This window comes from Klebsiella sp. 141240 (assembly GCF_050600805.1).
Taxonomy (GTDB): domain Bacteria; phylum Pseudomonadota; class Gammaproteobacteria; order Enterobacterales; family Enterobacteriaceae; genus Klebsiella; species Klebsiella aerogenes.
In genome coordinates this window covers 1-56,727 of sequence record NZ_JAQIRK010000016.1, presented here as the reverse complement: position 1 = coordinate 56,727, position 56,727 = coordinate 1, and the positions used below count along the sequence as shown (strand labels likewise).

At 54.8% G+C, this 56,727-nt stretch carries 54 protein-coding genes (1 of these 54 only partly in view); 29 read left to right on the top strand and 25 right to left on the bottom strand.

Features of this window, described 5'->3' with window-relative positions; genetic code table 11:
- Positions 1 to 115 carry the 5' portion of a 50S ribosomal protein L31 gene (gene rpmE, locus PGQ95_RS21525; RefSeq protein ID WP_087858736.1) on the bottom strand. It extends 98 nt beyond the left edge of the window, so 115 of the gene's 213 nt are visible here — the first part of the coding sequence; it begins with the start codon at positions 113 to 115; its stop codon lies beyond the left edge, outside the window.
- Positions 116 to 375: 260 nt separating this feature from the next.
- Here rpmE and priA point away from each other — a divergent pair, with 260 nt between their 5' ends.
- From priA to rraA, 7 genes are all read left to right on the top strand, one after another.
- Entirely contained in the window at positions 376 to 2,571 is a 2,196-nt protein-coding gene (gene priA / locus PGQ95_RS21520; protein ID WP_063414048.1) for a primosomal protein N', read from the top strand.
- A gap of 149 nt (positions 2,572 to 2,720) precedes the next feature.
- Entirely contained in the window at positions 2,721 to 3,749 is a 1,029-nt protein-coding gene (gene cytR, locus PGQ95_RS21515; RefSeq protein ID WP_015368928.1) for a DNA-binding transcriptional regulator CytR, read from the top strand.
- Positions 3,750 to 3,842: 93 nt separating this feature from the next.
- Positions 3,843 to 4,811, top strand: coding sequence for a cell division protein FtsN (gene ftsN / locus PGQ95_RS21510; protein ID WP_113374899.1), 969 nt, complete (start codon positions 3,843 to 3,845; stop codon positions 4,809 to 4,811).
- A gap of 91 nt (positions 4,812 to 4,902) precedes the next feature.
- Positions 4,903 to 5,433 (top strand): ATP-dependent protease subunit HslV, encoded by a 531-nt coding sequence (gene hslV, locus PGQ95_RS21505; protein WP_015368930.1) that lies wholly within the window; start codon positions 4,903 to 4,905, stop codon positions 5,431 to 5,433.
- Positions 5,434 to 5,442: 9 nt separating this feature from the next.
- The gene (gene hslU, locus PGQ95_RS21500) at positions 5,443 to 6,777 is read left to right on the top strand and encodes an HslU--HslV peptidase ATPase subunit (RefSeq protein WP_045395296.1); all 1,335 of its coding nucleotides are present in this window, start codon (positions 5,443 to 5,445) and stop codon (positions 6,775 to 6,777) included.
- Positions 6,778 to 6,844: 67 nt separating this feature from the next.
- A complete protein-coding gene (gene menA, locus PGQ95_RS21495) occupies positions 6,845 to 7,771 on the top strand; it encodes a 1,4-dihydroxy-2-naphthoate polyprenyltransferase (RefSeq protein WP_087858760.1) in 927 nt (308 codons plus the stop codon).
- A gap of 92 nt (positions 7,772 to 7,863) precedes the next feature.
- On the top strand, positions 7,864 to 8,349 hold the full coding sequence (rraA, locus tag PGQ95_RS21490) for a ribonuclease E activity regulator RraA (protein WP_015703948.1): 486 nt from the start codon (positions 7,864 to 7,866) through the stop codon (positions 8,347 to 8,349).
- A 67-nt stretch (positions 8,350 to 8,416) separates the two neighbouring features.
- Here the strand turns inward: rraA and pfkA are convergent, their stop codons facing one another.
- The 3 genes from pfkA to cpxP all read right to left on the bottom strand — a co-directional run bounded on the left by pfkA (position 8,417) and on the right by cpxP (position 11,141).
- Positions 8,417 to 9,379 (bottom strand): 6-phosphofructokinase, encoded by a 963-nt coding sequence (gene pfkA / locus PGQ95_RS21485; protein ID WP_015368934.1) that lies wholly within the window; start codon positions 9,377 to 9,379, stop codon positions 8,417 to 8,419.
- A 203-nt stretch (positions 9,380 to 9,582) separates the two neighbouring features.
- Positions 9,583 to 10,479 carry a CDF family cation-efflux transporter FieF gene (fieF, locus tag PGQ95_RS21480; RefSeq protein WP_430919265.1) on the bottom strand — a complete coding sequence of 299 codons (897 nt, stop codon included), beginning with the start codon at positions 10,477 to 10,479 and terminating at the stop codon, positions 9,583 to 9,585.
- A gap of 158 nt (positions 10,480 to 10,637) precedes the next feature.
- Positions 10,638 to 11,141 (bottom strand): cell-envelope stress modulator CpxP, encoded by a 504-nt coding sequence (cpxP, locus tag PGQ95_RS21475; RefSeq protein WP_015368936.1) that lies wholly within the window; start codon positions 11,139 to 11,141, stop codon positions 10,638 to 10,640.
- 149 nt (positions 11,142 to 11,290) lie between these two features.
- On the opposite strand from cpxP, the gene cpxR reads away from it, so the two are divergent.
- Both cpxR and cpxA read left to right on the top strand, forming a co-directional pair.
- Positions 11,291 to 11,989: an envelope stress response regulator transcription factor CpxR gene (gene cpxR / locus PGQ95_RS21470; protein ID WP_015368937.1), complete on the top strand. Its 699-nt coding sequence runs from the start codon at positions 11,291 to 11,293 to the stop codon at positions 11,987 to 11,989.
- Complete coding sequence (gene cpxA, locus PGQ95_RS21465) at positions 11,986 to 13,359, top strand: envelope stress sensor histidine kinase CpxA (RefSeq protein WP_015368938.1); 1,374 nt, start codon at positions 11,986 to 11,988, stop codon at positions 13,357 to 13,359. The genes cpxR and cpxA overlap by 4 nt, the downstream gene beginning before the upstream one ends.
- A gap of 62 nt (positions 13,360 to 13,421) precedes the next feature.
- On the opposite strand, the gene yiiM is transcribed toward cpxA, so the two are convergent.
- Both yiiM and sodA read right to left on the bottom strand, forming a co-directional pair.
- Positions 13,422 to 14,096, bottom strand: coding sequence for a 6-hydroxyaminopurine reductase (gene yiiM / locus PGQ95_RS21460; RefSeq protein ID WP_113374897.1), 675 nt, complete (start codon positions 14,094 to 14,096; stop codon positions 13,422 to 13,424).
- 72 nt (positions 14,097 to 14,168) lie between these two features.
- Positions 14,169 to 14,789: a superoxide dismutase [Mn] gene (gene sodA / locus PGQ95_RS21455; RefSeq protein ID WP_430919262.1), complete on the bottom strand. Its 621-nt coding sequence runs from the start codon at positions 14,787 to 14,789 to the stop codon at positions 14,169 to 14,171.
- Between the two features lie 290 nt (positions 14,790 to 15,079).
- Between sodA and rhaT the strand changes: the two genes are divergently transcribed.
- On the top strand, positions 15,080 to 16,114 hold the full coding sequence (gene rhaT, locus PGQ95_RS21450; RefSeq protein WP_032706783.1) for an L-rhamnose/proton symporter RhaT: 1,035 nt from the start codon (positions 15,080 to 15,082) through the stop codon (positions 16,112 to 16,114).
- Positions 16,115 to 16,122: 8 nt separating this feature from the next.
- On the opposite strand, the gene rhaR is transcribed toward rhaT, so the two are convergent.
- Positions 16,123 to 16,971 (bottom strand): HTH-type transcriptional activator RhaR, encoded by an 849-nt coding sequence (gene rhaR, locus PGQ95_RS21445; RefSeq protein ID WP_271032456.1) that lies wholly within the window; start codon positions 16,969 to 16,971, stop codon positions 16,123 to 16,125.
- A gap of 72 nt (positions 16,972 to 17,043) precedes the next feature.
- Positions 17,044 to 17,880, bottom strand: coding sequence for an HTH-type transcriptional activator RhaS (gene rhaS, locus PGQ95_RS21440; protein WP_113374895.1), 837 nt, complete (start codon positions 17,878 to 17,880; stop codon positions 17,044 to 17,046).
- Positions 17,881 to 18,191: 311 nt separating this feature from the next.
- Between rhaS and rhaB the strand changes: the two genes are divergently transcribed.
- From rhaB to rhaM, 5 genes are all read left to right on the top strand, one after another.
- The gene (gene rhaB / locus PGQ95_RS21435; protein ID WP_430919260.1) at positions 18,192 to 19,658 is read left to right on the top strand and encodes a rhamnulokinase; all 1,467 of its coding nucleotides are present in this window, start codon (positions 18,192 to 18,194) and stop codon (positions 19,656 to 19,658) included.
- Positions 19,655 to 20,914: an L-rhamnose isomerase gene (rhaA, locus tag PGQ95_RS21430; RefSeq protein WP_113374892.1), complete on the top strand. Its 1,260-nt coding sequence runs from the start codon at positions 19,655 to 19,657 to the stop codon at positions 20,912 to 20,914. The genes rhaB and rhaA overlap by 4 nt, the downstream gene beginning before the upstream one ends.
- 80 nt (positions 20,915 to 20,994) lie before the next feature.
- Entirely contained in the window at positions 20,995 to 21,819 is an 825-nt protein-coding gene (gene rhaD / locus PGQ95_RS21425; RefSeq protein ID WP_113374891.1) for a rhamnulose-1-phosphate aldolase, read from the top strand.
- Positions 21,820 to 21,850: 31 nt separating this feature from the next.
- The gene (gene fucO, locus PGQ95_RS21420; RefSeq protein WP_087858744.1) at positions 21,851 to 22,999 is read left to right on the top strand and encodes a lactaldehyde reductase; all 1,149 of its coding nucleotides are present in this window, start codon (positions 21,851 to 21,853) and stop codon (positions 22,997 to 22,999) included.
- Entirely contained in the window at positions 22,996 to 23,310 is a 315-nt protein-coding gene (gene rhaM / locus PGQ95_RS21415) for an L-rhamnose mutarotase (RefSeq protein WP_087858745.1), read from the top strand. Before fucO ends, rhaM begins: the two co-directional genes overlap by 4 nt.
- A gap of 40 nt (positions 23,311 to 23,350) precedes the next feature.
- On the opposite strand, the gene PGQ95_RS21410 is transcribed toward rhaM, so the two are convergent.
- Positions 23,351 to 23,899: a helix-turn-helix domain-containing protein gene (locus PGQ95_RS21410; protein ID WP_087858746.1), complete on the bottom strand. Its 549-nt coding sequence runs from the start codon at positions 23,897 to 23,899 to the stop codon at positions 23,351 to 23,353.
- A 100-nt stretch (positions 23,900 to 23,999) separates the two neighbouring features.
- Here PGQ95_RS21410 and PGQ95_RS21405 point away from each other — a divergent pair, with 100 nt between their 5' ends.
- Complete coding sequence (locus PGQ95_RS21405) at positions 24,000 to 24,659, top strand: AzlC family ABC transporter permease (protein ID WP_213317848.1); 660 nt, start codon at positions 24,000 to 24,002, stop codon at positions 24,657 to 24,659.
- Positions 24,659 to 24,982 (top strand): AzlD domain-containing protein, encoded by a 324-nt coding sequence (locus PGQ95_RS21400; RefSeq protein ID WP_045378791.1) that lies wholly within the window; start codon positions 24,659 to 24,661, stop codon positions 24,980 to 24,982. Before PGQ95_RS21405 ends, PGQ95_RS21400 begins: the two co-directional genes overlap by 1 nt.
- A gap of 44 nt (positions 24,983 to 25,026) precedes the next feature.
- Here the strand turns inward: PGQ95_RS21400 and PGQ95_RS21395 are convergent, their stop codons facing one another.
- Both PGQ95_RS21395 and fdhD read right to left on the bottom strand, forming a co-directional pair.
- Positions 25,027 to 25,239 carry a YdgH/BhsA/McbA-like domain containing protein gene (locus PGQ95_RS21395; RefSeq protein ID WP_430919256.1) on the bottom strand — a complete coding sequence of 71 codons (213 nt, stop codon included), beginning with the start codon at positions 25,237 to 25,239 and terminating at the stop codon, positions 25,027 to 25,029.
- A 128-nt stretch (positions 25,240 to 25,367) separates the two neighbouring features.
- On the bottom strand, positions 25,368 to 26,204 hold the full coding sequence (gene fdhD, locus PGQ95_RS21390; protein WP_049047184.1) for a formate dehydrogenase accessory sulfurtransferase FdhD: 837 nt from the start codon (positions 26,202 to 26,204) through the stop codon (positions 25,368 to 25,370).
- Between the two features lie 157 nt (positions 26,205 to 26,361).
- Here fdhD and fdnG point away from each other — a divergent pair, with 157 nt between their 5' ends.
- The 5 genes from fdnG (at position 26,362) to PGQ95_RS21365 (ending at position 33,052) form a co-directional block, all read left to right on the top strand.
- The gene (gene fdnG, locus PGQ95_RS21385) at positions 26,362 to 29,412 is read left to right on the top strand and encodes a formate dehydrogenase-N subunit alpha (RefSeq protein WP_113374888.1); all 3,051 of its coding nucleotides are present in this window, start codon (positions 26,362 to 26,364) and stop codon (positions 29,410 to 29,412) included.
- 12 nt (positions 29,413 to 29,424) lie between these two features.
- Entirely contained in the window at positions 29,425 to 30,327 is a 903-nt protein-coding gene (gene fdxH, locus PGQ95_RS21380) for a formate dehydrogenase subunit beta (protein WP_015368961.1), read from the top strand.
- Positions 30,324 to 30,950 (top strand): formate dehydrogenase cytochrome b556 subunit, encoded by a 627-nt coding sequence (fdoI, locus tag PGQ95_RS21375; protein WP_015368962.1) that lies wholly within the window; start codon positions 30,324 to 30,326, stop codon positions 30,948 to 30,950. Before fdxH ends, fdoI begins: the two co-directional genes overlap by 4 nt.
- A 5-nt stretch (positions 30,951 to 30,955) precedes the next feature.
- Positions 30,956 to 31,885, top strand: a complete 930-nt coding sequence (fdhE, locus tag PGQ95_RS21370) for a formate dehydrogenase accessory protein FdhE (protein WP_015368963.1) — start codon at positions 30,956 to 30,958, stop codon at positions 31,883 to 31,885.
- A 249-nt stretch (positions 31,886 to 32,134) separates the two neighbouring features.
- On the top strand, positions 32,135 to 33,052 hold the full coding sequence (locus PGQ95_RS21365) for an alpha/beta hydrolase (protein ID WP_430919253.1): 918 nt from the start codon (positions 32,135 to 32,137) through the stop codon (positions 33,050 to 33,052).
- Between the two features lie 16 nt (positions 33,053 to 33,068).
- Here the strand turns inward: PGQ95_RS21365 and fabY are convergent, their stop codons facing one another.
- The 8 genes from fabY to typA form a co-directional block, all read right to left on the bottom strand.
- Positions 33,069 to 34,010, bottom strand: coding sequence for a fatty acid biosynthesis protein FabY (gene fabY / locus PGQ95_RS21360; RefSeq protein ID WP_015368966.1), 942 nt, complete (start codon positions 34,008 to 34,010; stop codon positions 33,069 to 33,071).
- A gap of 44 nt (positions 34,011 to 34,054) precedes the next feature.
- On the bottom strand, positions 34,055 to 34,492 hold the full coding sequence (gene dtd, locus PGQ95_RS21355) for a D-aminoacyl-tRNA deacylase (RefSeq protein ID WP_015368967.1): 438 nt from the start codon (positions 34,490 to 34,492) through the stop codon (positions 34,055 to 34,057).
- Positions 34,489 to 35,349: a virulence factor BrkB family protein gene (locus PGQ95_RS21350; RefSeq protein WP_015368968.1), complete on the bottom strand. Its 861-nt coding sequence runs from the start codon at positions 35,347 to 35,349 to the stop codon at positions 34,489 to 34,491. Before PGQ95_RS21350 ends, dtd begins: the two co-directional genes overlap by 4 nt.
- The gene (yihX, locus tag PGQ95_RS21345; RefSeq protein ID WP_015368969.1) at positions 35,343 to 35,942 is read right to left on the bottom strand and encodes a glucose-1-phosphatase; all 600 of its coding nucleotides are present in this window, start codon (positions 35,940 to 35,942) and stop codon (positions 35,343 to 35,345) included. Before yihX ends, PGQ95_RS21350 begins: the two co-directional genes overlap by 7 nt.
- Before the next feature lie 151 nt (positions 35,943 to 36,093).
- Entirely contained in the window at positions 36,094 to 37,353 is a 1,260-nt protein-coding gene (locus PGQ95_RS21340) for an MFS transporter (protein WP_430919250.1), read from the bottom strand.
- Between the two features lie 97 nt (positions 37,354 to 37,450).
- Positions 37,451 to 38,431, bottom strand: coding sequence for a sugar phosphate isomerase/epimerase family protein (locus PGQ95_RS21335; RefSeq protein ID WP_430919248.1), 981 nt, complete (start codon positions 38,429 to 38,431; stop codon positions 37,451 to 37,453).
- A 7-nt stretch (positions 38,432 to 38,438) separates the two neighbouring features.
- Positions 38,439 to 39,149 (bottom strand): GntR family transcriptional regulator, encoded by a 711-nt coding sequence (locus PGQ95_RS21330; RefSeq protein WP_430919246.1) that lies wholly within the window; start codon positions 39,147 to 39,149, stop codon positions 38,439 to 38,441.
- Positions 39,150 to 39,354: 205 nt separating this feature from the next.
- Positions 39,355 to 41,178: a ribosome-dependent GTPase TypA gene (typA, locus tag PGQ95_RS21325; protein WP_015368970.1), complete on the bottom strand. Its 1,824-nt coding sequence runs from the start codon at positions 41,176 to 41,178 to the stop codon at positions 39,355 to 39,357.
- A 376-nt stretch (positions 41,179 to 41,554) separates the two neighbouring features.
- On the opposite strand from typA, the gene glnA reads away from it, so the two are divergent.
- From glnA to glnG, 3 genes are all read left to right on the top strand, one after another.
- Entirely contained in the window at positions 41,555 to 42,964 is a 1,410-nt protein-coding gene (gene glnA / locus PGQ95_RS21320) for a glutamate--ammonia ligase (protein WP_015368971.1), read from the top strand.
- Between the two features lie 188 nt (positions 42,965 to 43,152).
- Positions 43,153 to 44,202: a nitrogen regulation protein NR(II) gene (gene glnL, locus PGQ95_RS21315; protein ID WP_015368972.1), complete on the top strand. Its 1,050-nt coding sequence runs from the start codon at positions 43,153 to 43,155 to the stop codon at positions 44,200 to 44,202.
- Positions 44,203 to 44,210: 8 nt separating this feature from the next.
- Positions 44,211 to 45,620: a nitrogen regulation protein NR(I) gene (gene glnG, locus PGQ95_RS21310; protein ID WP_087858753.1), complete on the top strand. Its 1,410-nt coding sequence runs from the start codon at positions 44,211 to 44,213 to the stop codon at positions 45,618 to 45,620.
- Positions 45,621 to 45,674: 54 nt separating this feature from the next.
- Here the strand turns inward: glnG and hemN are convergent, their stop codons facing one another.
- Positions 45,675 to 47,048, bottom strand: a complete 1,374-nt coding sequence (gene hemN, locus PGQ95_RS21305) for an oxygen-independent coproporphyrinogen III oxidase (RefSeq protein WP_430919244.1) — start codon at positions 47,046 to 47,048, stop codon at positions 45,675 to 45,677.
- 188 nt (positions 47,049 to 47,236) lie between these two features.
- A complete protein-coding gene (yihI, locus tag PGQ95_RS21300; RefSeq protein WP_113374883.1) occupies positions 47,237 to 47,743 on the bottom strand; it encodes a Der GTPase-activating protein YihI in 507 nt (168 codons plus the stop codon).
- 581 nt (positions 47,744 to 48,324) lie between these two features.
- Between yihI and yihA the strand changes: the two genes are divergently transcribed.
- The gene (yihA, locus tag PGQ95_RS21295; RefSeq protein WP_087858755.1) at positions 48,325 to 48,957 is read left to right on the top strand and encodes a ribosome biogenesis GTP-binding protein YihA/YsxC; all 633 of its coding nucleotides are present in this window, start codon (positions 48,325 to 48,327) and stop codon (positions 48,955 to 48,957) included.
- Positions 48,958 to 49,304: 347 nt separating this feature from the next.
- Here the strand turns inward: yihA and polA are convergent, their stop codons facing one another.
- Positions 49,305 to 52,085, bottom strand: a complete 2,781-nt coding sequence (polA, locus tag PGQ95_RS21290) for a DNA polymerase I (RefSeq protein WP_087858756.1) — start codon at positions 52,083 to 52,085, stop codon at positions 49,305 to 49,307.
- 396 nt (positions 52,086 to 52,481) lie between these two features.
- Between polA and PGQ95_RS21285 the strand changes: the two genes are divergently transcribed.
- Positions 52,482 to 53,384, top strand: coding sequence for an acyltransferase (locus tag PGQ95_RS21285; protein ID WP_047054470.1), 903 nt, complete (start codon positions 52,482 to 52,484; stop codon positions 53,382 to 53,384).
- 43 nt (positions 53,385 to 53,427) lie between these two features.
- Here PGQ95_RS21285 and dsbA read toward each other — a convergent pair whose 3' ends face one another.
- The 3 genes from dsbA to PGQ95_RS21270 form a co-directional block, all read right to left on the bottom strand.
- Complete coding sequence (gene dsbA, locus PGQ95_RS21280; RefSeq protein ID WP_015368980.1) at positions 53,428 to 54,051, bottom strand: thiol:disulfide interchange protein DsbA; 624 nt, start codon at positions 54,049 to 54,051, stop codon at positions 53,428 to 53,430.
- Positions 54,052 to 54,077: 26 nt separating this feature from the next.
- Positions 54,078 to 55,064: a serine/threonine protein kinase gene (locus tag PGQ95_RS21275; RefSeq protein WP_411325991.1), complete on the bottom strand. Its 987-nt coding sequence runs from the start codon at positions 55,062 to 55,064 to the stop codon at positions 54,078 to 54,080.
- 75 nt (positions 55,065 to 55,139) lie between these two features.
- Entirely contained in the window at positions 55,140 to 55,409 is a 270-nt protein-coding gene (locus PGQ95_RS21270; protein WP_015368982.1) for a YihD family protein, read from the bottom strand.
- Between the two features lie 71 nt (positions 55,410 to 55,480).
- On the opposite strand from PGQ95_RS21270, the gene mobA reads away from it, so the two are divergent.
- On the top strand, positions 55,481 to 56,062 hold the full coding sequence (mobA, locus tag PGQ95_RS21265) for a molybdenum cofactor guanylyltransferase MobA (protein ID WP_430919241.1): 582 nt from the start codon (positions 55,481 to 55,483) through the stop codon (positions 56,060 to 56,062).
- Positions 56,059 to 56,565, top strand: a complete 507-nt coding sequence (gene mobB / locus PGQ95_RS21260; protein WP_213317852.1) for a molybdopterin-guanine dinucleotide biosynthesis protein MobB — start codon at positions 56,059 to 56,061, stop codon at positions 56,563 to 56,565. Before mobA ends, mobB begins: the two co-directional genes overlap by 4 nt.
- Positions 56,566 to 56,727 lie beyond the last annotated feature (162 nt).

The window sequence follows — 56,727 nt, the reverse complement described above, 5'->3', positions numbered from 1 at the left end:
TACCGCACACGTCGAGGTTCAGGTCGTGACCAACGGTGGAACGGATTTTCATGACATTACCGCAAGAACAGGTAGCAGTAATTTCTTCGTAATTTGGGTGAATACCTTTTTTCATGGGAGAACCTCAGTTAAGGCCGCGTCGCTCTTCCAGCCCTAACGCCAGACACCACGCGATATTAATAATTTCCCGACGACCTTCGCACAGCTGGCGCATACCAGCTTAACGAATTTCCCGGGTTTTGGGATGTTTGATGCGGCATAAAGCGCACCAAAGGCGGCGAATCATACAGAATTTGACCAGCAGATGCAAACTTATCCGCGCCACCTTCGGTAATGTGTATACTAACCCGCCAGATTTCAAGTCAGGAAGATTCCATGTCCGTCGCTCATGTCGCCCTGCCCGTTCCGCTGCCCCGCACCTTTGACTATTTGTTGCCTGAAGGCATCCCGGTCAAGGCGGGCTGTCGCGTACGCGTGCCGTTCGGCAAACAGGAGCGAATCGGTATCGTGGTGTCGGTCAGCGAACGTAGCGAACTCCCACTCGCCGAACTCAAACCGGTCGCCGAAGCGCTGGATAGCGAACCGGTTTTTTCCTCTACCGTCTGGCGCATGTTGCTATGGGCCGCGGATTACTATCATCATCCCATCGGCGATGTGCTGTTCCACGCGCTGCCGATTATGCTGCGCCAGGGCAAACCGGCCAGCGCCGCGCCAATGTGGTACTGGTTTGCGACGGAACAGGGACAAGCGCTGGATATCAACAGCCTTAAACGCTCGCCGAAACAGCAGCAGGCGCTGGCAGCGCTGCGCCAGGGCAAAATCTGGCGCTATCAGGTCGCAGAACTTGAATTCAATGACGCGGCGCTACAGGCGCTGCGCGGCAAAGGGCTGGCGGAATTGGCCAGCGAATCCCCAGCCATTAGCGATTGGCGGACCAGCTTCGCGGTGCCCGGCGAACGGCTGCGCCTGAATACCGAGCAGGCGACCGCCGTCGGGGCAATTCATAGCGCCTCGGACCGTTTCTCCGCCTGGCTGCTGGCGGGTATTACCGGCTCAGGGAAAACGGAAGTCTATCTGAGCGTGCTGGAGAACGTGCTGGCGCAGGGTCGGCAGGCGCTGGTAATGGTGCCGGAAATCGGCCTGACGCCGCAGACTATCGCCCGCTTCCGCCAGCGTTTTAACGCTCCGGTGGAGGTCCTGCATTCGGGTCTCAACGACAGCGAGCGCCTCGCATCATGGTTAAAGGCGAAAAATGGCGAAGCGGCGATCGTCATCGGCACCCGCTCCTCGCTGTTTACGCCGTTTAAAGACCTCGGCGTTATTGTCATCGACGAAGAACACGATAGCTCCTATAAACAGCAGGAAGGCTGGCGTTATCACGCTCGCGACCTGGCGGTATGGCGCGCCCATAGCGAACAGATCCCGATTATCCTCGGCTCGGCGACCCCGGCGCTGGAGACGCTCTATAACGTGCGCCAGCGCAAGTACCGTGAGTTAAAGCTGACCAAACGCGCGGGCAACGCCCGCCCGGCGCAGCAGCACGTGCTCGATTTAAAGGGCCAGCAGCTACAGGCGGGCCTATCGCCTGCGCTGATTAACCGCATGCGACAGCATCTGCAGGCCGACAATCAGGTGATCCTGTTTTTGAACCGCCGCGGTTTCGCCCCGGCGCTGCTATGCCACGACTGCGGCTGGATAGCGGAGTGCCCGCGCTGCGATAGTTACTACACCCTGCATCAGGCGCAGCATCATCTGCGTTGCCACCACTGCGACAGCCAGCGCCCCATTCCGCGCCAATGTCCTTCCTGCGGGTCGACGCACCTGGTGCCAGTGGGTCTCGGGACTGAACAGCTGGAGCAGGCGCTGGCGCCGATGTTCCCTGATGTACCAATCTCACGTATCGACCGCGATACCACCAGCCGTAAAGGGGCGCTGGAGCAATATCTTGCCGACGTCCATCGCGGCGGCGCACGCATTCTGATTGGCACCCAAATGCTGGCTAAGGGACATCATTTCCCGGACGTCACCCTGGTGTCGCTGCTGGATGTCGACGGCGCGCTGTTTTCCGCCGACTTTCGCTCGGCGGAGCGTTTTGCCCAGCTCTATACCCAGGTCTCCGGCCGCGCCGGGCGCGCGGGCAAACAGGGTGAAGTGATCCTGCAAACCCATCATCCGGAACACCCGCTGCTGCAGACCCTGCTGTATAAAGGCTACGATGCGTTTGCCGAGCAGGCGCTGGCGGAACGGCAAACCATGCAGCTACCGCCGTGGACCAGTCACGTGCTGATCCGCGCCGAAGACCATAATAACCAGCAGGCGCCGCTGTTTTTACAGCAGTTACGTAACCTGTTGCAGGCCAGCCCGCTGGCCGATGATAAACTGTGGGTACTCGGCCCGGTCCCCGCGCTGGCGCCGAAGCGCGGCGGGCGCTGGCGCTGGCAAATTCTACTCCAGCACCCTTCCCGCATACGTCTACAGCATATCGTCAGCGGTACGCTGGCGTTGATAAACACCCTGCCGGAAGCGCGTAAAGTGAAGTGGGTACTGGATGTCGATCCTATTGAAGGCTAACGCTTCTCTTGCGAGGCGGATCGAAAAATTCAACAACCGTCACGTTTTTCATGAAAATTCTGTAACTCTCAGGCTGTACTATCTGTTAAAAATGTTGCTGATGTCAGCACGCAAGGGATGTGTCTGCGCAGTCAGCGAGGAGAAACCAGGTGAAGCCCAAAAAACAAATGGTTGCCGCCACCATGAAAGACGTCGCCCTGAAGGCAAACGTTTCAACGGCAACCGTATCCCGTGCGCTAATGAATCCCGACAAAGTGTCGCAGGCAACCCGCAGTCGGGTGGAGCAGGCGGCGCAGGAAGTCGGCTATTTACCGCAATCGCTCGGGCGTAACATGAAACGCAATGAGTCGCGGACGATCCTTGTGATCGTGCCGGATATTTGCGATCCCTTCTTCAGTGAGGTGATTCGCGGCATTGAAGTGACCGCCGCCGACGAAGGCTATCTGGTGCTGATCGGCGATTGCGCCCATCAGAATCAGAAAGAAAAAACCTTTATTGATCTCATTATCACCAAACAAATTGACGGTATGGTGCTGCTGAGCTCGCGCCTGCCGTTCGACGCCAGCGTCGAAGAGCAGCGTAATTTGCCGCCGATGGTCATGTCGAACGAGTTTGCGCCGGAGCTGGAGCTCCCTACCGTGCATATCGATAACCTGACCGCCGCGTTTAATGCCGTTAATTATCTCCACGAACTGGGGCATCAACGTATCGGCTGTATCGCCGGGCCGGAGGATATGCCGCTGTGCCATTACCGGCTGCAGGGATACGTTCAGGCGCTGCGCCGCAGCGGTATCACCGTCGATCCGCACTACATCGCCCGCGGCAACTTTACCTTTGAAGCCGGGGCCAACGCGCTGGAGCAACTGCTGGCGCAGCCGGTGCCGCCGACGGCGGTCTTTTGCCATAGCGACGTTATGGCGCTGGGCGCGTTGTCGCTGGCCAAACGTCGCGGCCTGAGGGTGCCGGAAGATTTATCGATTGTTGGGTTTGATAACATCGCGTTGTCTGAATTTTGCGATCCGCCGTTAACCACCGTTTCACAGCCGCGTTTTGATATCGGCCGTGAAGGAATGCTGCTTTTACTCGAGCAAATGCAGGGCCGTAACGTCAACAGCGGCTCGCGTCTGCTCGATTGCGAACTGATCGTTCGCGGCAGTACGCAAAAAATCAGACGATAACCATCAGGCTTTCGGGCCTGCTCTTCTGGTCAAAGGCCCGCCGCTTAAGTAACATGGCGGGCTGACGAACGAATATAAGACAGCGAAACGATAGTGGCACAACGAGATTATGTACGCCGCAGCCAACCGGCTCCTTCGCGGCGCAAAAAGAGCAGCTCCCGAAGCTCAAGGAACAAGCAAAGCAGCCTTCCGGCGATTTCACCGACTATGGTTGCGATCGCAGCGGCCGTGCTGGTGGCCTTTATCGGTGGTCTGTATTTCATTACCCATCACAAGAAAGAAGAAGCGGAAGCGCTGCAGAACCGTCAGGCGGCAGGCAATGGTCTCCCGCCGAAGCCGGAAGAGCGTTGGCGCTATATTAAAGAGCTGGAAAGCCGCCAGCCGGGCGTTCGCGCGCCGACTGAGCCAACCGCCGGCGGCGAAGTGATGAAACCCGAGCAGCTTACCGACGAGCAGCGCCAGTTGCTGGCGCAAATGCAGGCGGATATGCGTCAGCAGCCCACGCAGCTGACCGAAGTGCCGTGGAACGAACAAACGCCGGCGCAGCGTCAGCAGACGCTGCAGCGTCAACGTCTGGCACAGCAACAGCAGCAGGCGCAGCAGCAACAGTGGGCGCAGACTCAGCAGCAAACTGTGCAGCAACAGCCGCGCGTCCAGCAGCCGAAGCCGGTGCAGCAACAGCAGCCGAAGCAAACCGCGTCCAACCAGCAGCCGTACCAGGATCTGCTGCAGACGCCGGCGCATAACACCACCGCGCAACCGAAAAGCCAGGCCGCCGCGCCGGTCGCCCGCGTGGAGGAAGCGCCGAAAGCCGCAGCCGCCGAAAAGAAAGACGATCGCAGCTGGATGGTTCAGTGTGGTTCCTTTAAAGGCGCTGAGCAGGCCGAAACCGTACGCGCTCAGTTGGCCTTTGAGGGCTTTGCTTCGCATATCACCACCAACAACGGCTGGAACCGGGTGGTGATTGGGCCGCTGAAAGGCAAAGAGAACGCCAACGATATGATCAACCGTCTCAAGATGGCCGGGCACGCAAACTGCATTCGTCTCGCCGCCAGGGGTTGAAACCCCAAAAATCCCCCCCATCTATAATTGCATTCTGCCCCGCGTAACGCGCGGGGCCCCTATTCCGCTTTTGCAACCAAGGGGTCTGCTCGTGACAACAATAGTTAGTGTTCGCCGTAACGGCCATGTCGTTATCGCCGGTGATGGCCAGGCCACGCTGGGCAACACCGTGATGAAAGGCAACGTGAAGAAAGTGCGTCGTCTGTACAACGACAAAGTGATCGCTGGTTTCGCTGGCGGCACCGCTGACGCCTTCACCCTGTTCGAACTTTTCGAACGTAAGCTCGAGATGCATCAGGGCCATCTGGTGAAAGCCGCCGTTGAGCTGGCGAAAGACTGGCGTACCGACCGCATGCTGCGCAAACTGGAAGCGTTGCTCGCCGTCGCTGACGAAAACGCGTCGCTTATCATCACCGGTAACGGCGACGTGGTTCAGCCAGAAAACGATTTGATTGCGATTGGCTCCGGCGGGCCATATGCCCAGGCCGCCGCTCGCGCGCTGCTGGAAAACACCGAAATGGGCGCTCGCGACATCGCCGAGAAAGCGTTGGATATTGCAGGGGATATCTGCATCTATACCAACCACTTCCACACCATCGAAGAATTACCTTCTAAAGCGTAAGGATCTCCCATGTCTGAAATGACCCCACGCGAAATTGTCAGCGAACTGGACAAACATATTATCGGCCAGGACGCAGCCAAGCGTTCTGTTGCTATCGCCCTGCGTAACCGCTGGCGCCGTATGCAGCTTAATGAAGAGCTGCGTCATGAAGTCACGCCGAAAAACATTCTGATGATAGGCCCGACCGGCGTCGGTAAAACCGAAATCGCCCGTCGCCTGGCGAAACTGGCCAACGCGCCGTTCATCAAAGTTGAAGCGACCAAGTTCACCGAAGTGGGCTATGTTGGTAAAGAAGTGGACTCTATCATCCGCGATCTGACCGACGCCGCGATCAAAATGGTCCGCATGCAGTCCATCGATAAAAACCGCTATCGCGCCGAAGAAATGGCCGAAGAGCGTATCCTCGACGTACTGATCCCGCCGGCGAAAAACAACTGGGGCCAGGCTGAACAGCCGCAGGAACCTTCCGCTGCGCGCCAGGCATTCCGCAAGAAACTGCGCGAAGGCCAGCTTGACGACAAAGAGATCGAAATCGACCTCGCCGCGGCGCCGATGGGCGTTGAAATCATGTCCCCTCCGGGCATGGAAGAGATGACCAGCCAGCTGCAGTCCATGTTCCAGAACCTGGGCGGCCAGAAACAAAAACCGCGTAAGCTGAAAATCAAAGACGCGATGAAGCTGCTTATCGAAGAAGAAGCGGCGAAGCTGGTTAACCCGGAAGAGCTGAAGCAAGAAGCTATCGACGCCGTTGAACAGCACGGGATCGTGTTTATCGACGAAATCGACAAAATCTGTAAGCGCGGCGGCAACTCCTCCGGCCCGGATGTGTCTCGTGAAGGCGTTCAGCGCGACCTGCTGCCGCTGGTGGAAGGCTGCACCGTCTCCACTAAACACGGGATGGTGAAAACCGATCACATTCTGTTTATCGCCTCCGGCGCATTCCAGGTCGCCAGCCCATCAGATTTGATCCCGGAACTGCAGGGCCGTCTGCCGATCCGCGTTGAGCTGAAAGCGCTGACCACCCATGATTTCGAACGTATTCTGACCGAGCCGAATGCTTCCATCACCGTGCAGTACAAAGCGCTGATGGCCACCGAAGGCGTGAATATCGAATTCACTGAAGATGGTATCAAGCGTATCGCTCAGGCGGCATGGCAGGTTAACGAAACCACCGAAAATATCGGCGCGCGTCGCCTGCACACGGTGCTGGAACGTCTGATCGAAGACATCTCTTATGATGCCAGCGAAATGAACGGCCAGACGGTGACCATCGACGGTGATTATGTCGGTAAACACCTGGATGTTCTGGTGGCAGATGAAGATCTGAGCCGTTTTATCCTATAATCCGGTTCAATGCATTTTCATCACACACGATGGGGCTATGATAGCCCCATTTTTTTGGCTGAAAGAAATGACTGAACAACCGATAACACGCACCAGGGCCTGGCTTGAAAGCCTGCGTCCCAAAACATTACCTCTGGCGTTCGCCGCTATCGTCGTCGGCACCGCGTTGGCGTGGCAGCAAGGCCACTTCGATCCGCTGGTCGCGCTGCTGGCGCTTATTACCGCCGGTTTGCTGCAAATTTTATCTAATCTCGCCAATGATTATGGCGACGCCGTTAAAGGCAGCGATAAACCTGACCGTATCGGGCCGCTGCGCGGAATGCAAAAAGGCGCCATCACCCAATCGCAGATGAAACGCGCGCTGATCGTAACGGTAGCGCTGATTTGCCTTTCCGGCCTGGCGTTGCTGTTCTCCGCCTGGCAGACAATGGCGGACTTCATCGGCTTTATGGTGCTCGGCGGGTTGTCGATTATCGCGGCTATCACTTATACCGTCGGCACGCGTCCTTACGGCTATATTGGCCTTGGCGATATCTCGGTGCTGGTTTTCTTCGGCTGGCTGAGCGTTGTCGGCAGTTGGTATCTACAGGCGCACAGCATCGACGCGGTTATTTTCCTGCCCGCTACCGCCTGTGGTCTGCTGGCCGCCGCGGTGCTGAATATCAATAACCTGCGCGATATCGATAGCGACCGTCAGAACGGTAAAAATACGCTGGCGGTCCGTCTGGGGCCGGTGAACGCCCGCCGTTATCACAGCGTCCTGCTGCTCGGCGCTCCGCTGTGCCTGGCGCTGTTTAACCTGCTGGCGCTGCGCAGCCTGTGGGGCTGGCTGTTTATTCTCGCCATTCCGCTACTGGTGAAACAGGCGCGTTTCGTCATGCGTGAGCGCGAACCGGTGGCGATGCGTCCGATGCTCGAACGCACGGTCAAAGCGGCATTATTAACCAACCTGCTGTTTGTCATCGGGATTATCGGCAGTAAGCTGGCGGCATAACTGACAAATATCAATTAACAATTGATGATTTTGCAAACAATGCAGTTCACGGGATATACTAAAAATTCTCGCAGCAACTGAACGTTAAGCCTATGAAATACGATACTTCCGAGCTTTGCGACATCTACCAGGAAGATGTCAATGTCGTGGAACCGCTGTTTTCCAACTTTGGAGGGCGGTCGTCGTTTGGTGGACAGATCATTACGGTAAAATGTTTCGAGGATAACGGGTTGCTCTACGATCTGCTCGAGCAGAATGGCCGTGGTCATATTCTCCTTATCGACGGCGGCGGTTCCGTACGACGCGCGTTAATTGACGCAGACCTGGCGCGTCTGGCGGTACAGAACGAATGGGAAGGGCTGGTGGTCTATGGCGCGGTGCGCCAGGTTGACGACCTGGAAGATTTAGATATCGGTATCCAGGCGTTAGCCGCCATTCCTGTGGCCGCTGCTGGGGAAGGTATCGGCGAAAGCGACGTGCGCGTCAACTTCGGCGGCGTTACCTTCTTCTCCGGCGATCATCTGTATGCTGACAATACCGGTATCATCCTTTCCGAGGATGCGCTGGATATCGAATAACGCTCCGGCTACGCCGTAATAAAAAAGGCCTTCTCAGTGAGAAGGCCTTTTTGTTATGCCGAGAAACTTAGTACAGTTTCTTCGCGCAATCCATCCAGTCAGACTTGAACGGACGCTTCATATTTTCGATAGCATCGATGATGTCGTGGTGAACCAGCTTCTCATTCTGGATACCAACACAGCGGCCGCCAAAGCCCTGCAGCAGCAGTTCGATGGCATATGCGCCCATACGGGAAGCCAGAATACGGTCGTAAGGAACCGGAGAGCCGCCGCGCTGAATGTGACCCAGCACGGTCGCACGAGTTTCACGGCCCGTTTCTTTCTCAATGAAGCTCGCCAGTTCGTCAACGTCGCACATGTGCTCGGTGATGGCCACGATCGCGTGTTTCTTACCTTTTGCGATGCCGGCTTTGATTTCAGCCACCAGATCGTCACGGGTATATTCTACTTCCGGCACCATGATGAACTCACAGCCGCCGGCAATCGCCGCCGCCAGAGTCAGATCGCCGCAATAGCGGCCCATCACTTCCACCACAGAGATACGCTGGTGCGAAGAGGAGGTGTCACGCAGGCGGTCAATAGCTTCAACAACGGTGCTCAGCGCGGTAAAGAAACCGATAGTGTAGTCAGTACCTTTGATGTCGTTATCGATGGTGCCCGGCAGGCCGATGCAAGGGAAACCCATCTCGGTCAGACGCATCGCACCCATATAGGAACCGTCGCCGCCGATAACAACCAGCGCGTCCAGGCCGCGCTTTTTCATATTTTCAATGGCGACAGCGCGAATATGCTCTTCACGGAATTCCGGGAAGCGAGCGGAGCCGAGGAAGGTACCGCCACGGTTGATCATGTCGGACACGCTGTAACGGTCAAGCTGAACCATACGATCTTCATACAGGCCGAGGTAACCGTCATAGATTCCAAAAACTTCCAGACCTTCCGTTAATGCCGCGCGCACAACGCCGCGAATTGCTGCGTTCATGCCCGGCGCATCACCGCCACTTGTCAACACACCGATTTTCTTAATCATGACTACCTCTGAACTTAGGAAGCAAAAAATAATCCTGTTGCCTGAAGCGCTCCCATACCAGGAGTGCACGACGATAATTGCAATAGTATATCAAACGCTTCTGGCTGAATTGATTCAGGTCAGACCAAATGGCGGTAATTTATACAAAAAATGCCTACCCGCCCCACATTTTTACATCGAGTTTACAGACTATAACCGAAAGCTCAAAAAACGCCCTGCCGCGCCGGCGGCACCACAGAACAGGGATCCTGATGGATGATGACATCCGATCCCGGGAAACGGCGCAAAATAGCCTGCTCCACCTGGTCGGCAATCACGTGCGCCTGTACCAGAGGGAGGTTATCTTCCATTTCCAAATGTATTTGAATAAAGCGAGTCGGCCCTGACTGCCGCGTTCGTAGATCGTGCGCGCCGCTGACGCCGGGCCAGCTATTCACGATACTGATGATTTCCTGACGTTCCTCATCCGGAAGCGCGCGGTCTAATAACGATTGCACCGCGTCGTAACCCATACGCAGGGCGCTATATAAAATATAGATGCCAATCCCTAATGCAAACAGCGCATCGGCGCGGTGCCAGCCGTACCAGGAGAGGCCGAGGGCGATAAGAATAGCGCCGTTCATCATAACATCAGACTGATAATGAAGCATATCCGCACGCACGGCCTGGCTCTGGGTTTTTCTGACCACCCAGCGCTGAAAGGTCACCAGCATCAGGGTGCTTATCAAGGCAATCAGCGTTACCACCATCCCGACGCCTGCCGCCTGCATCGGTTCAGGGCGAATCAGATGCTGGATCCCGGTCAGGAACAGAAACAACGCCGAACCGGAAATAAACATGCTCTGCGCCAGCGCCGCCAGCGATTCCGCTTTCCCATGGCCAAAAGTATGTTCTTCATCAGCGGGTTGTAGTGAGTAACGCACCACCAGCAGGTTGGTCAGCGAGGCGGCAATATCCACCAGCGAATCCACCAGCGCCGCCAGAATACTCACCGAACCGGTATACCACCACGCAAAAATTTTGATCAAAAGTAACACGGAGGCCATCGCCGTCGCGGCAATAGCCGCGCGACTCACCAGCCGCCCATAAGATTGTTTCATAAACGCTCCTTTTCCGGCGATGCGCTTAGTATAACCTGAACTTTTACCCGGAAGATGAACGGGCATGCGGCGGCTGAGGCGAAAAAAAGACAAAAAAAACCCCCACATCATGTGGGGGAAGACAGGGATGGTGTCTATGGCAAGGAAAACAGGGTTTGTTACTTGGGTTGCACGGTACTGCTACTACTGGAAAGCATCATGGCTGAGCCTTTCTGCATCCTTGCAACCTCACGCAACTGATCCATACGCTGCTGGTGCTTAGCATTTAAAACCGCTTGCTGCTCAGGGGTTAGCAGGTGATACATCTGGTTGCGGACTTTCGCCATTTCTACCTGGCGGGCAACCTGTTCCTGCGCCATCTTTTCTGCCTGAGCGCGCACAGCGCTTTCATCAAATTTATCTGCGGTGACAAGGCTATGCATTGTCTCCAGTTCGCTAACATTAACAGGGAGCCGGTCATGGCGCGCCCGTTGCATAAGATCCCGTAACTGCTGTCGTTGCTGTTCGGTTAGACTTATGCCGTCAAACATATGGCTCTGGCCGCTGCGCTGGGCTCCCTCTTCACCGTGGAGCCAGTTAACGCCGGTAACGACTTCAGCGGCTTGGCTAGTAGCACTTAGCGCCAGCGTTGAGGCCATGACGGCAGCGATAACATTGCGCATCACATACTCCCAAAACGTTTGTGTCGCGATTCAACGAGAGACAGTTTACGATTCAGGCTGCAAACATGCGTCAGGGGGTGTAAAACAACGTAAAGTCATGGATTAGCGAGCCTTGATGACGTAATTTCTGCCTCGGAGGTATTTAAACAATGAATAAAATCCTGTTAGTTGATGATGACCGGGAGCTCACCTCCCTGTTAAAAGAGCTGCTCGATATGGAAGGTTTTAATGTGCTCGTTGCCCATGACGGTGAACAGGCGCTGGCGCTTCTTGACGACAGCATTGATCTCCTTTTGCTTGATGTGATGATGCCGAAGAAAAACGGTATCGACACGCTTAAAGAATTACGTCAGACACACCAGACCCCGGTTATCATGCTAACGGCGCGCGGAAGCGAGCTGGATCGCGTTCTCGGCCTCGAACTCGGGGCGGATGACTATTTGCCTAAGCCGTTTAACGATCGCGAGCTGGTGGCGCGTATACGCGCGATTCTGCGTCGCTCCCACTGGAGCGAGCAGCAGCAGACTACCGAATCCGGTTCTCCGACCCTGGAAGTGGATGCGTTAAGCCTCAATCCGGGCCGTCAGGAAGCCAATTTTGATGGGCAAACGCTGGAGCTGACCGGCACCGAGTTCACCCTGCTGTATCTGCTGGCGCAGCATCTTGGTCAGGTGGTGTCACGTGAACACTTAAGCCAGGAAGTGTTGGGCAAGCGGCTGACGCCGTTCGACCGCGCTATCGATATGCATATTTCCAACCTGCGGCGTAAGCTGCCGGAGCGCAAAGACGGCCATCCGTGGTTTAAAACATTGCGCGGACGCGGCTATCTGATGGTTTCTGCTTCATGATTGGAAGTTTAACCGCACGCATCTTCGCTATCTTCTGGCTCACGCTGGCGCTGGTGTTGATGCTGGTACTGATGTTGCCCAAGCTGGACTCGCGCCAGATGACCGAGCTGCTGGAAAGCGAGCAACGTCAGGGCATCATGATTGAGCAACACGTCGAGGCCGAACTGGCGAACGATCCGCCGAACGACTTGATGTGGTGGCGACGTCTGTTTCGCGCCATCGATAAGTGGGCACCGCCGGGGCAGCGACTGCTGCTGGTCACCAGCGAAGGCCGCGTGATCGGCGCAGAACGCAACGAAATGCAGATCATTCGTAACTTTATCGGCCAGGCCGATAATGCCGATCATCCGCAGAAGAAGCGTTACGGACGCCTGGAGATGGTCGGCCCGTTTTCCGTCAGGGATGGTGAAGATAATTATCAACTTTATCTCATCCGCCCTGCCAGCACTTCACAATCCGACTTCATCAACCTGCTGTTTGACCGTCCGCTATTACTGCTTATCGTGACGATGCTGGTCAGCGCCCCGCTGCTGCTCTGGCTGGCGTGGAGCCTGGCGAAGCCGGCGCGCAAGTTGAAAAACGCCGCCGACGAAGTTGCCCAGGGTAACCTGCGGCAGCATCCGGAGCTGGAAGCCGGTCCGCAGGAGTTTCTGGCCGCCGGGGCCAGCTTCAACCAGATGGTGACCGCGCTTGAGCGAATGATGACCAGCCAGCAGCGGCTGCTGTCGGATATCTCGCACGAGCTACGCACGCCGTTAACCCGCCTGCAGCTAGGCACCGCGTTGCTGCGCCGCCGCAGCGGTGAAAGCAAAGAGCTGGAGCGTATCGAAACCGAAGCGCATCGGCTGGACAGCATGATCAACGACCTGCTAGTGATGTCGCGTAATCAGGCGAAAAACGCGCTGGTCAGCGAGACGGTGAAAGCGAATCAGCTGTGGGGCGAAGTGCTGGACAACGCGGCATTTGAAGCCGAACAGATGGGGAAATCATTTACCGTTGAGTATCCGCCGGGCCCCTGGCCGCTGTACGGTAACCCCAATGCGCTGGAAAGCGCGCTGGAAAATATCGTGCGCAACGCGCTGCGCTACTCGCACACGAAAATTTCCGTCAGCTTCTCGGTGGATAAAGACGGGATTACGGTCAACGTCGATGATGACGGCCCGGGCGTCAGCCCGGAGGATCGCGAACAGATTTTCCGTCCGTTCTATCGTACCGACGAGGCTCGCGATCGCGAGTCCGGCGGCACCGGTCTGGGGCTGGCGATTGTCGAAACGGCGATTCAGCAACATCGCGGCTGGGTTAAAGCCGACGATAGCCCGCTGGGTGGCCTGCGATTAACAATCTGGCTGCCGCTGTATAAACGAACCTGAGCCTGTCCCGGCTTGCGCTACGCTGAGCCGGGCTACGGGTTGCCACGTTCAATATGGGGGAATTATTTCCCCCATAATCTGCGCGAATTATCCTCGATCTGCCCGCTTAAACGCCGTTTCTGCATGGTTCTGCTCCAGCTTACCGACAGGCCCGCCGCCGATAACAGACGGTGATACTGGTCGTCGTCAAACGGCATATGCCAGGCAATCGCGCCAGCCTCATGCACGCTCACATCGCTTAATCGCGATACCAGCTCCAGCGGCGCATCGCTGGAGACCTGGCCGCCGGCAATAATGCGGTAGAGCCAGCCAACCTTGCCGCTGTTCTGCATCAGTTGCGCCATATCGCTAATGCCGAAATGGTAATTCAGTTTGAAGCAGGGAGAGCGCGGCTGAGTGACCTGAATCAGCGCCTCGCCCCAACGAAAGATATCGCCGATATAGACATTTTTTTCCGTTAGTCCTTCGGAAGAGAGGTTTTCACCGAATGCGGGGGCGCAGAACAGATCGGCCTGCTGCGGGAATTCGCGGATCCAGTCGAGGTAATGCTCGCGGGGATAGTGGCACAGCGCGCGATCCGGCCCGCCGTGAATTTTCTTTTCCGCCTGCTCGTCCCCTTCCAGCCCGAGATCGCCGAGCTGTAGTTCGCCATCGACCTGGATTTTGCCAATTGCGCTGGGGCGGCTACCGTCGTAGTCCCTGATTTTGCCGACAAAGACATTCACCGGGTAATGCATTGCTGCTCTCCTTGCTACGGATATAAAAAAAGCGAGTCATCAGACTCGCTTCTCTCTTAGCACAATGCAACCTTATTTTTTGGCGGCAAAACGCGCTGCTGCTTCGTCCCAGTTAACCACGTCCCAGAAGGCTTTGATGTAGTCCGGACGGCGGTTCTGGAATTTCAGGTAGTAAGCGTGTTCCCACACATCCAGGCCGATAATCGGGAAGCCGGAAGCGCCGGAAATGGCTTCGCCCATCAGCGGGGAATCCTGGTTTGCGGTAGAAACGACGGCCAGTTTGTCGCCTTTCAGCACCAGCCACGCCCAGCCGGAACCAAAGCGGGTTGCTGCCGCTTTTTCGAATTCAGCTTTGAAGTTGTCCACAGAACCGAAATCACGCTCGATAGCGGCTTTCAGGTCGCCCTGCAGGGTAGTGCCGGTTTTCAGGCCTTTCCAGAACAGGCTATGGTTAGCGTGGCCGCCTGCGTTGTTACGCAGTACGGTTTTTTTGTCAGCCGGCAGTTGATCCAGTTTGGTGATCAGCTCATCCGCGGACAGGTTAGCGAATTCCGGCAGGCTTTCCAGCGCTGCGTTAGCGTTGTTAACGTAGGTCTGGTGATGCTTAGTATGATGGATCTCCATCGTCTGCTTGTCGAAATGCGGTTCCAGAGCATCGTAAGCGTACGGCAGGGATGGCAGTGTATAACTCATAATCATCTCCATTATTATCGGGCGGCAGAGGGTGTTAACGCCGCGTAAGCAGTCGGTTCATTATAGTTAATTAAATGATATTGAAAATGATTATCAATGCCGTAGTTTTACTAAGGTTATACCCAAAATAGATACACGCCGGTTTGTGAGCCAAAACAACCCATTAAGCCCCTGATTGCCAGAGTTTCGTCTGAGGTGGCAACAGCTCAAAGGCGTAAAAACTGCGCAATTTTTACACTCATCGCATCGGAGAGAGTCTATCCAACCCAACACAGATGAGGGTAAAGGCAATGAATCATGCGATTACGATGGGAATTTTTTGGCATTTAATCGGCGCTGCCAGTGCCGCCTGTTTTTATGCCCCTTTCAAGAAGGTGAAACACTGGTCGTGGGAAACCATGTGGTCGATCGGCGGGATTGTCTCCTGGCTGATTCTGCCGTGGGCGATAAGCGCCATGCTGCTGCCCGATTTCTGGGCCTACTACCGCTCGTTTAGCGCCTCCACGCTGCTGCCGGTGTTTTTGTTCGGCGCGATGTGGGGCATCGGTAACATCAACTATGGCCTGACCATGCGCTATCTGGGTATGTCGATGGGTATCGGTATCGCTATCGGCATTACGCTTATCGTCGGTACCTTAATGACGCCGATCCTCAACGGCCACTTTGATGTGTTGATTCACACCAAAGGCGGACAAATGACCCTACTCGGCGTTCTGGTAGCGGTGATTGGTGTGGGTATCGTCACCCGCGCCGGCCAGCTTAAAGAGCGCAAAATGGGCATCAAAGCGGAAGAGTTCAACCTGAAAAAAGGGCTGATGCTGGCGGTAATGTGCGGTATTTTCTCCGCCGGCATGTCATTTGCGATGAACGCCGCTAAACCAATGCATGAAGCCGCCGCGGCGCTGGGCGTCGACCCGCTGTATACCGCGCTGCCAAGCTACGTGGTGATCATGGGCGGCGGCGCGCTGGTCAACCTCGGCTTCTGCTTTATTCGCCTCGCTAAAGTGAAGGATTTGTCGCTAAAAGCCGACTTCTCGCTGGCAAAACCGCTTATCATCAGCAACATTCTGCTTTCCGCATTGGGCGGGCTAATGTGGTATCTGCAGTTCTTCTTCTATGCCTGGGGCCACGCCAGTATCCCGGCGCAGTATGACTACATGAGCTGGATGCTGCATATGAGCTTCTACGTACTGTGTGGCGGGCTGGTTGGGCTGGTGCTGAAAGAGTGGAACAACGCCGGACGCCGCCCGGTCAGCGTGCTCAGCCTCGGCTGCGTGGTGATTATCATCGCCGCGAATATCGTCGGCCTGGGAATGGCTAACTGATTTCCCCTTCACGCGGCGGCGCGACTGCGCTGCCGCCACTGTCCCGGCGTCATGCCAATTTCCCGATTAAACACCACCGAAAAGTAGTTACTGTCCTCAAACCCGCACTGCATGGCGATCTCGCCGATTAGCCGCTCGGTATGCTGCAGTAAATACTGCGCATGGCAGATCCGCAGTTGGCGCAAATAGTGAGTTATCGTCATTCCCGTTTGCTGGCGAAACTGCTGGCGTAGCGCGCGTTCGCTGCAGCCTTCACGCAGACAGAAGCTATCCAGATTAAAGGGACGATTAAGACTACCGGCCAGTTCGGTCAGCAGTTTGTCGAGCAGAGTTTCGCTTTGCGTCGCCGCCAGGTTATCAGTGGCGTAGCGATAGCGCTGGAGCGTTAGCGCCAGTTGGGCAAACAGCAGTTCCGCCATGCTATCCGCCTGCGCATCCTGCCGCGCGCTTTCGTGTTCCAACTGGTTAATCACCTGCCTGACCTGCGCCATGCCGCTGCTGCCGATCCGCCAGTGCGGCTGCCAGGTCGTGCCGAATAATCCCGGAATATGCGCCGCCCAGTCAAAATTGAGCCGCAGTCGATCCGGGCAATAAATAATATTCTGCAGCACCAGGTCGTTGACCGAAGCATAAGAGTGTTTATCTTCCGCGCGGATATAAAAGAGATCGCCGCGGGTAATCCGCCACGGGCGATCGTTGAGGATATGCAGGCCGTTGCCGCGCCACACCAGCACCAGCTCGCAAAATTCATGGGTATGCTCGGCGAAGACGTTTTGCGGGTAGCGGTCAGCCACCGCGACCGCCTGCGAGGGGGAAGCAAAAAACTCATCTTTGCGAAGCACCAGCTGACCTGCCACAACTTTTACTCCCGACGCGGAAACCAACCATTATTCGCATTTTGGTCAGGCAATACGTTGACTCTTCTCGCGTTACTGAAGAATAGCGTCGCGCCCCTGGCGAATATCGCGCGGCGACCAGTCGAATTCACGGCGAAATAGCGTCGAAAAATGGTTACTGTCGCCAAAACCGCAGCGATAAGCGATTTCTGTCACGCTATCATCGCTGTGGCGCAGCAGGTGCCGCGCCTTCATCAGGCGCACCCGGTTGAGATAGCGCTGGGGCGTCAGCCCGGTTTGCAGCTTTAACTGGCGATGCAGGGTGCGTAAAGAGAGCGAAAACTGCGCCGCCACCTCCTCCCAGCATATCTCTTCGGCAAAATGGTCTTCCAACCAGGCCATCAGCTGATTCAGCCGCGCCTCGTGGTTGCCGGCGCCTTCCGCCAGGCTGTTGCTGTGCAGTAGCACCAGTAGCTGCATAAACAGGATTTCACGGCTGGCGATGGTATGGGGTTCGATGCCCTGCCCGACCTTTTCCATCTGACCGACGATTTGCCGCACCTGCTGCAGTACCGTCTGGTTGACCCGCCAGTGTGACAGATAGTTGCCGTCCTGCTCCTGCGGCAGCAGCTGGTTCACGCCGGTCAGAAAACGAAAAGCATCCGGCGCGCGGTAGAGCACGTTGGTCAGACACAGGTTATTAGTGTGTTCGTAAAGATGGCGATCGTGATCGCGAATAAAGCAAACCGAACCGCCGCTGATGGTATAGGGCTGGCCGTTGAAAACGTGAATGCCCGTACCCTGTTCAACGATGACAATCTCATGAAAATCATGGTGATGTTCTGGAAAGGCCGCTTGAGGAAGGCGCGGTTCAATCGCCACCGCCGAGACGCCGGCCTTAAAAAAATCCGTACTGTGCAACACGGTCATAGCAGCCTCCACGAATGAGAAAAATTATCAACCGTCGCCGCAAATAGTAATTAAGGGCCGGCAATCCGGCCTTCAATTTTTGACCGTGAACCGCGTAAAACCTGCCGTTTTTTCAAGAACCAGCCGGAAATTTCCGGAACTGCGGCCAACATCACACCGCACCTCGCGCCGCCCATAAAACGAAACTGTGACGCTTCTCACGGTCACCTTTGCTGTGTTGCCAGCCGTCCGTTTTCTCTGTCAGTAGCGAGAAGGTGACGCAGAGACGCCTTTTTTAGACTGCCTGTAATGATTTTAAGAAGGGTCGTGCCATGAGTATTCGTCATTGTGTCGCCGTTGATTTAGGCGCATCCAGCGGTCGGGTCATGCTCGCGAATTATGCAACCGCGACGCGATCGCTGACGCTGCGCGAGGTTCATCGTTTCACTAACCGCCTGCAGAAAGTGGATGGCTACGATTGCTGGGATATCGATAGCCTGGAAGCGGAAATTCGTTGTGGGCTGGTGAAAGTATGCGAACAGGGGATCCTGATCGACAGCATCGGTATCGACACATGGGGCGTTGATTTCGTCTTGCTGGATAAACGCGGCCAGCGCGTCGGCCTGCCGGTTTCCTATCGCGATAGCCGCACTCACGGCCTGATGGCGCAGGCAATCGAACACCTCGGCCGCGCCAATATCTACTGCCGCAGCGGCATCCAGTTTCTGCCGTTCAACACCCTTTATCAGCTGCGGGCGCTGGTCAGCCAGCAGCCGACGCTGGTGGAACAGGTCGCCCATGCGCTGCTGATCCCAGACTACTTCAGCTACCGCCTGACCGGCGCGATGAACTGGGAATACACCAACGCCACCACCACGCAACTGGTTAATATCAATAGCGATAACTGGGATGACGAGCTGCTCCGCTGGAGCGGCGCGCAGCCGGACTGGTTCGGTACGCCGACGCATCCGGGCAATGTTATCGGCCACTGGATCTGCCCGCAGGGTAACCGCATCCCGGTGGTCGCCGTCGCCAGCCACGATACGGCCAGCGCCGTGATCGCCTCGCCGCTGGCGGATAAAAATGCCGCCTATCTCTCATCAGGCACCTGGTCGCTGATGGGCTTTGAAAGTAAAACGCCTTACACCAGCCAGCAAGCACTGAAGGCGAATATCACTAATGAAGGCGGCGCTGAGGGACGCTATCGGGTACTGAAAAACATCATGGGCCTATGGCTGCTGCAGCGGGTACTGCAAGAGCAGAACATTAGCGATCTGCAGGCGCTGATTGTCGACACGGCGATGCTGCCAGCCTGCCGTTACCTGATTGATTGCAATAACGATCGCTTTATTAACCCGGCCAATATGAGCGCCGAAATTCAGGCCGCCTGCGCGGAGACCGCCCAGCCGATTCCGGTCACTCCCGCCGAACTGGCGCGCTGCATTTTTGACAGCCTGGCGCTGCTGTATGCCCGGGTATTGGGCGAGCTTGCAGCACTCCGCGGCCACCCTTTTAGCCAGTTACATATCGTCGGCGGCGGCTGCCAGAACGCGTTGCTTAACCAGCTGTGCGCCGATGCCTGCGGCCTGCCGGTGGTGGCGGGCCCCATTGAAGCCTCCACGCTTGGCAATATCGGCATCCAGCTGATGACGCTGGATGAACTGCACAACGTCGATGAATTCCGTCAGGTGGTACGCGACAACGCGTCGCTCACCACGTTCACCCCACATTCAGATAGCGAAATTGCCCGCTTCGTCGCGCAATTTCAGCCACAACCTACAAAGGAGCTTTGCGCATGACCACTCAACTTGAACAAGCCTGGGAAATTGCTAAGCAGCGCTATGCCGCCATCGGCGTAGATGCCGAGGAAGCTCTGCGTCAGCTGGACCGTCTGCCGGTGTCAATGCACTGCTGGCAGGGCGATGACGTGGCGGGCTTTGAAAACCCGGAAGGCAACTTAACCGGCGGCATTCAGGCCACCGGCAACTATCCCGGCAAAGCGCGCAATGCCCAGGAGCTACGCGCCGACCTCGAACAGGCGCTAAGCCTGATACCGGGGCCGAAGCGCCTTAATCTGCACGCGATTTATCTTGAGTCCGCCACGCCGGTCGCGCGTAATGAAATCAAGCCGGAACACTTTAAGCACTGGGTGGAATGGGCGAAACGCCACCAGTTGGGGCTCGATTTTAACCCTTCCTGCTTCTCGCATCCGCTAAGCGCCGACGGCTTTACGCTGTCGCACGCCAACCCGGAGATTCGTCAGTTCTGGATCGATCACTGTAAAGCCAGCCGCCGCATCTCCGCTTATTTCGGCGAGCAGCTTGGGACGCCATCGGTAATGAATATCTGGGTGCCGGACGGCATGAAAGATATTACCGTCGATCGCTTCGCCCCGCGCCAGCGGCTGCTGAACGCGCTGGATGAGGTCATCAGCGAAAAGCTCGATCCGGCGCACCATATCGACGCCGTTGAGAGCAAGCTGTTCGGTATCGGCGCCGAAAGCTATACCGTGGGCTCCAATGAATTCTACATGGGCTACGCCGCCAGCCGTCAAACCGCGTTGTGCCTGGATGCCGGCCACTTCCATCCGACGGAAGTCATCTCCGACAAAATCTCCGCCGCCATGCTCTATATCCCGCGCCTGCTGCTGCACGTCAGCCGCCCGGTACGCTGGGACAGCGATCACGTGGTGCTGCTGGATGACGAAACCCAGGCCATCGCCAGCGAAATTATCCGCCACAACCTGTTCGACCGCGTGCATATCGGCCTCGACTTCTTTGATGCCTCCATCAACCGCATCGCGGCGTGGGTTATCGGCACCCGCAACATGAAAAAAGCCCTGCTGCGCGCGCTGCTGGAGCCGACGGCGCTGCTGCGCCAGCTGGAAAACGACGGTGATTACACCGCCCGTCTGGCGCTGCTCGAAGAGCAGAAATCTCTGCCGTGGCAGGCCATCTGGGAGATGTACTGTCAGCGTCACGATACGCCGGCAGGCAGCCAGTGGCTGGAAAACGTGCGGACCTATGAAAAAGACGTGCTGAGCCAGCGCGGCTAATGCCTGACTTTCCCCGGATTGCGCCGTACAGGGTTTATCCGGGGAAACACCTATTACGAATCAACAGGAAAGACAAGACTATGCACAACATCATCAATTCATGGTTCGTTCAGGGCATGATCAAAGCCACCTCCGACGCCTGGCTTAAAGGCTGGGACGAGCGTAACGGCGGTAATTTGACGCTGCGCCTGGATGAAGCGGATATCGCGCCATTCAAAGCCGATTTTCACGCTCAGCCGCGCTATATCGCCTTAAGCCAGCCGATGCCGGAACTGGCTAATCAGCCGTTTATCGTTACCGGTTCCGGTAAATTCTTCCGTAATGTGCAGCTCGATCCCGCCGCCAATCTCGGAGTGGTGAAAATAGACAACGACGGCGCGGGCTACTTCATTCTGTGGGGGTTAACGGAAGAAGCCGTGCCGACGTCGGAACTGCCGGCGCATTTCCTATCGCACTGCGAGCGCATCAAAGCCACCGGCGGCAAAGATCGCGTGATCATGCACTGCCATGCCACCAACCTGATCGCCCTGACCTACGTGCTGGAGAACAACAGCGATCTGTTCACCCGCAAGCTTTGGGAAGGCAGCACCGAATGCCTGGTGGTGTTCCCGGACGGCGTCGGCATTCTGCCGTGGATGGTGCCGGGCACCGACGAGATTGGCCAGGCGACCGCCGGTGAAATGCAGAAACACTCTCTGGTGCTGTGGCCATTCCACGGCGTCTTCGGCAGCGGACCGACGCTGGATGAGACTTTCGGCCTAATCGATACCGCCGAGAAATCCGCCGAGGTGCTGGTGAAAGTCTATTCGATGGGCGGCATGAAACAGACGATTAGCCGCGAAGAATTGATTGCGTTAGGCCAACGCTTTGGCGTCACGCCGCTGGCCAGCGCGCTGGCGCTCTAAGAAAGCGAGTCGCTTTGTAAGGAGAATAATCATGAGCTTTATGTTGGCACTGCCGAAAATCAGCCTGCATGGCGCGGGCGCGATCGGCGATATGGTGAGCCTGGTGGCGGACAAGCAGTGGGGAAAAGCGCTGATTGTCACCGACGGCCATCTGGTGGAAATGGGCCTGCTCGATAGCCTGTTTCAGGCGCTGGAAGCGCATCAACTGTCTTATCATCTGTTCGATAACGTCTTTCCGAACCCAACCGAAGCGCTGGTTCAGCAAGGTATCGCCGCATTCCGTGCGGCGCAGTGCGACTATATTATCGCCTTCGGCGGCGGCAGCCCGATCGATACCGCTAAGGCGGTGAAAATTCTCAGTGCTAACCCGGCGCCATCGACCGCCTATTCCGGCGTGGGCAAAGTGAAGAATGCCGGCGTGCCGCTGGTGGCAATAAACACCACCGCCGGAACCGCCGCTGAAATGACCAGCAACGCGGTGATTATCGATAGCGAACGTCAGGTGAAAGAGGTCATCATCGACCCAAACATCATCCCGGATATTGCCGTCGACGACGCCAGCGTGATGCTCGATATTCCGCCGTCGGTTACCGCCGCGACCGGTATGGATGCGTTAACCCACGCTATTGAGGCGTTTGTCTCCGTCGGCGCCCATCCGCTGACCGACGCCAACGCGCTGGAAGCGATTCGCTTAATTCACCAGTGGCTGCCGCTGGCCGTTGATGACGGGCACAATCTGCAGGCCCGCGAGCAGATGGCATACGGTCAGTATCTGGCAGGAATGGCGTTCAACAGCGCAGGTCTTGGTCTGGTACACGCGCTGGCGCACCAGCCGGGCGCGACCCACAATCTGCCGCACGGCGTTTGTAATGCCATCCTGCTGCCGATCATCGAAAACTTTAACCGCCCGAACGCGGTAGCGCGTTTTGCCCGCATCGCCCAGGCGATGGGCGTCGATACGGGCGGCATGAGCGACGAAACCGCCAGCATGGCGGCGATTAATGCGATTCGCGCGTTGAGCAAACGAGTCGGTATTCCTGAAGGCTTTAGCCAGCTTGGCGTCAGTAAGGCCGACATCGAAGGCTGGCTGGATAAAGCGCTGGCCGACCCCTGTGCGCCCTGTAACCCGCGCAGCGCCAGCCGCGACGAGGTGCGCGAGTTATACCTGGAGGCGTTATGATCCGCAAAGCCTTCGTGATGCAGGTTAATCCCGACGCCCACGAGGAGTATCAGCGCCGTCATAATCCCATCTGGCCTGAACTGGAAGCCACGCTGAAAGCGCATGGCGCGCACCACTATGCAATCTATCTCGACAAACAGCGCCATCTGCTATTCGCCACGGTGGAAATTGAATCGGAAGCTCGCTGGAATGCGGTGGCGGAAACCGAGGTCTGCCAACGCTGGTGGCGCTATATGCGCGAGGTGATGCCGACGAATCCGGATAACAGCCCGCTAAGCGTTGAACTGAGCGAAGTGTTTTATCTTGCGTAAAAAAACGGCCTGTTTTATCAGGCCGCTTGAATTACTACTATTAGTTTTGCTCTGCCACCAGCAGCGCCTGGGTATCCGGCTCCAGCGCCTGAAAGAGATGTTCCCGATCGGCCGGGTAGCAGATGTAATCCCCTTCCCCCAGCTCTTCCGGCGCTTCGGTAAGACCAACGCGCGCGCGCCCCTGAGTGATAATAATATGTTCAACCGACCCGGGCGGGTGCGGGTGCGAGATCCGATCGGCGCCGGGCTGCGTCAACAGCAGATAGATGTCGCGACGCGCGCCGGGGGGACAAGCCGCCAGCAAAATGGCCTGATAGTTGGCCTGCTCAGCAACCACTTTAGTGCCTTCGCCGCGGCGAATCACCTGGGTCTGGTTGGCCTGCGGCTCCAGTAAGCGGGCGAAGGGAATGTCCAGCGCCACGCACAGCGCCCACAATGTTTCCAGGCTAGGGTTGCCATTGCCGGACTCCAGCTGTGACAGGGTCGATTTGGCTATCCCGGCGCGGCGCGCCACCTCCGCCAGTGAGAGCCCGGTGCGCGAACGCTCGCGCGCCAGGCTTTTAGCAATTACGCTGATGGGCTGTGTCATACACCGCTCCTCGTATTTTATATCGAACGAATCGTTCGTCTTGAAAAACCATTCTGTTGCGTTCATTATAATGGAAATTCGTTCGATATGGCTAAAGCGTATGCGTTACAAATTTTCCTGTCTCAGTGGAGACACCATTAAAGCAATCATTCTGGTATGCCTGGCGGTCGGCGTGGTTGGCATGTCTTACGGTTCATTAGCGATGGCCTACGGTTTTCCGCTGTGGGTGCCGTTTGTCCTTTCCATTACGGTGCTGGCCGGTGCCTCTGAGTTTATGTTTATCGGTATTGTCGCCAGCGGCGGTAACCCGCTCGCCGCGGCGGCGGCAGGTTTACTGGTGAACGCCCGCCACGTTCCTTTTGGCGTCACCGTGCGCGATCTGGTCGGCGCCCGCGCCGCCAGCCTGCTCGGCTGCCACATCATGAATGATGAGAGCGTGGTGTTCGGCCTGTCGCAGAAAACCCAGGAGCAACGTAAAGCCGCCTACTGGCTCTGCGGGCTAGGCGTGGCGCTCATCTGGCCGCTCGGTACCCTGCTGGGCGCCGGGGTCGGGAAATTGTTACCCGCTCCAGAAACCATCGGCCTGGATGCGGTATTCCCGGCTATCCTGCTGGCGCTGGTGGTACCGGCTTTTAAAAAACGTACCACACTGATTCGTGCCTGCAGCGGCGCGGTTATTTCGCTTGCCGCCGTGCCCTTCGCGCCGGTTGGATTACCGGTTCTGCTCTCATTGTTTGGCTTACTGGCGAGGAAAAAATAATGGCTAATATGACGCTGTTTATCGCCGGGATCGCGATTCTGTCGATCGGCACATACCTGATGCGTTTGGGCGGGGCAAAGCTTGGCAGCCGTTTAGCGTTTTCCGAGCGCTCACAGGCGCTGCTTTCTGATGCCGCGACGGTGTTGCTGTTTTCCGTGGCGCTGGCAACCACCTTTTATGAAGGCGAGCATTTTTCCGGCATGGCGCGGGTACTTGGCGTCGGTTTTGCCGTGTTCCTTGCCTGGCGCAAGATGCCGCTTATCGTGGTGATTATCGCCGCGGCGGTGGTGACGGCGTTGCTACGCCTGGCGGGTATAAACTAAAAAAGCGCCCTGAGGCGCTCTTTCGACGGTAGTGGGTTGCTAACTTATTTGTTCAGTTCAGCGGTCATATGCACGCGATTACCGTTAAACGCTTCGGTAATGGTGTAAGAAGACGCGCCGGCAGCCTGCGCCTGAGCGGCGATTTTCGCTTCCGCGGCGTCCATCGTGGAAGCGGTGGCGGTCACGGATTGTGCAGCGAAAGAACCGAAAGAAGCGGCCATAGCGATAACAGCGACAAAAGTTTTGATGCTTTTCATGATATAAACCCTTTAATTTAGTTGTTTGGATAAGGCGCCGTGCCTTGATGTGATAAATAATAATCTTCACATCCCGTAACTAAAAGCGGAAGGATTTGCTGTCATCTTTCAAAAAAACTGACCAACATTTAACCGGCAATGAGGCGCTGCGGATGAGTATAAATCGTCGCTCTGCCTGGCCTGCAGAACCCCACCAGCGTCAGATTACAACGCTCGGCGACTTCAACCGCCAGGGTCGTCGCCGCAGAGACGGCAAACAGGATTTCCACCCCGCACATCGCGGCCTTCTGTACCATCTCATAACTGGCGCGGCTGGAGACTAAGGCCGCGCCCTGCTGCCAGCCCTCTCCTTCTTCACTACGACGCCCCAGCAGTTTATCCAGCGCAACGTGACGGCCTACATCTTCATGCCCACCCGCCAGTTCACCGTCAGGGCGCACCCACGCGGCGGCGTGCGTACAGCCGGTCAGGCGGCCGATAGGCTGAACCTCATTTAACTGTTTGAGCGCGCGATCGAGATGAGAGAGCGCAAAGGTCTGGCTAAAGGGCAGCGGCTCGACGGGCTTACCGATATCATTTAGCTGCTCGACGCCACATACCCCACAACCGGTACGCCCGGCGAGCGCCCGGCGGCGCTCTTTCAGCCCCATAAACCGGCGGCTGGAGAGTTCGATTTGCACTTCTACCCCGTTACAGGCCTGTACCACGTCCATCCCGTAGATCTCTTGTCGGCTTTGTATAATCCCTTCAGATAGGGAAAAACCGACGGCGAAATGTTCCAGGTCACGTGGCGTCGCCATCATGACGACGTGCGAGATGCCGTTATAAACCAGAGCGACGGGTACCTCTTCTGCTACCTCGTCTGGCTGAGGATGTTGCAAATCCTCACGTTTCCAGAGGGTAACCTGGCGATAACCTGTGACATCTGTCACATTTTTGATTTGTTCAGGAAGGTTCTTATTCACTTTCATTTAACCGTATTGGAACAGGCATACACACAATGTGGTATTCTGTTTTTATATCCCTCCAGGACCGAGGGAAATTAACTCAATTCTGAACCTTTGCGGCCTTCACCGCAAAGTAAATAACTACATGTGACAATGTCGAAACAAGGAGCGAACCATGCAGGTCAGCAGAAGGCAGTTCTTTAAGATCTGCGCTGGCGGTATGGCAGGCACGACGGCAGCAGCGCTGGGCTTTGCCCCGGCTACTGCGCTCGCGGAAACCCGGCAGTACAAACTGCTGCGTACTCGCGAAACCCGCAACACCTGTACGTACTGTTCCGTTGGCTGCGGGCTATTGATGTATAGCCTCGGCGACGGTGCGAAAAACGCCAAAGCATCCATTTTCCATATCGAAGGCGATCCGGATCATCCGGTAAACCGTGGTGCGCTCTGCCCGAAAGGGGCCGGTCTGGTGGACTTTATCCATTCTGAAAGCCGCCTGAAATTCCCGGAATATCGCGCGCCAGGTTCTGATAAATGGCAGCAAATCAGCTGGGACGAAGCGTTCGATCGCATCGCGAAGCTGATGAAAGAAGACCGTGACGCCAACTTTATCGCCCAAAACAGCGCCGGCACCACCGTTAACCGTTGGCTGACCACCGGTATGCTGTGCGCCTCCGCTTCCAGTAACGAAACCGGCTATTTAACGCAAAAATTCACCCGCGCCCTCGGGATGCTGGCGGTGGATAACCAGGCGCGTGTCTGACACGGACCAACGGTAGCAAGTCTTGCTCCAACATTTGGTCGCGGTGCGATGACCAACCACTGGGTTGATATTAAAAACGCCAACCTGATCGTGGTGATGGGCGGTAACGCCGCAGAAGCGCATCCGGTGGGATTCCGCTGGGCGATGGAAGCCAAAATTCATAACGGCGCCAAGCTCATCGTTATCGATCCGCGCTTTACGCGTACGGCGTCGGTGGCTGATTTCTACACCCCGATTCGTTCCGGTACCGACATAACCTTCCTGTCGGGCGTCATCCTGTACCTGCTGAATAACGAAAAATTCAACCGTGAATACACCGAAGCCTATACCAACGCCAGCCTGATCGTGCGTGAGGACTACAGCTTTGATGATGGTCTGTTCAGCGGCTACGATGCCGAAAAACGCCAGTATGACAAAACCAGCTGGAACTATGAGCTGGATGAAAACGGCTTCGCCAAACGCGATACCACGCTACAGCATCCACGCTGCGTCTGGAATCTGCTAAAACAGCACGTTTCCCGCTATACGCCGGATGTGGTCGAAAACATCTGTGGTACGCCGAAGGCCGATTTCCTTAAAGTTTGCGAATATATTGCAGAAACCAGCGCGCACGATAAAACCGCGTCGTTCCTGTATGCTCTCGGCTGGACCCAGCACTCCATCGGCGCGCAGAACATTCGCACCATGGCGATGATCCAGCTGCTGCTTGGCAACATGGGGATGGCAGGCGGCGGCGTCAATGCCCTGCGCGGTCACTCCAATATCCAGGGTCTGACTGACCTCGGCCTGCTCTCAACCAGCCTGCCGGGATACATGTCGCTGCCTAATGAAAAACAGGCCGACCTGCAGACCTACCTGAGCGCCAACACGCCGAAACCGCTGTTGAAAGACCAGGTGAACTACTGGGGCAACTATCCGAAGTTCTTCGTCTCCATGATGAAAGCCTTCTTCGGCGATAAAGCTACGGCAGAAAATAGCTGGGGCTTTGACTGGCTGCCGAAGTGGGATAAGAGCTACGACGTTCTGCAGTATTTCGAGATGATGAATCAGGGCAAAGTGAATGGCTATATTTGCCAGGGCTTTAACCCGGTCGCCTCGTTCCCGAACAAAAACAAGGTGGTGGCTTCCCTGTCGAAGCTGAAGTTCCTTGTGACCATCGATCCGCTCAACACCGAAACGTCCACCTTCTGGCAAAACCACGGTGAGTCCAACGATGTTGATCCGGCGAAAATCCAGACCGAAGTGTTCCGTCTGCCGTCCACCTGCTTCGCCGAAGAAAACGGTTCTATCGTGAACTCCGGCCGCTGGCTGCAGTGGCACTGGAAAGGCGCGGACGCCCCGGGGATCGCCGTGACCGATGGCGAAATCCTCGCTGGTATCTTCTCGCGTCTGCGTAAGATGTATGCCGAAGAAGGCGGCCCAACGCCGGAGCCGGTGCTCAACATGACGTGGAACTACTCCACGCCGCACGAGCCGGCGTCTGAAGAAGTGGCGATGGAAAGCAACGGTAAAGCGCTGGCGGATATTACCGATCCGGCAACCGGCGCGGTAATCGTTAAGAAAGGGCAGCAGTTGAGCTCCTTCGCACAGCTACGCGACGACGGCACGACTTCCAGCGGCTGCTGGATCTTCGCCGGCAGCTGGACGCCGGAAGGCAACCAGATGGCGCGCCGCGATAACGCCGACCCGTCAGGCCTCGGCAATACGCTGGGCTGGGCCTGGGCATGGCCGCTAAACCGCCGCATTCTGTATAACCGCGCCTCCGCGGACCCGCAGGGTAAACCGTGGGATCCGAAGCGTCAGTTGCTGAAATGGGACGGCGCGAAATGGGGTGGTGTGGATATTCCGGATTACAGCGCCGCCGCCCCTGGCAGCGACGTCGGTCCGTTTATCATGCAGCCTGAAGGGATGGGGCGTCTGTTCGCTATTGATAAGATGGCTGAGGGGCCGTTCCCGGAACACTACGAACCGTTTGAAACGCCGCTGGGGACTAACCCGCTGCATCCAAACGTGGTCTCTAACCCGGCCGCTCGCGTCTTTAAAGGCGATCTCGAGCAGATGGGCAAGGCCGAGCAGTTCCCGTACGTCGGCACAACTTACCGCCTGACCGAACACTTCCACTACTGGACCAAACACGCGCTGCTTAACGCCATCGCGCAGCCGGAACAGTTTGTGGAGATCGGCGAAAAACTGGCGAATAAGCTCGGCATCGGCCATGGCGATACCGTGAAAGTCTCCTCTAACCGCGGCTATATCAAAGCCAAGGCGGTAGTGACCAAGCGTATTCGTACGCTGCAGGTTCACGGTAAAGAGGTGGATACCATCGGCATTCCTATTCACTGGGGCTACGAAGGCGTGGCGAAAAAAGGCTTTATCGCCAATACGCTGACGCCGTTTGTCGGCGACGCCAACACGCAGACGCCGGAGTTTAAAGCCTTCCTCGTGAACGTGGAAAAGGTGTAACGGAGACGACTTATGGCTTATCAATCGCAAGATATTATTCGTCGTTCCGCGACTAACGGTTTCACTCCCGCGCCTCAGGCGCGGGACCACCAGCAGGAAGTGGCGAAGCTTATCGACGTTACCACCTGTATCGGCTGTAAAGCCTGCCAGGTGGCCTGTTCCGAATGGAACGATCTCCGTGACGAAGTGGGTAACAACGTTGGGGTGTATGACAACCCGGCGGACCTGACCGCCAAGTCATGGACGGTCATGCGCTTCTCGGAAGTGGAACAAAACGACAAGCTGGAATGGCTTATTCGTAAAGATGGCTGCATGCACTGCGCTGACCCGGGCTGCCTGAAGGCCTGTCCGTCAGAAGGCGCAATCATTCAGTACGCTAACGGCATCGTCGACTTCCAGTCTGAGCAGTGTATCGGCTGCGGCTACTGCATCGCAGGCTGCCCGTTCGATGTACCGCGTCTGAACCCGGAAGACAACCGTGTCTACAAATGTACGCTGTGCGTGGACCGCGTGACCGTCGGCCAGGAGCCGGCGTGCGTGAAAACCTGCCCAACCGGCGCTATCCACTTTGGTTCGAAAGAGGATATGAAAACGCTGGCCGGCGAGCGCGTCGCAGAGCTGAAAACCCGCGGTTACGACAAGGCGGGCCTGTACGATCCGGCTGGCGTCGGCGGCACCCACGTGATGTACGTGCTGCACCATGCCGATAAACCGAATCTGTACCACGGTCTGCCAGAGAATCCGGAAATCAGCCAAACGGTGAAATTCTGGAAAGGTATCTGGAAACCGCTGGCGGCGGTCGGCTTTGCTGCGACCTTCGCAGCCAGCATCTTCCACTACGTCGGCGTCGGTCCGAACCGCGCAGATGAGGAAGAAGACAACCTGCATGAAGAGAAAGACGAGGTGCGCAAATGAGAAAACGTGACACCATCGTGCGCTACACGGCGCCGGAACGCATCAATCACTGGATAACCGCCTTCTGCTTTATTCTGGCGGCGGTAAGCGGGTTAGGCTTTTTCTTCCCGTCGTTTAACTGGCTGATGCATATTCTCGGTACGCCGCAGCTGGCGCGTATTCTCCACCCGTTCGTCGGGGTGGTGATGTTCGCGTCGTTTATCATCATGTTTTTCCGTTACTGGCACCATAACCTAATCAATCGGGATGATATCTTTTGGGCGAAGAATATTCGTAAGATCGTCGTCAACGAGGAGGTAGGCGATACCGGGCGTTATAACTTCGGCCAGAAATGCGTATTCTGGGCGGCAATTATTTTCCTGGTGCTGCTGCTGGTGAGCGGTGTGATCATCTGGCGTCCGTACTTTGCGCCTGCATTCTCAATCCCGGTGATCCGATTCGCGCTGATGCTGCATTCTTTTGCCGCAGTCGCGTTAATTGTGGTTATCATGGTGCATATCTACGCCGCCCTCTGGGTGAAAGGCACCATTACCGCGATGGTGGAAGGCTGGGTTACCAAAACGTGGGCGAAGAAACATCACCCGCGCTGGTACCGTGAAGTCCGCCAGAAACAGGAAAAATAGACTGCATGAGTATTCGCATAATCCCGCAAGACGAGCTGGGTTCGAGCGAGAAACGCACGGCGGAAGCAATTCCGCCGCTACTGTTCCCCAGACTGAAGAATCTTTATAACCGCCGCGCAGAGCGCCTGCGCGAGCTGGCCGCCAACAACCCGCTGGGCGATTACCTGCGCTTTGCCGCGCTGATCGCTCATGCGCAGGAAGTGGTGCTGTACGACCATCCGTTGCAGATGGATCTGACTGCCCGCATTAAAGAGGCCAACGATCAGGGCAAGCCGCCGCTGGATATTCACGTATTACCGCGTGATAAACACTGGCATAAGCTACTGCATTCACTGATCGCCGAGCTGAAACCTGAGATGAGCGGCCCGGCGCTGTCGGTTATCGAGAACCTGGAAAAAGCCTCCGGGCCGGAACTGGAAGAGATGGCCAGCGCGCTGTTTGCTTCCGATTTCGCCTCGGTCAGCAGCGACAAAGCGCCGTTTATCTGGGCCGCGCTGTCGCTGTACTGGGCGCAAATGGCCAGCCTGATCCCGGGGAAAGCGCGCGCCGAATACGGCGAGCATCGCCAGTTCTGCCCGGTTTGCGGCTCGATGCCGGTCTCCAGCATCGTGCAAATCGGCACCACTCAGGGGCTGCGCTATCTGCACTGCAACTTGTGTGAAACCGAATGGCATGTGGTACGCGTAAAATGCAGCAACTGCGAACAGAGCCGCGACCTGCACTACTGGTCGCTGGATAACGAGCAGGCGGCGGTGAAAGCCGAAAGCTGCGGCGACTGCGGGAGCTACCTGAAGATTATGTATCAGGAGAAAGACCCGAAAGTCGAAGCCGTTGCCGACGATTTAGCCTCGCTGGTACTCGATGCTCGCATGGAACAGGAAGGCTTCGCCAGAAGCTCAATTAACCCGTTCATGTTCCCCGGCGAAGGGGAGTAAGTTCTGCGCACCTATAACGGGCGACTCAGGTCGCTCGTTATCATTCATACGGCGTGACCACGCCGGAAATGCTCTCCTTATCCCGCTCCTGCTTCTCCAGATATTGTTCAACAGAAGAAGCAGATCTTTGCTGAGAAATACGCTTTTGCGAGCCGCTTTCCACAATGCGATCGCGGCTTTATTCGGTATATCTTTTTCGCAAAAACCAGGCTATAACACTGGATATTAATCCAGTAAAAGGGACTTGCCATGACGTTGGAAAAAGGTATTGCTTCGCTGGTTGAGGAGTTTATTGCTGCGGGGCGGCCACCATCGCGAGAACAGAGTATTGATGACCGGAGAAACGGCTATCTCGCCAGCGCCGTTCTCGCAGGGGAAACGGAAACGCGTGTGCAGGTTGAAGACATCACGCTCGATGGCATAACCTTTCGCGTCGTCTCGCCGCCAAAAAGCAACGGCTTGCTACCCACCATTGTGTATTACCACGGCGGCTGTTTTGTGAGCGGCGGCTTTGCCACCCATGACAACCAATTGCGCCAGCTTGCCTGGTTCAGTGGATACCGGGTGATCGCCGTGCAATACCGCCTCGCCCCGGAGTCCCCTTTTCCGGCGGCGCACGATGATGCGGAACGAGGCGCCAACATTATCTATCGGTATGCGCAGCGGCTTGGCGTTGACGCCGCGCGCATCACGCTGGCCGGCGACAGCGCCGGCGGCCACCTCGCCCTGGTCACTGCGCTACGCCTGAAAGCGGCGGGAGTATGGCAACCTGCGCAGCTTATCCTGATTTACCCTATGCTCGACGCTACCGCCAGCATGGCAAGCTATGCCAGCAACGGCGAGGATTACATCATTACCCGGGATACACTGCTTAGCGGCTACGAGATGTATTTAGCGGCCACACCCGCCACCCATCCGGAAGCCAGTCCGCTGTGGCGCGAAGATTTTAACGGGCTGCCGCCGGTTCATATCCTGACGGCCGAATTTGACCCTTTGCGCGATGAAGGAGAAGCGCTGTACCGGCGGTTAATAGCACAGGGAATAGAAAGCACCTGCCAGCGCTATCTGGGCGTCATACACGGTTTCTTTCAGTTAGGCGGGATAAGCCTCGCGGCAAGGCAGGCGATGCGCGATATTGCCTGGCATACGCGAACGCCAGGCCAATAATAATGCCGGAGGCGGGTTACTCTTCCTCGTTCCCGCCCTCTTCATACGAACCGAACGGCTTCGCGGGCAGTACGATATAGGTCCCCTCAAAAACAGCGCCCAGCTTATCGTTACCGAACAGTTCAACCTGAAGCTGCACGCGAGCCTTGCGCCCGCGCGCCAGGCGATCGAGATCGCCGCTTAGCGAGCCCAAATCGGCCACGGCATTCGGCCTCCCGCTGATCGGCTTGCTGTAACGGATATGCGCATCGGCAAGGATAATCGTGCCGCCAAGGTGCCTCTCGCGCAGCATTAACCAGATTAGCCCCCAGCCGGTTAAGGTGGCGAGCGAAAACAGGCTGCCGGCAAATAACGTATGGTGCGGATTCTGGTTACCCGCTTCGGGCATGGTGGTGATAAATTTCTGCCCGGTGTACTGCTGGATGCGCACTCCCATCTTTTCGCTCAGCGGAATGTGCTGATACCAGGCCTGCTGCAGCTGGCCGCACCAGTCGCCGCGGTGCAGGATATCGTCCAACGAAGCAATGGGTTTAATCATCAAGAAGTGGCGAATCGGCGTGGTTGTCGGCGTGGTGATTTCACCCTGGTTCACAAAGCCCAGCTTAGAGAAGAACTCCATCGCGTCTTCACGGGCGCTACAGGTCACCCGCTTCACCCCTTCCTGACGGGCGACTGACTCAAGAGTCATCGCCATAAGGGTGCCTAAACCTTTATCCTGAACGGAAGGATGTACGGCCATAAAGCGGATCGAGGCTTCATTCTCCGCATTAATATACAGCCGGCCGACGGCAACCAGGTTGCCTTCTTCATCGACGACCATCTGATGATGCGCCATGGCATCCCAGGCGTCGCGTTCCGATCCTTTAGGCTGATGCAGCGGCTTACGCAGCATCTCCCAGCGGAATTGATAATAGCTTTCTAACTCTTCTTCTGTTTGCGGTACACGAAGGTGATACATAGCTGTACTCTCTTTTGTTACCCGCAGCCTGCCCGGAAGCTGACTCATACCTGCAACCAAAAGGTCACGGGACCATCGTTTACCAGCGAGACCTGCATATCCGCAGCGAATCTCCCGGTCTGAGTATTCATTTCTTGTTGGCGGCAGCGCTCAACAAAATATTCATACAGCGCTTCCGCTCTGTCCGGCGCCGCGCCTTTGGAAAAACTCGGGCGCATGCCGCGCTCGGTATCGGCCGCCAGCGTAAATTGCGAAACCACCAGCACGCTGCCGCCCGCCTGCTGGACATTAAGATTCATTTTGCCTTCGGCGTCGCTGAAAATGCGATAGCCGAGCACCCGTTCACACAGACGGTTGGCCTTCTGTTCGTCATCGTCTTTCTCGACCCCCAGCAGCACCAGCAGCCCCGGCCCGATTTCACCCGTCACTTCACCCTCCACGGTAACGCTTGCACGGGATACGCGTTGAATTAATGCAATCATGGTTGTTCTGTTTCTTCTTTTTTGAGTTTGCGGTATTCACCGAGAGTGACAGTTATTTCAGCGCCAAGCAAGACGATACACCAGGTCCAGTAAACCCAGACAAACAAAATGGGTACTACCGCAATCACGCCATAAATCAGCTGGTATGACGGAAACATGGTGATATATAAAGCAAAAGCCTTTTTACCGGCTTCAAAAAGCAGTGCCGCCACCAGCGAGCCAATCACCGCATCGCGATTGCGCACCTGGGTGGTGGGCACGATGCTATAAAGCATCCAGAACGCCGCCCACGATAAAATTAGCGGGAATATACGTAGTACATCATCAATGACGCTATTGAGATCGCTGGCCCAACGTAGTGAGAGAAGATAGGAACTGATTGCCAGACTGGCGCCAGCCAACAGCGGCCCGAGAGTCAGGATCATCCAGTAGACCGCAAATGAATAGATCTTTGGTCGCGTCCGACTGCTGCGCCAGATGGTATTCAGCGCGCTATCAATCGAGTACATCAGCAGTAATGAGGTGACGATTAACCCAAAGGCGCCGACGGCCGTCATCCTGCTGGAGTTCGCCACAAACTGTTCGATATATCCCTGAATGACATCGCCGGTCGCCGGAATGAAGTTGGCAAAGATAAAATGGCGGATCTGCACGCTGACGTCGGAGAACATCGGAAAGGCGGCAAAGAGGGCAAAAACCACAGCGATCAGCGGCACCAGCGCAAGTAAAGACACGTAGGCAAGATTCCCCGCCAACGTCGTCATGTTGTCTTCTTCAATTCGCCGCCACAGCAGCTTAAGCCAGGCCACCAGCGGCCTGGTATGGTATTTGGTTTTTTGATGAACGCTTTTTAGCATAGCTGCTTCGCAAAGTAGTTGGGGATGGTCTCCTTATCCGTGACCAGAATACTGGTGATCCCCAACTGGTTAGCCCCAGCTATATTATCGGCGTTATCGTCAAAAAAGACCGCGTCTTGCGGCGAAAATCCTTCCGCCTGCAGCACGCTTTGGTAGATACGCGTTTCGGGTTTGCGCATCCCCATCTCTTGCGAAAGATACACATGATCTGCGGCAGCACGCACTTGTGGATATTCGCTTGGCCAGAAAGTGGTATGTAATCGGTTGGTGTTCGAGAGTACGACCACGCGGTGCCCCTGGTCGCGAAGTTTTTGCATGATGTCGGTGACTTCTGGACGCAAGGCGACAAAAACGGCCTGCCAACCGTGGGCGAACTGTTCATAGCTCAGCGGCATGTTCATTTCGTGGCACATCGCGGCGGCAAACTCTTCATCGCTGATCTCCCCGCGTTCATGCTGGTGGAAGGCATCGCCCATGACAAAGTCTTGCTTTAGCGTCGCCAGCGGAATGCGGGTCAAATCACTCCACGTTCCGAGCACCCGGTTGAAGTCAATGTCGACAATCACATTACCTAAATCAAAGATATAGAGCATTTTTGTCTCCTTCCGCGCCGTTGAAGATTAACTGTAGCGGGAAAGAAGAGGTTTGACTATGAACAAACCGGAAACGGCTCACGACATCTCAGGCGCAAAACGACCAAAGCCGCATATCTGCGGCTTTGGTGAAATGGCTGAACGCTTAAAATCAGACCAATGCGGTTTGCAACATATTCTTTCTGCGATTGATGCGTTTAACCAACATCACCGAAACGAACGCGCCGGCGCAAGCGAAGCAGGCCATGATGCCAAAGACTATCTTGTACCCCACCAGACCCGGATTAAGATCGAGAATGTAGCCGTACAGGCTATAGCAAAACATAGCCGGCGCATAGCCAATGAAGCTCCCCAGCGCCATCGCCGCGCCCGTCTGGTTTTCAGCGATTTTCGCCTCCCCAATCGGGGCAAAAAACACGGCGCGTTGCGTAAAAACAATGGCGCCGAACCCGAGAGTACACACCATACCCAGATAGACCGGCATACTTTCGTGCGGTAACAGAATTAACGCGACTAAAGCCATCGTACTGATACAGAAGGTATAAAATAGATATTTACTTGGCGATTTGAGGATCTTATCGGCAATTAAACCGCCAATTGGACCACCGATCATTTTTAAACAGTACTGGTTAATAATGCCGTATGCGCCCACCAGGGCTACCGGCAGCATGTAGATGTTCTTCAGGAACGGGATAAAGAAGGTGAGTCCACAGTACACGGCGTAGACAAAAAAAACATTGAAGGCAATCAGCCAAATTGTTTTGTCTTTCAGCACCGAAGAGATGCTGGTTTGTTGCTTTGTGGCGCCTTCATCAGCGGCGGGCGTCGGCTCATCCTTTTGCTTAAGCATGAAAAACAGCAAGATGCCTACAACAATGACAATAATTGCGTAGAACCAAATGCCGGCTTTAAAACCCAGTAAGCCACTGCCAAACCAGGTGAAAATAGCTAATGCGGAAAATGCGATAACGGTGTCGACAATTCCGCGCCCCGTTTCGAAGAAGCCAAATAATCGCCCCTGCTGTTCGCTATTCCCTAACCGACTCACTGATTTTAATAGTACGGGCCAGTTCATCATGTCGCATGTCACGCCAAATAATGCCCAGACAAACAGAATGCCCCAATAGCCGGGCATCGTCGTCAGGTAGATGCCTAACAATCCCGTCGCTATTAGTGAAAATGACATGGTGTAGCGACGCGGAAGTTTATCAGCAAAGTAAATTGACAAGAAAAAACCAATGGTTGTCACCACTGAGTTTACCGACATGGCATTACCAATCTGACCATTGGTCAAATAAAAGTAATCCTGCATCGGTATATAAAACGCATCTTTTAATGAAGGCAGTTTATAAATGGTACCACCACAAAGCGTTAACAGGCTAAATATAGCCCATTTCTTTCTTGTGAGCATAAGATCCCCTGATGACTTAACATCATTTTATTTAAGGACATGGAACATTTAGCTATTAAATTAAAATAGCGGCCATAAATACCAATTTTAATTAAAATTAGCGAGAAAGCACTTTCAGAGCATCATTTTTTATATCGTGTAAGGTGTCCCTGACAAAATTTAACTGGGCGATCGCATCCTGTTTTTCTTTATCCAGCCGGGCTTCAAGTTGCGTTGTATCAGGCAGAGGCGTTTCGCTCATTTGTCGCCACGGGATCCACGGGTTATCGCCTTCGGTTGCAAAACGGAAAGGCGGCGCGTAATAATCAACTTCTTCTTCCAGTCCGTACGCCATCACCTGTGGTTGCTCCTGGCCCAGACAAATTAACTCAGTCAGCAGCGCCTTAAACGGCATATCACCCAGACCTGAGTTACAGGCCCGGTGCCCAAGCCCGCCATTTTCCGCAATGATACAGGCATCTTTAATGTGAACCTGAGTGACATAGGGTGACATCGCTGCCAACGCCTCAAGCGGTCGTTCATTGGCATTGATCATATTGGCAAAATCAAAGAGCAGCGATAGCGACGGCATCTCGCTTTGTTTAATCAGATTAACCAACTCGATACTTTTTAAATCTTCATGTTGTTCAATGGTAAAAGTGAGTCCAGATTGGCTATACGCCTCTTTAATATATTGAATATCAGCCGTAATTCTTGCCAGAACTTCCTGTAAAGGCCCTTCGTAACGAGGATAAAAACGAACGGAGGTTGCCCCGGTTTTTAATGCGATAGCGACGGCCTGATCGATGGTCTCTTTATCGGAAGCGCTGGTTTCTATATGAATATCCAACCGTAACGCTTTTGCCTGCTCGCCAAAAGCGGCCAATTGCATATTATCCATACAGCTAAGAGAGTAACGCTCGCCATCGAGGACATGTATTTTCACACCTTTTAAATGATGGCTATCCGCAATTTTCAATAAATCGACCGGTAAAATTCTCTCCAGCCGCATATTCAGGTGATATGCATAAGCATGAAGATAAAGAGGAATATTATCAATGCGAGAAACGATCTTCTCAGCGTTATCTTTAGTGAGCATAAAATACCTACAAGTTAATAAAGAGATCCACAGCCTCAAATCGCCAATATTCGAGATCTATTTGCACGATATTACCTGCACTATCGGCACGATGTTTTTCAATCAGAATAGCGGGCATGCCGGCAGACCCGCCGATGAATTTACTTACATCGCCGGACATTCTCACTGGCCTGAAGGCTAATTTTTTAATAACAACATTTTTATGATAATTCTTCTCCCAAACGGAAGAAAAAGATTGGTTCTTTAGCCTGGTAATAAACTCCGGCGCAACATTCGGGTTGATAAACGTTGCATGATAAAAAACTTTATGCCCTTCCAGCGCCCCCCAGCCGGTTATCAGATATAAATCTTGCGCAGGACAGGTGGCAAAGAGAGCTTCTGCGACGTCGGGATACTCCGTCGTACGTACCTTTTCGATAAAACCCCACGAAGGCTCTCTACCCTGTTCAATCGCTGCCCGCTGAAAGCTGGCCGAAAGCTCCGGGCTATAGTTAAAACGCGGCTGGGCGACAAACCAGCCTTTACGGTCTTTACGAAATATTCTTGATTCCGCCTCCAGGCTGAGCAGCGCCTGGCGCAGGGTCATACGCTTGATACCGAGCAACTCGCCCAGCTCGCGCTCGGACGGCAATTTTCCACCCGATACCGTCAGCCCCTGCTTTAACCACAGGTCCAGTTTCTCTTTCGCATTTTCCACAGTGGATGGGTTATTCGTCATTGTTTAATCCATTTGGTTTAAACCAGATGACTCATCTTACTCTTGAGCAAAAAAAGAAAGCAATTGCTGTCGCAAGCTTTAAGAATAATTGTGACCGAGCTCTCTCCCGGAGCGACACTGGCGCCGCCCAGGTGATAAGCATGAGGAACAGGCATAAAAAAACCCCGCCGGAGAGGCGAGGTTTGAAGGGTAGCAAGAAGGGTAATTACTCTTCTTTTGCACCGCGCATAGCGCGTTTACGGTCGTTCTCGGTCAGGTGACGTTTACGGATACGGATAGACGTCGGAGTAACTTCTACCAGTTCGTCGTCATCGATGAACTCCAGAGCTTGCTCCAGGGTCATCTTAACCGGCGGAACCAGAACCGTTGCTTCGTCAGTACCGGACGCACGCATGTTAGTCAGTTTCTTACCGGTCAGGCAGTTTACCGTCAGGTCATTAGAACGGCTGTGAATACCGATAATCTGACCTTCGTAAACTTCAGCGCCGTGGCCGAGGAACAGCTTACCGCGATCCTGCAGGCCGAACAGTGCGAACGCAACCGCTTTACCCTGACCGTTAGAGATCAGTACGCCGTTGTTACGCTGGCCAACTTCGCCCGGACGAACATCGTCGTAGTGGCTGAAGGTGGAGTACAGCAGACCGGTACCGGAAGTCATGGTCATGAACTCTGAACGGAAGCCGATCAGACCACGGCTTGGGATCACGTAGTCGAGACGTACGCGGCCTTTGCCGTCTGGATTCATGTTTTTCAGGTCGCCTTTACGCTCACCCAGCGCCTGCATGACAGAACCCTGGTGCTGCTCTTCGACGTCCAGCGTCACGTTCTCGAACGGCTCTTGTTTACGGCCATCGATTTCGCGGAAGATAACTTTCGGACGGGAAACCGCCATCTCGAAACCTTCACGACGCATGTTTTCAATCAGAACGGACAGGTGCAGTTCGCCACGGCCAGAAACGCGGAACGCATCGGCGTCTTCGGTTTCTTCGACGCGCAACGCAACGTTGTGCACCAGCTCTTTGTTCAGACGGTCCAGGATCTGGCGAGAGGTAACGAACTTACCTTCTTTACCGCAGAACGGAGAGGTGTTGACGTTGAAGAACATAGATACGGTCGGCTCATCAACAGACAGTGCCGGCAGCGCTTCGACGTTCTGCGGGTCGCAGATGGTGTCGGAGATGTTCAGTTCGCCCAGACCGGTGATCGCGATGATGTCGCCAGCTTCGGCTACGTCGCTCTCGATACGCTCGAGACCCAGGTGAGTCAGTACTTTACCGACTTTACCGTTACGGGTTTTCCCTTCGCTATCGATGATAGTGATCTGCTGGTTCGGCTTCACTTTACCGCGCTTGATGCGACCAATGCCGATTACGCCAACGTAGTTGTTGTAGTCGAGCTGGGAGATTTGCATCTGCAGCGGACCGTCAAGGTCAACGTCCGGCGCCGGTACACGGTCAACAATCGCCTGGTACAGCGGGGTCATGTCTTCAGCCATGTCTTCGTGGTCCAGACCCGCGATACCGTTCAGCGCGGAAGCGTAAACGATCGGGAAGTCCAGCTGTTCGTCGGTCGCGTCGAGGTTAACGAACAGGTCGAATACCTGGTCGACAACCCAATCCGGACGCGCGCCCGGACGGTCAACTTTGTTGATGACCACGATCGGCTTCAGACCGTGAGCAAACGCTTTTTTGGTAACAAAGCGCGTCTGCGGCATCGGGCCGTCAAAGGCATCAACCACCAGCAGCACAGAGTCAACCATGGACATAACACGCTCAACTTCACCTCCGAAGTCGGCGTGCCCTGGGGTATCAACGATGTTGATACGGTAATCATTCCATTTGATTGCAGTGTTTTTAGCGAGGATGGTAATCCCACGCTCTTTCTCCAAATCGTTGGAGTCCATCACACGTTCTTGTGCTTCAGTACGTGCGTCGAACGTACCGGATTGCTGTAGCAGCTTATCGACCAGGGTAGTTTTACCATGGTCGACGTGCGCGATGATGGCGATATTACGCAGATTTTCGATCACAACTTTGCCTCAGGCATTAGAAATAGCGCGTTATTGTACACGTATTAAGCGAAGGACTGAACAGGATCACAAAGATCCTCCGCAAACAAGTATTGCAGAGTTTGTTTGTGACCGCTTTCACGGAGCGATAAAAGGGCACCGTAATAAAAATTGCACCAAAATGGTGCTCAATGTTCACATTGAGGCACTATTTTGGTGCATTATCTCCATCATGGTGCAGTCCTTTTGCACTATGGTGCGCATGATACAGCGTTTTACCGTACTTTTAAAAGTTGGCACAGATTTCGCTTTATATTTTTTAAGGCAACAACGCCACTTTTAAGCAGTAAGAAGTTCGTTACCACGACGACAATGACCAATCCGGGAGAGTTTAAGTATGTCCGCTGAACACGTTTTGACGATGCTGAACGAGCACGAAGTGAAGTTTGTCGATCTGCGCTTCACCGATACCAAAGGTAAAGAACAGCACGTCACGATTCCTTCCCATCAGGTAAATGCCGAATTCTTTGAAGAAGGCAAAATGTTTGATGGCTCCTCGATTGGCGGTTGGAAAGGTATTAACGAATCCGACATGGTCCTGATGCCGGATGCCACCACGGCGCTGATCGACCCGTTCTACGAAGAACCGACGCTGATCATCCGCTGCGATATCCTGGAACCAGGCACCCTGCAGGGTTACGACCGCGACCCGCGCTCTATCGCCAAGCGCGCTGAAGAATACCTGCGCGCCACCGGCATCGCCGACACCGTTCTGTTCGGGCCGGAACCAGAATTCTTCCTGTTCGACGACATCCGCTTTGGCGCATCCATCTCTGGTTCCCACGTGGCCATTGACGATATCGAAGGCGCATGGAACTCTTCTACCAAATACGAAGGCGGCAACAAAGGCCACCGTCCGGGCGTGAAAGGCGGTTACTTCCCGGTTCCGCCGGTAGACTCCTCTCAGGATATCCGTTCTACCATGTGTATGATCATGGAAGAGATGGGCCTGGTTGTTGAAGCTCACCACCACGAAGTGGCAACTGCAGGTCAGAACGAAATCGCCACCCGCTTCAACACCATGACCAAAAAAGCGGACGAAATTCAGATCTACAAATACGTTGTACACAACGTCGCTCACCGTTTCGGTAAAACCGCAACCTTCATGCCAAAACCAATGTTTGGCGATAACGGTTCCGGCATGCACTGCCACATGTCCCTGTCCAAGAACGGCGTAAACCTGTTCTCCGGCGACAAATACGCGGGACTGTCTGAGCAAGCGCTGCACTACATCGGCGGCGTTATCAAGCACGCTAAAGCGATCAACGCCCTGGCGAACCCGACCACCAACTCCTACAAGCGTCTGGTCCCGGGTTACGAAGCGCCGGTTATGCTGGCTTACTCCGCCCGTAACCGCTCTGCTTCCATCCGTATTCCAGTGGTTGCCTCGCCGAAAGCGCGTCGTATCGAAGTGCGCTTCCCGGACCCGGCTGCCAACCCATACCTGTGCTTTGCCGCGCTGCTGATGGCCGGTCTGGACGGTATTAAAAACAAAATCCATCCTGGCGATGCGATGGACAAAAACCTGTACGATCTGCCGCCGGAAGAAGCGAAAGAAATCCCGCAGGTTGCAGGTTCTCTGGAAGAAGCCCTGCAGGCTCTGGACGCAGACCGCGAGTTCCTGACCGCAGGCGGCGTCTTCACTGACGAAGCTATCGATGCTTACATCGCCCTGCGCATTGAAGAAAACGACCGCGTACGTATGACTCCGCACCCGGTTGAGTTCGAACTGTACTACAGCGTCTGATTTTGCTGTAAATCCATGGTGTTCCCGTGTTGTGGCACGGGACACCAGGGATGTTTTGTTGCCGTGGAAACTTTCAGCCCATCTCAGGATGGGCTTTTTTCACCAGCAACACGCTGATCTCTCGCGCTTTTTACCAATAAAAAGCTATACTGCACTAAAATAGTGCAACCATTTCAGGAGACTGTCAGATGGCAACAGGCACACAGCCCGATGCTGGGCAGATCCTCAACTCGCTGATCCACAGCATTTTATTAGTCGATGACGACCTCGCGGTGCATTATGCCAACCCGGCTGCCCAGCAGTTACTGGCGCAAAGTTCGCGTAAATTATTCGGTACACCGCTGCCAGAATTGCTGAGCTACTTTTCGTTAAACATTGGCCTGATGCAGGAGAGCCTGCAGGCGGGTCAGGGCTTCACGGATAATGAAGTGACGCTGGTGATTGACGGCCGCTCGCACATTCTCTCCCTCACCGCTCAGCGCCTGCCTGAAGGCTATATCCTGCTTGAGATGTCGCCGATGGATAATCAGCGACGTTTGAGCCAGGAACAGCTGCAGCATGCTCAGCAGGTGGCGGCGCGCGATTTAGTGCGCGGTCTGGCGCATGAGATTAAAAACCCGCTCGGCGGCCTGCGCGGCGCGGCACAGCTATTGAGTAAAGCGCTACCGGATCCCGCGCTGATGGAATATACCCAGGTGATTATTGAACAGGCAGACAGGTTACGTAACCTGGTCGATCGCCTGCTGGGGCCGCAGCATCCCGGTATGCACATCACAGAAAGCATTCATAAAGTCGCGGAGCGCGTGGTGGCGCTGGTCTCCATGGAGTTGCCGGATAACGTCAAACTGATCCGTGATTACGACCCGAGCCTGCCTGAGCTGGCCCACGACCCGGAACAAATCGAGCAAGTGTTGCTGAATATCGTGCGCAACGCGCTGCAGGCCCTGGGGCCCGAAGGCGGCGAAATCATCCTGCGCACCCGTACCGCCTTTCAGCTCACGCTCCACGGCGTACGTTACCGTCTGGCGGCGCGTATCGACGTGGAAGATAACGGGCCCGGTATCCCGCCCCATCTGCAGGATACGCTGTTTTACCCCATGGTTAGCGGCCGCGAAGGCGGCACCGGTCTTGGGCTTTCCATCGCCCGCAGTCTTATCGATCAGCACTCCGGCAAAATTGAATTTACCAGTTGGCCTGGCCATACCGAGTTCTCGGTATACCTGCCTATTCGGAAATAGAGGTGTTTATGCAACGAGGGATAGCCTGGGTAGTCGATGACGATAGCTCCATCCGTTGGGTGCTTGAACGCGCACTCACCGGAGCGGGTTTAAGCTGCACCACGTTTGAGAGCGGCAATGAGGTGCTTGATGCCCTCACTACCAAAACGCCGGACGTTTTACTTTCCGACATTCGCATGCCTGGGATGGACGGCCTGGCGCTGTTAAAGCAGATTAAACAACGCCATCCGATGCTTCCGGTCATCATTATGACCGCGCACTCGGATCTCGATGCCGCCGTCAGCGCCTATCAGCAGGGGGCCTTTGATTACCTGCCGAAACCTTTTGATATTGATGAGGCTGTAGCGCTGGTTGACCGTGCGATTAGCCATTATCAGGAGCAGCAGCAGCCGCGTAATACGCCGGTCAGCAGCCCGACGGCCGATATTATTGGCGAAGCGCCGGCGATGCAGGATGTGTTTCGCATCATTGGCCGCCTGTCACGCTCCTCAATCAGCGTACTGATCAACGGCGAATCAGGTACCGGTAAAGAGCTGGTCGCCCACGCGCTGCATCGCCACAGTCCACGCGCCAAATCGCCGTTTATCGCCCTTAACATGGCGGCCATTCCGAAAGATTTAATTGAATCGGAACTGTTCGGCCATGAAAAAGGGGCTTTTACCGGCGCCAATACCGTCCGTCAGGGGCGTTTTGAGCAGGCCGATGGCGGTACTTTGTTCCTTGATGAAATTGGCGATATGCCGCTGGATGTTCAGACGCGACTGCTGCGCGTGCTGGCTGACGGCCAATTTTATCGCGTTGGCGGCTATGCGCCGGTGAAAGTCGATGTGCGGATTATTGCCGCGACCCACCAGAACCTTGAGCTACGCGTGCAGGAAGGAAAATTCCGTGAAGATTTGTTCCATCGCCTGAACGTGATTCGCGTGCATTTGCCGCCGCTGCGCGAACGCCGGGAAGATATTCCGCGCCTGGCGCGCCACTTCCTGCAGATTGCCGCCCGTGAACTGGGCGTCGAAGCCAAGCAGCTGCATCCGGAAACGGAAGCGGCGCTGACGCGACTGGCCTGGCCCGGTAACGTGCGACAGCTGGAGAACACCTGTCGCTGGCTAACGGTGATGGCAGCAGGCCAGGAGGTACTGACCCAGGATTTGCCGTCCGAGCTGTTCGAAACGTCGATTCCCGATAGCCCAACGCAGCTCCAACCGGATAGCTGGGCAACGCTGCTGGGGCAATGGGCCGACCGCGCCCTGCGTTCCGGTCATCAAAACCTGCTATCAGAAGCGCAGCCGGAAATGGAGCGTGCACTGCTCACCACCGCGCTGCGCCATACGCAAGGGCATAAGCAGGAAGCCGCTCGTCTGCTAGGATGGGGGCGAAATACGTTAACGCGGAAGCTAAAAGAGCTGGGAATGGAATAACACCGGACTCAGCGGTGAAATGAACGCCCGGTGAGCTGGCTCACCGGGATTCGCTTAAATAACGCGAGAGAACTGCTGCAGGCGCGCTTTCTGCCGCAGATAGGCATCGAAGCACATACAGATATTACGAATCAACAGACGGCCTTTTGCCGTAACCTGTATTCCTTTTTCATCCACATCCACCAGCCCGTCTTTCGCCAGCGGCGCCAGCAATTTCATATCTTCGGCAAAGTAATCGTTGAAGATAAGATCCCACTGCGTTTCAACCGCCGAGAACTCAAGACGGAAGTTGCAAATCAGGGCCTTAATGATATCCCGGCGGATACAATCATCGCGGGTTAACGCAATACCCCGCCACAGCGCGGTGCCGCTTTCATCGACCTGCTGATAATACTGTTTCAGCTCTTTCTGGTTCTGCGCATAGCAGTCGCCAATCATACTGATCGCCGACACGCCCATTCCGAGCAGGTCGGTATCGCCCTGGGTGGTGTACCCCTGGAAGTTGCGGTGCAGCACGCCTTCACGCTGGGCAATTGCGAGTTCATCGTCCGGCCGGGCAAAGTGATCCATACCGATAAACTGATAGCCAGCGTCGGTAAGGGAAGCGATGGTTTCCTGCAGGATATCCAGTTTCTGCTCTGCGTTCGGTAAATCCGCGTCTTTAATTTTGCGCTGCGCAGCGAATAGCGTAGGCAGATGCGCGTAGTTAAATACGCTCAGACGGTCCGGATTCAGTTCAGCGACTTTCTGCAGCGTGAAGGCAAAGCTTTCCGGCGTTTGCTTCGGCAGACCGTAAATCAAATCGATGTTGGTCGATGTGAAGCCAATCTCACGTGCATGACGCAGCAGCGCAAAGATGAATTCTTCATCTTGTTCACGGTTCACCAGGCGCTGCACTTCTTTATTGAAATCCTGCACCCCCATGCTCAAACGGTTGAACCCTGCAGATCGTAAATGATCCAGTACATCCAGTTCGATTTCACGCGGATCGACTTCGATGGAGATTTCCGCATCGGCGTTAAAGCTGAAGTGGCCACGCAGCAGATTCATCAAGCGGCTAATTTGCGCTTTGTTGAGATAGGTCGGCGTACCGCCGCCCCAGTGCAGTTGGCTAACCTGACGGCCGGCAAAAAGCGGCGCGCGGTGAATAATTTCCTGCTCAAGGACATCAAGATACTGGTCAGCCTTATGCTGCTGACGGGTGACAATCTTATTACAGCCGCAAAAATAGCAGAGCTTATGGCAGAACGGGATATGGACGTACAGCGACAGCGGGCGCTGCGGGTAACGGGCGACGGCGGCGGCAAAATCAGCAGCGCCGAACGCCGGAGAAAACTCCAGCGCGGTGGGATACGAGGTATATCGCGGCCCGGAATAGTTATATTTCTGGATAAGGGCCAGATCCCAGTCGATTAACTGCTCAGACATGCTCACTCCTTCCGATGATGCCGCCGACGGGTACGCCGTGCCGGCCCAACCGCACCTCGGGTCATGAGCCGGTTGCGCAGCCATTTTTGACGCCGCGACAACCGTCTTAGTTTAACGAATAACCACAGCAGATAACATATAACCAGAAGGGTTATAAGCAGGACCGGGAATCCGATGGGATGCAAACGTTAGTTTCCACCCTTCAGCAGACGCATCATATCTTCCTGACGCTCTTCTTCTTCCTCGTCCTCGTCGTCATCATAGGAGAGGCCAAGCTGCTGCATCAGCGCGTCAATACGATCCAGTTTAGCATCGACCCAGGCCTGCTCTTCAGCATTCAGGGTACCGCCCTCTTCCAGACGTTCCAGCAGCGCGTCCAGGCGCTCATCATTCTCCAGCAAATCCAGCTCAGCCTGCGGTGAAAGCATAGGTTTCTCGCTCTTTGGTTTGTGCTGCTTAACGGCCGGGGTGCTTTCAGTCACGCCCAGCGGGATCGGTTTTTTGCTGCCAATGCGTGGGTCCAGCTGCTGGCTGCGGCCTTTGCCTGCTGAAGCAGCATCGCCGCCGCTGGCGCGGCTGCCTGCGGCATGGCCGCGGTGTTTTTTCTGACGTTTACGGTCGCGTGCTTCCTGGTTCAACTCTTCACGCGACTTACCACGTGCTTTACCGCGCGATGCGGATGCCGGTTTTTTCATGATGTGTGATCTTCAGACAGTTTTCTTCAGTATAGAATTGAGGCGGAATCTAGCAGAAAGCAAGCAAAGAAAAAAGGCGACAGATTAATCTGTCGCCTTTTTCCGCACTCACAACCCTTAACGGGTTTCCACTTTCCATGTCAGCTATCGACTTACCCTGTCTTTCCCTTAGCTTCCAACGGTCCTTGTTCTGTCCCTTTCCCTTTTAAAACGTCTCCAGACGTTTGTCATCCTGACAATCCTGGTCTTCGCCTCCTGGCGCTCCTGACCCCTCGTCCTGAGTCGTAATCCTCCGGCATCCTCGCCTTTGCCCACTACTTTACCGCTTTGCCGAAAATCGACAACCACCTGTAGGATGAAAAGCCAGCTTAAGGATATAGAATTTCCTGTAACAGTATGATTTAACGATAATCAATGAATTTGGCGTCAGGTTTTTCTCACAAATTTCGTATAGTCCTTATGGACAATGTCTCACAAACCGCATGGTTTTTACTTACAACGCCGACGTGCGGTAAAAACAGTCTTTTTCTCCCTTTCAGGTATAATCCCCGCCATAGCCTGATTTTACGGAGACGACAGTCTTGACCAACTGGAATTATCAACAGACGCATTTTGTCACGAGCGCGCCTGATATCCGCCATCTTCCATCCGATACCGGAATCGAAGTGGCATTCGCTGGCCGCTCAAATGCGGGCAAATCCAGCGCCCTTAATACGCTGACTAACCAGAAAAGCCTGGCGCGTACGTCAAAAACGCCGGGTCGTACCCAGCTTATCAACCTGTTTGAAGTCGCAGAAGGTAAACGCCTGGTCGACTTGCCGGGGTATGGCTATGCGCAGGTGCCGGAAGAGATGAAAATCAAATGGCAGAAGGCGCTGGGTGAGTATCTTGAAAAACGTCTGTGCCTGAAAGGCCTGGTGGTATTGATGGATATCCGTCATCCGCTGAAAGATCTCGATCAGCAAATGATCGAATGGGCGGTAGAAAGCGATATTCAGGTGCTGGTCCTGCTAACCAAAGCCGATAAGCTCGCCAGCGGCGCGCGTAAAGCGCAGGTCAATATGGTGCGTGAAGCGGTACAGGCCTTCAATGGCGATATCCAGGTTGAGCCTTTCTCTTCGCTGAAAAAAACTGGCGTGGATAAATTGCGTCAGAAGCTGGATAGCTGGTTTAACGAAATCCCGCCGCAAGAAGCCGCCGAAGACGCAGAGTAACCCCCGCTTTTTCCGGATAATGGCGCCCAGCGCCCTATCCGGACGTTCATTTTACGCTGTTGTCAGCGCGTAAAACTTTTCTTTCGCGCAATAAAAAACGCCCCGGTCATAAATGACCGGGGCGGCTAAAATATTCAGCCAAATCCGATTACGTGAAGTAAAAGGTCTGAAAGATAGAACATCTTACCTCTGTACCCTACGCGAATAACTTTACTCTTCTTTCGGTTATGGATAAAGCACTTTTTGTAGTTTTTTTTCACTATTTACATAACAAATTCAAATGACCATCACAAAAATCTATAAGTTATGTTGCTAACTTACAAAAAAGAGCCTTACAGATTGCCCACTTAGTGCGCTTGATCCCAGTTTTCACCGCTACCGACTTCCACCAATAACGGCACTGCAAGCGTGGTGCTGTTTTCCATTAACTCATGCACCTTCTTCGATACGCTATCCAGATCGTCTTTGTGCACTTCAAACACCAGTTCATCGTGCACCTGCATGATCATCCGCACGCGCGGTTTTTCGCTCAGCAGCCAGTCATCAACGGCGATCATTGCCCGTTTAATAATATCCGCCGCCGTTCCCTGCATCGGAGCGTTAATCGCTGCACGTTCCGCGCCCGCGCGGCGCGCGCCATTGCTGGATTTGATATCCGGCAGATACAGACGACGCCCTTCCAGCGTTTCGACATAACCCTGCTCTTTCGCCTGCGCGCGGGTACGTTCCATGTAGTCCAGTACGCCCGGGTAGCGTTCGAAATAGAGATCCATATACTTCTGCGCTTCTTTACGCGGGATATTCAGCTGACGCGCCAGACCAAATGCGCTCATGCCGTAAATCAGGCCAAAGTTAATCGCCTTCGCGCTGCGGCGCTGTTCATTACTGACGCTTTCCAGCGGTAAGCCAAACACCTCTGCCGCGGTGGCACGGTGAATATCCTTACCTTCAGCAAAAGCCTTCAGCAGCCCTTCATCGCGCGACAGATGCGCCATGATGCGCAGCTCAATCTGCGAATAGTCGGCAGACACAATCAGGTAATCCTCAGGCGCGATAAACGCCTGACGAATACGGCGACCTTCGTCATTACGCACCGGAATGTTCTGCAGGTTAGGATCGGTCGAAGAGAGACGCCCGGTCGCCGTCACCGCCTGATGGTAAGAAGTATGAACGCGGCCGGTTTTCGGGTTAATCATCAGCGGCAGCTTATCGGTATAGGTCGATTTAAGCTTCGCCAGCCCACGATACTCGAGGATCACCTTCGGCAGCGGATAATCCAGCGCCAGTTCCTCCAGCACCTCTTCAGAAGTCGACGGCGCGCCGCCAGGCGTTTTCTTCAGCGGCTTGATGCCCTGCTTTTCAAACAAGATGGTTTGCAACTGTTTGGTAGAAGAGAGGTTGAACTCCTCACCGGCAATCTCATGGGCACGTTGTTCCAGCTCAACCAAACGCTTAGCGATCTCCTGCGAATGCGCATGTAGCACCGCCGGATCGATCTTCACGCCGTTGCGCTCAACCCGCGACAGCACCGGCACCAGCGGCATCTCGATATTTTTAAAGATATTCAGCGGGCCTTCATGCTGCTGTAGTTGCGGCCACATCTTCAGATGCAGTTGTAGCGTCACGTCAGCATCTTCCGCGGCGTAACGCCCTGCCTCTTCCAGCGCAATCTGATTAAAGGTGAGCTGATTTTTCCCCTTACCGGCAATCTCTTCAAAGGTGATGGTTTTGTGTTTCAACCAGCGATCGGACAGGCTATCCATATCATGTCGACCCGCGACGCTGTCGAGGGTGTAGGATTCCAGCATGGTGTCGAAGGCAATACCACGCAGTTCAATGTCGTAGTTGGCCAGGATGCCGCGATCGTACTTCAGGTTTTGCCCTACTTTTAGCACCTTGTCATCTTCCAACAGCGGCTTGAGCAGCTCCAGCACGCGTTCACGTGGGATCTGGTCCGGCGCGTCGAGATAATCATGGGCCACCGGCACATAAGCCGCGACGCCAGGCTCAATCGCGAATGACAGGCCAACCAGATTGGCGGAAATGTTATCGAGGCTATCCGTTTCGGTATCAAAAGCAAATAGCGGCGCTTTCTTCAATCTGGCAATCCATTCGACCAGCGTCGCTTCATCCAGGATTGTCACATAATGCTCAGCAGAGAGCGTTGCTGCGACCTCTTCTTCCACAATCACCGCGGCTTCAGCTGGTTTCGCCGCTGGTTTAGCGCCTTTCCCCTGTAGCCATTTGCCGGATTCGACATCGGTGATCCAACGTTTGAATTCATATTGCTTAAAGAGCGCCAGCAGTTCATCAGCCGCCGGCTGCGCAACTAACAGCTCTTCGCAACCCAGATCCAGCTCCACATCGGTTTTTATTGTGGCGAGTTGATAAGAGAGGTAGGCCACCTCTTTGTTCTGCTCCAGCTTCGCCGCCATCGTTTTCGCGCCGCGGAAGGTCAGCCCGGCGATTTTTTCTGGTTCCGCATAGAGCGTATCCAGACCACCCAATCCCTGCAGTAGCGCCTGCGCCGTTTTTTCCCCAACGCCCGGAACGCCAGGTATGTTATCTGAGGAGTCGCCCATCAGCGCGAGGAAATCAATAATCAGTTCCGGCGGTACACCGTACTTATTCACGACCTCTTCCGGGCCGAGGATAGTGTTGGTCATGGTGTTGATTAAGGTAATGCCCGGCGTCACCAGTTGCGCCATATCTTTGTCACCGGTGCTAATCAGTACCGGACGGCCCACTTTTTCCGCTTCGCGGGCCAGCGTGCCGATAACGTCATCCGCTTCAACGCCAGGCACCGCCATCAGCGGCAGGCCCATCGCCTTCACCATCTTGTGCAGCGGTTCGATCTGCGCGCGTAGATCGTCCGGCATTGGCGGACGATGTGATTTGTAGTGCTCAAACAATTCGTCACGGAAGGTTTTCCCTTTGGCATCAAATACCACGACGGCATGCGTCGGCTGATACTGCAGGATCAGGCTACGCAGCATATTCAGCACGCCGTACATTGCGCCGGTAGGCTCCCCTGCGCTATTGGTTAGCGGCGGGAAGGCGTGGTAAGCCCGGTATAGGTAAGAGGAGCCGTCGACGAGGATGAGAGGGTTTTCTGGGATCTGAACCATAATTTCCGTGCCTGTTTATCAGATTATGGGTAAAGGATGCCACAGACGGGCATGAAATCCTGAATTTTTCCCGCATTTAGCCGAAAAGATTCATCGCAGAGGTGAATCGCTGCACAATATTATCTGTGGATAACTTTGTGCATAGTTTTATCGCCTCAGCCAAAAAAGCCTAAACCATGTGACAAAGAATCTTATAAATCATTATATATCAATGCATTAATTATGCACCCAAGGCTATATATGCTTCATGATGACTCAATGTTCCATGTGGATATAAGATTCGCGTTTTTTTCTGTTCTGGTAAGACCCGTTATTTGCCGCGTTTTCTGGTAAAATCAGCCCCTTGCGCGGTTTAAGAACGTTCTTTGCCGGCCTAACTTTCTGAATAAACTAACTATGTCGAGATTACTCGCTGCGATAACACTCCCGCTGAGTATCGCCCTTACCATCTTAGTCACCATTATCTGTTCCGTACCGATTATCATCGCCGGACTGATTAAACTGCTGGTACCTATTCCGGCGGTTTGGCGTTCTATTTCCGTTTTTTGCAATTTTATGATGTATTGCTGGTGCGAAGGGCTGGCGCTGCTGCTGCATCTCAACCCATGGTTGAAATGGGATATTCAGGGGCTGGAAGGGCTGAATAAAAAGAACTGGTATCTACTTATCAGCAACCATCACAGCTGGGCGGACATCGTGGTGCTCTGCGTTCTGTTTCGCAAGCATATCCCGATGAATAAATACTTCCTCAAGCAGCAGTTGGCCTGGGTACCCTTTATCGGCCTGGCCTGCTGGGCGCTTGATATGCCTTTTATGCGCCGCTATTCGCGCGGCTACTTACTGCGCCACCCGGAACGCCGCGGTAAAGACGTCGAAACGACTCGCCGCTCATGTGAAAAATTCCGTTCTCATCCGACAACCATCGTCAATTTCGTTGAAGGTTCAAGGTTTACCGTAGAAAAGAAGCGCGAGACGCGCTCGCCTTACCACAACCTATTGCCGCCTAAGGCTGCGGGCATTGCGATGGCGTTAAACGTCCTCGGCGCACAGTTCGATAAGCTACTGAACGTTACGCTGTGCTATCCGGACAATAATGCCAGGCCGTTTTACGATATGTTAAGCGGTCGCCTGACGCGCATCGTGGTACGTATTAATCTGGTGCCGATTGGCGAGGAGCTACACGGTGATTACGTCAATGATAAAAACTTTAAGCGCGGTTTCCAGCGCTGGCTGAATGGGCTTTGGGAAGAAAAAGATCGCCAGCTCACTGACATTATGCAAGGTAACGAAAAGTCGTAACTATTTAGTCGATAAAAAAAGCCGGTCAGTGACCGGCATTTTTTTATTTCTTTTCAACCAGTTGTTTCACAGTATCTGCGTACTGGGAGACAAATGCGTCCATATTGCTGGTATCCATACCCTGCGGGTTCAGCTGGTATTTACCATTAACAAACATCGCCGGAACGCCCTGCAGCTGTAAATCGGCTGCGGCCTTCTCTTGTTGGGCGACCAGAGACTTCACCACAAAGCTGTTCCATGCCGCGTCGTAATCTTCACCTTTCACGCCCGCATCAACGAAGACTTTACGGATGTCGGCAGTGGACTGCACGGTTTGGGTTTTCTGTACCGCTTCAAACATCGGCGCGGTTACTTTATCTTCAACGCCCAGCGCGATCGCCACAGCCCACGCCTGGGTCAGGTCTTTACCCAACGGGCCCAGGAATTCAACGTGATACTTGGTCATTTTGGTGCCTTCCGGCAGTTTCTGACGTACGTTGTCGGAAACGTGCAGCACTTCTTCAAACTGATAGCAGTGCGGGCAGTAGAATGAGAAGAACTCAAGGACCTGAGGTTCGCCTGCAACCGGCTTATCAAGGGTGGTGTACTGCTTGCCGTCGGTGATCTGGGCAGCGGATGCACTGAAAGCCAGAATCATACCAGCCAGCGCCAGCCAAATTTTTTTCATGATTATTTCTCTCCTGATATATCACATTAATACATTGGCGTTAACTGAAGAGGGGGTTCCTGCAGAACCTTCACCTGCTCAAGAAATGTTGCAGTCTGCCCGCGCCAATAATCTTCCCCGGTTAACCATGGGAAATTTATAGGGAAAGCAGGATCGTCCCAACGCCTGAGCAGCCACGCCAGATAATAAACTAAACGCATGGCGCGTAAAGGTTCGATGAGAGCGATTTCGTCCGTATTGAACGGACTGAATTCTTCATAGGCCTCAATGATGGTCTCCAGCTGCATGCGCTGTTCGGCTTTATCGCCATTCAGCAGCATCCAGAGATCCTGTACTGCCGGGCCGGTGCGGGCATCATCTAAATCAACAAACAGCGGACCATCGCGCCACAGGATATTGCCGGCGTGGCAGTCGCCATGCAGACGAAGCGTATCCGCACGCCCGTGCCACCGTGCCCTGACGGCATCGATGAGTTTATCAGCCGCACTCAGGAAATCAGCCTTCAGGCCAGATGGAATAAGCGTCGCCTGTTCGAATACCTGACGTGGTTCCAACAGATATTCTTGTACGCCAATCTCCGGGCGCGCATTAAAACGCTGCTTACGACCGGTCTGGTGCAGGCGGCCAAGATAGCGCCCGACCCATTCTATTTGGTCAAGATTATCCGCTTCGAACTGGCGGCCGCCGAGGCTTGGGAAGACGGCAAAGAAGAATCCTTGATGTTGATGTAGCGTGCTGTCGTTAAATAAGAGCGGCGCGGCAACGGGCACTTCATCTTCTACGAGTTGAAGCGCAAACTGGTGTTCTTCGAGGATCTGTTCTGCAGACCAGCGTTCAGGACGATAGAACTTCACCACATAGCGGCGGCGGTCTTCGTCCTGAAACTGGTAAACACGGTTCTCATAGCTATTAAGCGGAGTCAGACCGGAGTCGACCCGCATTCCCAGATCGAATAATCCATCAATGATGGTATCCGGGTGAAGCGTCTGAAAAGTAAAAGCGTTATCGTGCATCCTGACATCCGATAATCGTACGAATGCTTCAGGATATCATCTCGTAGCTGGTTTCGCGGCAGCACTTACAACCTTTTACTCTTTAATAACACCGCGCGCGCGTAACAGTGCGGTTTTAAAATCCTCTTCATAATCTTTCTGAATACCCGGGATGACAGCCTCTTTCGATGAATCACGCATCTTCAGGTGATAAATCAGAATATCATCAGAAAGATCGGCTAGTTCACCTTTATAACCTGCTTCCGCCGCCAGTTTCTGCAAGAATTGCATCAGGTTCAGTTCAGGTTCTTTTTGCCAGGCTGGCTGGAGAAGCTCAATTACTTCATTCAGGCGTTTACATTTCATAGTCATGCTCCTTACTCTTGATAGGGACAAGTTAACAGGGTCAATCCCACAATGAAAGAGGCGATATTAATATGCAAAGCGAGGCAATAACCGGCGTCGTGCTGGCGGGTGGAAGAGCTACGCGCATGGGCGGTGTTGATAAGGGATTGCAGTTGCTGAATGGTCGTCCTCTCTGGCGTCACGTTGCGGATTCATTAGAGCCGCAGGTAGGCAGATTAGTGATTAGCGCTAATCGCAATCTTGAGTATTGGCATACCAGCGGATATGCCGTTTATCGCGATACCCAAGCTGATTTTCCAGGCCCACTGGCCGGAATGCTTGCCGTTATGCAGCAGGTAGATAGCCCATGGTTTGTATTTTGCCCCTGCGACACGCCGTTCATCCCCTCTTTTCTGGTCGAGCGTTTGGTACAACAGAAAGCTTCAGCGCCGGTGGTTTGGGTACACGATGGCGAGCGCGATCATCCCGCCGTTGCATTAGTCCACCGACGAATTATTCCGGAGCTGGAGACTTATCTGGCTCATGGAGAACGCCGGGTGATGGTCTTTATGCGTCAAGTGGGCGGGCACCCGGTGAATTTCAGCGATGTGAAATCAGCATTCATCAATGTGAATACGCTGGATGATTTGCAGCAGATGCAGGAGTCATCATGATCCCATTACTGGCGATCGCCGCATGGAGCGGTACCGGGAAAACAACACTATTAAAACGCCTGATCCCTGCACTCTGCGCCAAAGGATTACGCCCGGGGCTGATTAAGCACACTCATCATGATATGGATGTCGATAAGCCAGGCAAGGATAGTTACGAATTGCGCAAAGCTGGCGCTTCGCAAACTATTGTCGCAAGCGCGCAGCGTTGGGCGCTGATGACAGAAACCCCTGATAAACCCGAATTAGATCTTCAATGGCTGGTAAGCAGAATGGATCCGGAAAAGTTGGATTTCGTTTTGGTGGAGGGTTTTAAGCATGAACCTGTACCGAAGATCCTGCTTTTCCGGCAAAACAGCGGACATCGTGTAGAAGAGTTAGTGATTGATGAACATACGATAGCAGTGGCCAGCGATGTGCCCATCGCGACGTCACTTCCGCTGTTGGATTTAAATAATATTCCACAGATCGCGACGTTTATTGCGAGTTGGTTAGAGAGGCAATAGCGGTGATATAGGTGGGATTTTCCCGGAGGCGGTGCTGCGCACCTTTTCCGGGCTACGGGGTCTGTAACCCCGGTAAGCGCAGCGCCACCGGGGAGATGGCGGCGCGTCTGGCCGCAAAACACAAAAACAAAAGGCCCAGTCTTCCGACTGAGCCTTTCGTTT

Excerpts from the sequence above, each read along its gene's own strand:
- fabY (WP_015368966.1), bottom strand. The coding sequence starts at position 34,010 with ATGTATCACCTTCGTGTACCGCAAACAGAAGAAGAGTTAGAAAGCTAT.
- mobA (WP_430919241.1), top strand. The coding sequence starts at position 55,481 with ATGCAAAGCGAGGCAATAACCGGCGTCGTGCTGGCGGGTGGAAGAGCT.
- fdxH (WP_015368961.1), top strand. The coding sequence starts at position 29,425 with ATGGCTTATCAATCGCAAGATATTATTCGTCGTTCCGCGACTAACGGT.
- rhaB (WP_430919260.1), top strand. The coding sequence starts at position 18,192 with ATGAGTATTCGTCATTGTGTCGCCGTTGATTTAGGCGCATCCAGCGGT.
- PGQ95_RS21350 (WP_015368968.1), bottom strand. The coding sequence starts at position 35,349 with ATGCTAAAAAGCGTTCATCAAAAAACCAAATACCATACCAGGCCGCTG.
- priA (WP_063414048.1), top strand. The coding sequence starts at position 376 with ATGTCCGTCGCTCATGTCGCCCTGCCCGTTCCGCTGCCCCGCACCTTT.
- glnA (WP_015368971.1), top strand. The coding sequence starts at position 41,555 with ATGTCCGCTGAACACGTTTTGACGATGCTGAACGAGCACGAAGTGAAG.
- rhaT (WP_032706783.1), top strand. The coding sequence starts at position 15,080 with ATGAATCATGCGATTACGATGGGAATTTTTTGGCATTTAATCGGCGCT.
- glnG (WP_087858753.1), top strand. The coding sequence starts at position 44,211 with ATGCAACGAGGGATAGCCTGGGTAGTCGATGACGATAGCTCCATCCGT.
- rhaA (WP_113374892.1), top strand. The coding sequence starts at position 19,655 with ATGACCACTCAACTTGAACAAGCCTGGGAAATTGCTAAGCAGCGCTAT.
- dtd (WP_015368967.1), bottom strand. The coding sequence starts at position 34,492 with ATGATTGCATTAATTCAACGCGTATCCCGTGCAAGCGTTACCGTGGAG.
- fdhE (WP_015368963.1), top strand. The coding sequence starts at position 30,956 with ATGAGTATTCGCATAATCCCGCAAGACGAGCTGGGTTCGAGCGAGAAA.
- PGQ95_RS21275 (WP_411325991.1), bottom strand. The coding sequence starts at position 55,064 with ATGCACGATAACGCTTTTACTTTTCAGACGCTTCACCCGGATACCATC.
- fieF (WP_430919265.1), bottom strand. The coding sequence starts at position 10,479 with ATGAAACAATCTTATGGGCGGCTGGTGAGTCGCGCGGCTATTGCCGCG.
- PGQ95_RS21400 (WP_045378791.1), top strand. The coding sequence starts at position 24,659 with ATGGCTAATATGACGCTGTTTATCGCCGGGATCGCGATTCTGTCGATC.
- glnL (WP_015368972.1), top strand. The coding sequence starts at position 43,153 with ATGGCAACAGGCACACAGCCCGATGCTGGGCAGATCCTCAACTCGCTG.
- cpxR (WP_015368937.1), top strand. The coding sequence starts at position 11,291 with ATGAATAAAATCCTGTTAGTTGATGATGACCGGGAGCTCACCTCCCTG.
- hslU (WP_045395296.1), top strand. The coding sequence starts at position 5,443 with ATGTCTGAAATGACCCCACGCGAAATTGTCAGCGAACTGGACAAACAT.
- pfkA (WP_015368934.1), bottom strand. The coding sequence starts at position 9,379 with ATGATTAAGAAAATCGGTGTGTTGACAAGTGGCGGTGATGCGCCGGGC.
- polA (WP_087858756.1), bottom strand. The coding sequence starts at position 52,085 with ATGGTTCAGATCCCAGAAAACCCTCTCATCCTCGTCGACGGCTCCTCT.
- PGQ95_RS21285 (WP_047054470.1), top strand. The coding sequence starts at position 52,482 with ATGTCGAGATTACTCGCTGCGATAACACTCCCGCTGAGTATCGCCCTT.
- fdoI (WP_015368962.1), top strand. The coding sequence starts at position 30,324 with ATGAGAAAACGTGACACCATCGTGCGCTACACGGCGCCGGAACGCATC.
- PGQ95_RS21330 (WP_430919246.1), bottom strand. The coding sequence starts at position 39,149 with ATGACGAATAACCCATCCACTGTGGAAAATGCGAAAGAGAAACTGGAC.
- PGQ95_RS21270 (WP_015368982.1), bottom strand. The coding sequence starts at position 55,409 with ATGAAATGTAAACGCCTGAATGAAGTAATTGAGCTTCTCCAGCCAGCC.
- PGQ95_RS21405 (WP_213317848.1), top strand. The coding sequence starts at position 24,000 with ATGCGTTACAAATTTTCCTGTCTCAGTGGAGACACCATTAAAGCAATC.
- mobB (WP_213317852.1), top strand. The coding sequence starts at position 56,059 with ATGATCCCATTACTGGCGATCGCCGCATGGAGCGGTACCGGGAAAACA.
- PGQ95_RS21335 (WP_430919248.1), bottom strand. The coding sequence starts at position 38,431 with ATGCTCACTAAAGATAACGCTGAGAAGATCGTTTCTCGCATTGATAAT.
- rhaD (WP_113374891.1), top strand. The coding sequence starts at position 20,995 with ATGCACAACATCATCAATTCATGGTTCGTTCAGGGCATGATCAAAGCC.
- fucO (WP_087858744.1), top strand. The coding sequence starts at position 21,851 with ATGAGCTTTATGTTGGCACTGCCGAAAATCAGCCTGCATGGCGCGGGC.
- dsbA (WP_015368980.1), bottom strand. The coding sequence starts at position 54,051 with ATGAAAAAAATTTGGCTGGCGCTGGCTGGTATGATTCTGGCTTTCAGT.
- PGQ95_RS21410 (WP_087858746.1), bottom strand. The coding sequence starts at position 23,899 with ATGACACAGCCCATCAGCGTAATTGCTAAAAGCCTGGCGCGCGAGCGT.
- hemN (WP_430919244.1), bottom strand. The coding sequence starts at position 47,048 with ATGTCTGAGCAGTTAATCGACTGGGATCTGGCCCTTATCCAGAAATAT.
- yiiM (WP_113374897.1), bottom strand. The coding sequence starts at position 14,096 with ATGCATTACCCGGTGAATGTCTTTGTCGGCAAAATCAGGGACTACGAC.
- PGQ95_RS21340 (WP_430919250.1), bottom strand. The coding sequence starts at position 37,353 with ATGCTCACAAGAAAGAAATGGGCTATATTTAGCCTGTTAACGCTTTGT.
- rhaM (WP_087858745.1), top strand. The coding sequence starts at position 22,996 with ATGATCCGCAAAGCCTTCGTGATGCAGGTTAATCCCGACGCCCACGAG.
- menA (WP_087858760.1), top strand. The coding sequence starts at position 6,845 with ATGACTGAACAACCGATAACACGCACCAGGGCCTGGCTTGAAAGCCTG.
- PGQ95_RS21395 (WP_430919256.1), bottom strand. The coding sequence starts at position 25,239 with ATGAAAAGCATCAAAACTTTTGTCGCTGTTATCGCTATGGCCGCTTCT.
- yihX (WP_015368969.1), bottom strand. The coding sequence starts at position 35,942 with ATGCTCTATATCTTTGATTTAGGTAATGTGATTGTCGACATTGACTTC.
- PGQ95_RS21365 (WP_430919253.1), top strand. The coding sequence starts at position 32,135 with ATGACGTTGGAAAAAGGTATTGCTTCGCTGGTTGAGGAGTTTATTGCT.
- rhaS (WP_113374895.1), bottom strand. The coding sequence starts at position 17,880 with ATGACCGTGTTGCACAGTACGGATTTTTTTAAGGCCGGCGTCTCGGCG.
- rraA (WP_015703948.1), top strand. The coding sequence starts at position 7,864 with ATGAAATACGATACTTCCGAGCTTTGCGACATCTACCAGGAAGATGTC.
- cpxP (WP_015368936.1), bottom strand. The coding sequence starts at position 11,141 with ATGCGCAATGTTATCGCTGCCGTCATGGCCTCAACGCTGGCGCTAAGT.
- cpxA (WP_015368938.1), top strand. The coding sequence starts at position 11,986 with ATGATTGGAAGTTTAACCGCACGCATCTTCGCTATCTTCTGGCTCACG.
- yihI (WP_113374883.1), bottom strand. The coding sequence starts at position 47,743 with ATGAAAAAACCGGCATCCGCATCGCGCGGTAAAGCACGTGGTAAGTCG.
- sodA (WP_430919262.1), bottom strand. The coding sequence starts at position 14,789 with ATGAGTTATACACTGCCATCCCTGCCGTACGCTTACGATGCTCTGGAA.